Origin of the sequence: Streptomyces bugieae (assembly GCF_036352915.1) — a bacterium.
GTDB lineage: Bacteria > Actinomycetota > Actinomycetes > Streptomycetales > Streptomycetaceae > Streptomyces > Streptomyces endophytica.
Map to the genome: position 1 here is coordinate 282,598 of NZ_JAZBJP010000001.1, position 53,737 is coordinate 336,334.

62 protein-coding genes and 1 pseudogene (2 of these 63 running past the window's edge) are annotated in these 53,737 nt (G+C 70.7%); 26 read left to right on the forward strand and 37 right to left on the reverse strand.

What is annotated here, in order from left to right:
* The 8 genes from V2J85_RS01410 to V2J85_RS01445 form a co-directional block, all read right to left on the reverse strand.
* On the reverse strand, window positions 1-400 hold the 5' portion of the coding sequence (locus V2J85_RS01410) for a ferredoxin--NADP reductase (protein WP_330820369.1). The gene continues 770 nt to the left of window position 1, outside the view; the window shows 400 of its 1,170 coding nt (coding positions 1-400); its start codon is at window positions 398-400; its stop codon lies off the left edge, out of view.
* A gap of 28 nt (window positions 401-428) precedes the next feature.
* Window positions 429-656: a hypothetical protein gene (locus tag V2J85_RS01415; protein ID WP_330820370.1), complete on the reverse strand. Its 228-nt coding sequence runs from the start codon at window positions 654-656 to the stop codon at window positions 429-431.
* 1 nt (window position 657) lies between these two features.
* Window positions 658-1,860 carry a 3-ketosteroid-9-alpha-monooxygenase, oxygenase component gene (locus tag V2J85_RS01420; protein WP_330820371.1) on the reverse strand — a complete coding sequence of 401 codons (1,203 nt, stop codon included), beginning with the start codon at window positions 1,858-1,860 and terminating at the stop codon, window positions 658-660.
* 21 nt (window positions 1,861-1,881) lie between these two features.
* Complete coding sequence (gene dmpG, locus V2J85_RS01425) at window positions 1,882-2,907, reverse strand: 4-hydroxy-2-oxovalerate aldolase (protein WP_261953526.1); 1,026 nt, start codon at window positions 2,905-2,907, stop codon at window positions 1,882-1,884.
* Window positions 2,904-3,809, reverse strand: a complete 906-nt coding sequence (locus V2J85_RS01430) for an acetaldehyde dehydrogenase (acetylating) (protein WP_330820372.1) — start codon at window positions 3,807-3,809, stop codon at window positions 2,904-2,906. The genes dmpG and V2J85_RS01430 overlap by 4 nt, the downstream gene beginning before the upstream one ends.
* A 14-nt stretch (window positions 3,810-3,823) precedes the next feature.
* Window positions 3,824-4,606: a 2-keto-4-pentenoate hydratase gene (locus V2J85_RS01435; protein WP_261953524.1), complete on the reverse strand. Its 783-nt coding sequence runs from the start codon at window positions 4,604-4,606 to the stop codon at window positions 3,824-3,826.
* 141 nt (window positions 4,607-4,747) lie between these two features.
* The gene (locus tag V2J85_RS01440; protein WP_261953523.1) at window positions 4,748-5,659 is read right to left on the reverse strand and encodes an SDR family oxidoreductase; all 912 of its coding nucleotides are present in this window, start codon (window positions 5,657-5,659) and stop codon (window positions 4,748-4,750) included.
* Between the two features lie 21 nt (window positions 5,660-5,680).
* Entirely contained in the window at window positions 5,681-6,457 is a 777-nt protein-coding gene (locus V2J85_RS01445) for an SDR family oxidoreductase (RefSeq protein WP_261953522.1), read from the reverse strand.
* A 78-nt stretch (window positions 6,458-6,535) separates the two neighbouring features.
* On the opposite strand from V2J85_RS01445, the gene V2J85_RS01450 reads away from it, so the two are divergent.
* The 5 genes from V2J85_RS01450 to V2J85_RS01470 all read left to right on the forward strand — a co-directional run bounded on the left by V2J85_RS01450 (window position 6,536) and on the right by V2J85_RS01470 (window position 11,028).
* Window positions 6,536-7,327 (forward strand): enoyl-CoA hydratase family protein, encoded by a 792-nt coding sequence (locus V2J85_RS01450; protein ID WP_330820373.1) that lies wholly within the window; start codon window positions 6,536-6,538, stop codon window positions 7,325-7,327.
* Window positions 7,324-8,190, forward strand: a complete 867-nt coding sequence (locus V2J85_RS01455) for a CoA transferase subunit A (protein ID WP_330820374.1) — start codon at window positions 7,324-7,326, stop codon at window positions 8,188-8,190. The genes V2J85_RS01450 and V2J85_RS01455 overlap by 4 nt, the downstream gene beginning before the upstream one ends.
* A complete protein-coding gene (locus tag V2J85_RS01460; protein ID WP_261953519.1) occupies window positions 8,187-8,954 on the forward strand; it encodes a CoA-transferase subunit beta in 768 nt (255 codons plus the stop codon). The genes V2J85_RS01455 and V2J85_RS01460 overlap by 4 nt, the downstream gene beginning before the upstream one ends.
* Window positions 8,951-10,033 carry an NAD(P)H-dependent flavin oxidoreductase gene (locus tag V2J85_RS01465; protein ID WP_330820375.1) on the forward strand — a complete coding sequence of 361 codons (1,083 nt, stop codon included), beginning with the start codon at window positions 8,951-8,953 and terminating at the stop codon, window positions 10,031-10,033. The genes V2J85_RS01460 and V2J85_RS01465 overlap by 4 nt, the downstream gene beginning before the upstream one ends.
* A 62-nt stretch (window positions 10,034-10,095) precedes the next feature.
* On the forward strand, window positions 10,096-11,028 hold the full coding sequence (locus V2J85_RS01470; protein ID WP_261953517.1) for a tyrosine-protein phosphatase: 933 nt from the start codon (window positions 10,096-10,098) through the stop codon (window positions 11,026-11,028).
* A gap of 681 nt (window positions 11,029-11,709) precedes the next feature.
* Here V2J85_RS01470 and V2J85_RS01475 read toward each other — a convergent pair.
* Window positions 11,710-12,780 (reverse strand): helix-turn-helix domain-containing protein, encoded by a 1,071-nt coding sequence (locus tag V2J85_RS01475; RefSeq protein WP_330820376.1) that lies wholly within the window; start codon window positions 12,778-12,780, stop codon window positions 11,710-11,712.
* Window positions 12,781-12,911: 131 nt separating this feature from the next.
* On the opposite strand from V2J85_RS01475, the gene V2J85_RS01480 reads away from it, so the two are divergent.
* A complete protein-coding gene (locus V2J85_RS01480; RefSeq protein WP_261953515.1) occupies window positions 12,912-13,412 on the forward strand; it encodes a peptidoglycan-binding domain-containing protein in 501 nt (166 codons plus the stop codon).
* Here V2J85_RS01480 and V2J85_RS01485 read toward each other — a convergent pair.
* Both V2J85_RS01485 and V2J85_RS01490 read right to left on the reverse strand, forming a co-directional pair.
* Window positions 13,396-13,713 (reverse strand): DUF2690 domain-containing protein, encoded by a 318-nt coding sequence (locus V2J85_RS01485; protein ID WP_330820741.1) that lies wholly within the window; start codon window positions 13,711-13,713, stop codon window positions 13,396-13,398. The two genes, V2J85_RS01480 and V2J85_RS01485, sit on opposite strands and share 17 nt — an antisense overlap.
* Window positions 13,638-14,099: a helix-turn-helix domain-containing protein gene (locus tag V2J85_RS01490; protein WP_330820377.1), complete on the reverse strand. Its 462-nt coding sequence runs from the start codon at window positions 14,097-14,099 to the stop codon at window positions 13,638-13,640. The genes V2J85_RS01485 and V2J85_RS01490 overlap by 76 nt, the downstream gene beginning before the upstream one ends.
* A 273-nt stretch (window positions 14,100-14,372) precedes the next feature.
* Here V2J85_RS01490 and V2J85_RS01495 point away from each other — a divergent pair, with 273 nt between their 5' ends.
* Window positions 14,373-15,479, forward strand: coding sequence for an AraC family transcriptional regulator (locus V2J85_RS01495; RefSeq protein WP_330820378.1), 1,107 nt, complete (start codon window positions 14,373-14,375; stop codon window positions 15,477-15,479).
* Between the two features lie 24 nt (window positions 15,480-15,503).
* Here V2J85_RS01495 and V2J85_RS01500 read toward each other — a convergent pair whose 3' ends face one another.
* From V2J85_RS01500 to V2J85_RS01520, 5 genes are all read right to left on the reverse strand, one after another.
* Window positions 15,504-15,677 carry a peptidoglycan-binding domain-containing protein gene (locus V2J85_RS01500; protein WP_315975410.1) on the reverse strand — a complete coding sequence of 58 codons (174 nt, stop codon included), beginning with the start codon at window positions 15,675-15,677 and terminating at the stop codon, window positions 15,504-15,506.
* 248 nt (window positions 15,678-15,925) lie between these two features.
* Window positions 15,926-17,083 (reverse strand): acetyl-CoA C-acetyltransferase, encoded by a 1,158-nt coding sequence (locus tag V2J85_RS01505; protein ID WP_261953512.1) that lies wholly within the window; start codon window positions 17,081-17,083, stop codon window positions 15,926-15,928.
* A gap of 72 nt (window positions 17,084-17,155) precedes the next feature.
* A complete protein-coding gene (locus tag V2J85_RS01510) occupies window positions 17,156-17,710 on the reverse strand; it encodes a TetR/AcrR family transcriptional regulator (RefSeq protein WP_261957272.1) in 555 nt (184 codons plus the stop codon).
* A 119-nt stretch (window positions 17,711-17,829) separates the two neighbouring features.
* Window positions 17,830-18,618, reverse strand: coding sequence for an SDR family oxidoreductase (locus V2J85_RS01515; RefSeq protein ID WP_261953511.1), 789 nt, complete (start codon window positions 18,616-18,618; stop codon window positions 17,830-17,832).
* On the reverse strand, window positions 18,615-19,790 hold the full coding sequence (locus V2J85_RS01520) for an acyl-CoA dehydrogenase family protein (protein WP_261953510.1): 1,176 nt from the start codon (window positions 19,788-19,790) through the stop codon (window positions 18,615-18,617). The genes V2J85_RS01515 and V2J85_RS01520 overlap by 4 nt, the downstream gene beginning before the upstream one ends.
* A gap of 110 nt (window positions 19,791-19,900) precedes the next feature.
* Between V2J85_RS01520 and V2J85_RS01525 the strand changes: the two genes are divergently transcribed.
* From V2J85_RS01525 to V2J85_RS01540, 4 genes are all read left to right on the forward strand, one after another.
* The gene (locus V2J85_RS01525) at window positions 19,901-20,758 is read left to right on the forward strand and encodes an enoyl-CoA hydratase (RefSeq protein WP_330820379.1); all 858 of its coding nucleotides are present in this window, start codon (window positions 19,901-19,903) and stop codon (window positions 20,756-20,758) included.
* Complete coding sequence (locus tag V2J85_RS01530; protein WP_330820380.1) at window positions 20,758-21,936, forward strand: acyl-CoA dehydrogenase family protein; 1,179 nt, start codon at window positions 20,758-20,760, stop codon at window positions 21,934-21,936. The genes V2J85_RS01525 and V2J85_RS01530 overlap by 1 nt, the downstream gene beginning before the upstream one ends.
* Complete coding sequence (locus V2J85_RS01535) at window positions 21,936-22,976, forward strand: acyl-CoA dehydrogenase family protein (RefSeq protein WP_330820381.1); 1,041 nt, start codon at window positions 21,936-21,938, stop codon at window positions 22,974-22,976. Before V2J85_RS01530 ends, V2J85_RS01535 begins: the two co-directional genes overlap by 1 nt.
* Window positions 22,977-23,075: 99 nt before the next feature.
* A complete protein-coding gene (locus V2J85_RS01540; protein WP_330820382.1) occupies window positions 23,076-24,149 on the forward strand; it encodes an acyl-CoA dehydrogenase family protein in 1,074 nt (357 codons plus the stop codon).
* Window positions 24,150-24,222: 73 nt separating this feature from the next.
* Here the strand turns inward: V2J85_RS01540 and V2J85_RS01545 are convergent, their stop codons facing one another.
* Window positions 24,223-24,558: a helix-turn-helix transcriptional regulator gene (locus tag V2J85_RS01545; RefSeq protein WP_261953505.1), complete on the reverse strand. Its 336-nt coding sequence runs from the start codon at window positions 24,556-24,558 to the stop codon at window positions 24,223-24,225.
* Window positions 24,559-24,778: 220 nt separating this feature from the next.
* Between V2J85_RS01545 and V2J85_RS01550 the strand changes: the two genes are divergently transcribed.
* Complete coding sequence (locus V2J85_RS01550) at window positions 24,779-25,129, forward strand: STAS domain-containing protein (RefSeq protein WP_261953504.1); 351 nt, start codon at window positions 24,779-24,781, stop codon at window positions 25,127-25,129.
* Window positions 25,130-25,159: 30 nt separating this feature from the next.
* Here the strand turns inward: V2J85_RS01550 and V2J85_RS01555 are convergent, their stop codons facing one another.
* Window positions 25,160-26,011, reverse strand: coding sequence for a patatin-like phospholipase family protein (locus V2J85_RS01555; protein ID WP_261953503.1), 852 nt, complete (start codon window positions 26,009-26,011; stop codon window positions 25,160-25,162).
* A 38-nt stretch (window positions 26,012-26,049) separates the two neighbouring features.
* Complete coding sequence (locus V2J85_RS01560) at window positions 26,050-27,099, reverse strand: saccharopine dehydrogenase family protein (RefSeq protein ID WP_330820383.1); 1,050 nt, start codon at window positions 27,097-27,099, stop codon at window positions 26,050-26,052.
* A 101-nt stretch (window positions 27,100-27,200) separates the two neighbouring features.
* On the opposite strand from V2J85_RS01560, the gene V2J85_RS01565 reads away from it, so the two are divergent.
* Window positions 27,201-28,241 (forward strand): helix-turn-helix domain-containing protein, encoded by a 1,041-nt coding sequence (locus V2J85_RS01565; RefSeq protein ID WP_330820384.1) that lies wholly within the window; start codon window positions 27,201-27,203, stop codon window positions 28,239-28,241.
* 13 nt (window positions 28,242-28,254) lie between these two features.
* Here the strand turns inward: V2J85_RS01565 and V2J85_RS01570 are convergent, their stop codons facing one another.
* Window positions 28,255-28,872 carry a TOPRIM nucleotidyl transferase/hydrolase domain-containing protein gene (locus V2J85_RS01570; RefSeq protein WP_330820385.1) on the reverse strand — a complete coding sequence of 206 codons (618 nt, stop codon included), beginning with the start codon at window positions 28,870-28,872 and terminating at the stop codon, window positions 28,255-28,257.
* Between the two features lie 127 nt (window positions 28,873-28,999).
* Here V2J85_RS01570 and V2J85_RS01575 point away from each other — a divergent pair, with 127 nt between their 5' ends.
* Complete coding sequence (locus V2J85_RS01575; RefSeq protein ID WP_261953499.1) at window positions 29,000-29,497, forward strand: GNAT family N-acetyltransferase; 498 nt, start codon at window positions 29,000-29,002, stop codon at window positions 29,495-29,497.
* On the opposite strand, the gene V2J85_RS01580 is transcribed toward V2J85_RS01575, so the two are convergent.
* Together V2J85_RS01580 and V2J85_RS01585 are read right to left on the reverse strand one after the other, a co-directional pair.
* The gene (locus V2J85_RS01580; RefSeq protein WP_261953498.1) at window positions 29,481-30,143 is read right to left on the reverse strand and encodes a response regulator; all 663 of its coding nucleotides are present in this window, start codon (window positions 30,141-30,143) and stop codon (window positions 29,481-29,483) included. The genes V2J85_RS01575 and V2J85_RS01580 overlap by 17 nt on opposite strands.
* On the reverse strand, window positions 30,140-31,315 hold the full coding sequence (locus tag V2J85_RS01585) for a sensor histidine kinase (RefSeq protein ID WP_330820386.1): 1,176 nt from the start codon (window positions 31,313-31,315) through the stop codon (window positions 30,140-30,142). Before V2J85_RS01585 ends, V2J85_RS01580 begins: the two co-directional genes overlap by 4 nt.
* Before the next feature lie 207 nt (window positions 31,316-31,522).
* Between V2J85_RS01585 and V2J85_RS01590 the strand changes: the two genes are divergently transcribed.
* Window positions 31,523-32,443: an ATP-binding cassette domain-containing protein gene (locus tag V2J85_RS01590; protein WP_330820387.1), complete on the forward strand. Its 921-nt coding sequence runs from the start codon at window positions 31,523-31,525 to the stop codon at window positions 32,441-32,443.
* Window positions 32,440-33,264, forward strand: a complete 825-nt coding sequence (locus V2J85_RS01595; protein ID WP_261953495.1) for an ABC transporter permease — start codon at window positions 32,440-32,442, stop codon at window positions 33,262-33,264. Before V2J85_RS01590 ends, V2J85_RS01595 begins: the two co-directional genes overlap by 4 nt.
* A gap of 55 nt (window positions 33,265-33,319) precedes the next feature.
* On the opposite strand, the gene V2J85_RS01600 is transcribed toward V2J85_RS01595, so the two are convergent.
* From V2J85_RS01600 to V2J85_RS01630, 7 genes are all read right to left on the reverse strand, one after another.
* Entirely contained in the window at window positions 33,320-34,381 is a 1,062-nt protein-coding gene (locus V2J85_RS01600) for a DMT family transporter (protein ID WP_261953494.1), read from the reverse strand.
* Window positions 34,378-34,986, reverse strand: coding sequence for a TetR/AcrR family transcriptional regulator (locus tag V2J85_RS01605; protein WP_261953493.1), 609 nt, complete (start codon window positions 34,984-34,986; stop codon window positions 34,378-34,380). Before V2J85_RS01605 ends, V2J85_RS01600 begins: the two co-directional genes overlap by 4 nt.
* A gap of 242 nt (window positions 34,987-35,228) precedes the next feature.
* Complete coding sequence (locus V2J85_RS01610) at window positions 35,229-36,365, reverse strand: DUF4185 domain-containing protein (protein ID WP_261953492.1); 1,137 nt, start codon at window positions 36,363-36,365, stop codon at window positions 35,229-35,231.
* Between the two features lie 241 nt (window positions 36,366-36,606).
* On the reverse strand, window positions 36,607-37,251 hold the full coding sequence (locus V2J85_RS01615) for a response regulator transcription factor (protein WP_261953491.1): 645 nt from the start codon (window positions 37,249-37,251) through the stop codon (window positions 36,607-36,609).
* Complete coding sequence (locus tag V2J85_RS01620; RefSeq protein ID WP_419836723.1) at window positions 37,242-38,468, reverse strand: sensor histidine kinase; 1,227 nt, start codon at window positions 38,466-38,468, stop codon at window positions 37,242-37,244. Before V2J85_RS01620 ends, V2J85_RS01615 begins: the two co-directional genes overlap by 10 nt.
* A 140-nt stretch (window positions 38,469-38,608) precedes the next feature.
* Window positions 38,609-39,271: a DedA family protein gene (locus V2J85_RS01625; RefSeq protein WP_330820388.1), complete on the reverse strand. Its 663-nt coding sequence runs from the start codon at window positions 39,269-39,271 to the stop codon at window positions 38,609-38,611.
* 281 nt (window positions 39,272-39,552) lie between these two features.
* Complete coding sequence (locus V2J85_RS01630; protein WP_330820389.1) at window positions 39,553-40,368, reverse strand: Gfo/Idh/MocA family oxidoreductase; 816 nt, start codon at window positions 40,366-40,368, stop codon at window positions 39,553-39,555.
* A gap of 65 nt (window positions 40,369-40,433) precedes the next feature.
* Between V2J85_RS01630 and V2J85_RS01635 the strand changes: the two genes are divergently transcribed.
* The gene (locus V2J85_RS01635; RefSeq protein WP_330820390.1) at window positions 40,434-41,207 is read left to right on the forward strand and encodes a TetR/AcrR family transcriptional regulator; all 774 of its coding nucleotides are present in this window, start codon (window positions 40,434-40,436) and stop codon (window positions 41,205-41,207) included.
* Here the strand turns inward: V2J85_RS01635 and V2J85_RS01640 are convergent.
* Window positions 41,126-42,055, reverse strand: a complete 930-nt coding sequence (locus V2J85_RS01640) for an alpha/beta fold hydrolase (protein ID WP_330820391.1) — start codon at window positions 42,053-42,055, stop codon at window positions 41,126-41,128. The two genes, V2J85_RS01635 and V2J85_RS01640, sit on opposite strands and share 82 nt — an antisense overlap.
* Window positions 42,056-42,204: 149 nt before the next feature.
* Here V2J85_RS01640 and V2J85_RS01645 point away from each other — a divergent pair, with 149 nt between their 5' ends.
* Window positions 42,205-42,516: an ArsR/SmtB family transcription factor gene (locus tag V2J85_RS01645; RefSeq protein ID WP_261953486.1), complete on the forward strand. Its 312-nt coding sequence runs from the start codon at window positions 42,205-42,207 to the stop codon at window positions 42,514-42,516.
* A gap of 174 nt (window positions 42,517-42,690) precedes the next feature.
* Window positions 42,691-43,383, forward strand: coding sequence for a maleylpyruvate isomerase family mycothiol-dependent enzyme (locus V2J85_RS01650; protein WP_330820392.1), 693 nt, complete (start codon window positions 42,691-42,693; stop codon window positions 43,381-43,383).
* A 64-nt stretch (window positions 43,384-43,447) separates the two neighbouring features.
* On the opposite strand, the gene V2J85_RS01655 is transcribed toward V2J85_RS01650, so the two are convergent.
* Entirely contained in the window at window positions 43,448-43,855 is a 408-nt protein-coding gene (locus tag V2J85_RS01655; protein ID WP_330820393.1) for a winged helix-turn-helix transcriptional regulator, read from the reverse strand.
* A 202-nt stretch (window positions 43,856-44,057) separates the two neighbouring features.
* On the opposite strand from V2J85_RS01655, the gene V2J85_RS01660 reads away from it, so the two are divergent.
* On the forward strand, window positions 44,058-44,675 hold the full coding sequence (locus V2J85_RS01660; protein WP_330820394.1) for an SRPBCC domain-containing protein: 618 nt from the start codon (window positions 44,058-44,060) through the stop codon (window positions 44,673-44,675).
* Window positions 44,676-44,761: 86 nt separating this feature from the next.
* Here the strand turns inward: V2J85_RS01660 and V2J85_RS01665 are convergent, their stop codons facing one another.
* Window positions 44,762-45,334, reverse strand: coding sequence for a CGNR zinc finger domain-containing protein (locus V2J85_RS01665; protein ID WP_261953482.1), 573 nt, complete (start codon window positions 45,332-45,334; stop codon window positions 44,762-44,764).
* An 89-nt stretch (window positions 45,335-45,423) separates the two neighbouring features.
* Between V2J85_RS01665 and V2J85_RS01670 the strand changes: the two genes are divergently transcribed.
* On the forward strand, window positions 45,424-46,146 hold the full coding sequence (locus V2J85_RS01670) for a haloacid dehalogenase type II (RefSeq protein WP_261953481.1): 723 nt from the start codon (window positions 45,424-45,426) through the stop codon (window positions 46,144-46,146).
* A 134-nt stretch (window positions 46,147-46,280) separates the two neighbouring features.
* Here the strand turns inward: V2J85_RS01670 and V2J85_RS01675 are convergent, their stop codons facing one another.
* The 3 genes from V2J85_RS01675 to V2J85_RS01685 form a co-directional block, all read right to left on the reverse strand.
* Window positions 46,281-47,207, reverse strand: coding sequence for a GNAT family N-acetyltransferase (locus tag V2J85_RS01675; RefSeq protein WP_330820395.1), 927 nt, complete (start codon window positions 47,205-47,207; stop codon window positions 46,281-46,283).
* A gap of 105 nt (window positions 47,208-47,312) precedes the next feature.
* A complete protein-coding gene (locus tag V2J85_RS01680) occupies window positions 47,313-47,888 on the reverse strand; it encodes a hypothetical protein (protein ID WP_330820396.1) in 576 nt (191 codons plus the stop codon).
* A gap of 179 nt (window positions 47,889-48,067) precedes the next feature.
* On the reverse strand, window positions 48,068-48,277 hold the full coding sequence (locus tag V2J85_RS01685; RefSeq protein ID WP_030410028.1) for a hypothetical protein: 210 nt from the start codon (window positions 48,275-48,277) through the stop codon (window positions 48,068-48,070).
* 168 nt (window positions 48,278-48,445) lie between these two features.
* Between V2J85_RS01685 and V2J85_RS41190 the strand changes: the two are divergent.
* Window positions 48,446-48,556: pseudogene (locus V2J85_RS41190) on the forward strand (hypothetical protein); the annotation flags it as partial.
* 684 nt (window positions 48,557-49,240) lie between these two features.
* Window positions 49,241-49,696, forward strand: a complete 456-nt coding sequence (locus V2J85_RS01690; RefSeq protein WP_330820397.1) for a nuclear transport factor 2 family protein — start codon at window positions 49,241-49,243, stop codon at window positions 49,694-49,696.
* 306 nt (window positions 49,697-50,002) lie between these two features.
* Here V2J85_RS01690 and V2J85_RS01695 read toward each other — a convergent pair whose 3' ends face one another.
* Together V2J85_RS01695 and V2J85_RS01700 are read right to left on the reverse strand one after the other, a co-directional pair.
* Window positions 50,003-50,215, reverse strand: coding sequence for a hypothetical protein (locus V2J85_RS01695; protein WP_330820398.1), 213 nt, complete (start codon window positions 50,213-50,215; stop codon window positions 50,003-50,005).
* A gap of 244 nt (window positions 50,216-50,459) precedes the next feature.
* Window positions 50,460-51,146: a TetR/AcrR family transcriptional regulator C-terminal domain-containing protein gene (locus tag V2J85_RS01700; RefSeq protein ID WP_330820399.1), complete on the reverse strand. Its 687-nt coding sequence runs from the start codon at window positions 51,144-51,146 to the stop codon at window positions 50,460-50,462.
* A 114-nt stretch (window positions 51,147-51,260) separates the two neighbouring features.
* Here V2J85_RS01700 and V2J85_RS01705 point away from each other — a divergent pair, with 114 nt between their 5' ends.
* The 3 genes from V2J85_RS01705 to V2J85_RS01715 all read left to right on the forward strand — a co-directional run.
* Window positions 51,261-51,680 (forward strand): ester cyclase, encoded by a 420-nt coding sequence (locus tag V2J85_RS01705; protein ID WP_330820400.1) that lies wholly within the window; start codon window positions 51,261-51,263, stop codon window positions 51,678-51,680.
* A 527-nt stretch (window positions 51,681-52,207) separates the two neighbouring features.
* Window positions 52,208-52,930, forward strand: coding sequence for a hypothetical protein (locus V2J85_RS01710; RefSeq protein WP_330820401.1), 723 nt, complete (start codon window positions 52,208-52,210; stop codon window positions 52,928-52,930).
* Window positions 52,927-53,737: the 5' portion of a sensor histidine kinase gene (locus V2J85_RS01715; protein WP_330820402.1), read on the forward strand. The gene runs 482 nt beyond the window's last position; the window shows 811 of its 1,293 coding nt (coding positions 1-811); its start codon is at window positions 52,927-52,929; the stop codon falls past the right edge of the window. The genes V2J85_RS01710 and V2J85_RS01715 overlap by 4 nt, the downstream gene beginning before the upstream one ends.

The window sequence follows — 53,737 nt, forward strand, 5'->3', positions numbered from 1 at the left end:
GCGGGGTGAAGGTGCCGGCCGGGGGCAGCGCCTCCAGCTCCTCCCCCGTTGCCACGTGGTCGCACAGCCAGTGGGACCCGTACCCGCCGGGCACCCGTTTGACGGTGACCTTCATCGGCTCGCCGGTGTGCGGTGAGCTGGCGAGGGAGTAGCAGCGGGCGACCGGTTTCCCGTCCGGCCCGGGCAGCTTCAGGGTGAGGAACTGTCCGGGGCGGTAGGCGAAGCGGTCGGCGCTCTCCGGTGGTGGCTGGAGGATCAGGGAGTGTGCCTCGGACGTCTCGGCGATCACGTCGAGGACGCGCAGCCGGTGGGTACGCGGCCCGGCCGCAGGACCAGTCGTCGGCCCGGCCACCAATCGGGCCACCGGTCCGGCCGTCGGCCCATCCGTCGGCCCAGACATCGGCCCGGCCGTCGGCCCAGACATCGGCTCAGACATCGGTGATCTCCAGAGTGCCGTTCTCGACCGCGTCGTCGATGCTCCGCCGCAGCGCCCGGCAGGTGCGTATCCGGGCGCTGGTCGCACCCGCGGTCACCTGGGCACGGAACTCGGTGCAGACGACGGCCGCTTCGGCGGTCCACTGCACGGAGGTGTGGGCCCTGCTGAACTTCTCGCAGAGGACCTGGTTGCCGCAGGTCGCGCACTCCACCGGCTGCATGTCAGGCTCCGGTCCAGGTCTGCGGCGCACGGCTGGCCAGGTTCTCCTCGACCTCCGAGCGCCAGGCCTTGTTCGCCCGCTCGGTGTCGATCTCGAACTCGAACCGTCTCGTCATCTCGTCCTTGACGTCGGCGGCGTCGACGTAGAACTGCTCGTACCAGCGGCGCAGTTGGTAGACCGGGCCGTCCTCCTCGGTGAGGAGTGGGTTGTCGATCCGGGTCTTGTTCTTCCAGATCTCCACGTCCTGCTCGAAGCCGGCGGTCGTGCCCTCCGCGGTGAGCCGCGCGGCCTCCGCGGCCTGCTCGTCCGTCATGCCGGGCAGCTTCTTGACGATCGCCCCGTACTGCAGTTGGAAGCTGTTCTCGTCGATCGGGTAGTGGCAGTTGATCAGGACGATCTCCATTTCGGAGCCGCCCTCGGAGCCGCTTCCGGAGCCGCCCTCGATGTCGCCGTCGATACCGCCGCCGACCTCGCTGTAGAGGTAGTCGATCATGTACGAGGGGCCGTAATAGGAGGCGTCCGACCGCAGGCGGCCGGAGCTCAGCGTGCCCAGGTCCATGTCGCCGCGCGGGCTGCTCTCCATGTACTGGGTGGCGATGTGGCCCTCGAAGACGTTCTTGAAGTACTCCGGGAAGGCGTAGTGGACGTAGAAGAAGTGCGCCATGTCCACGACGTTGTCCACGATCTCGCGGCAGTTGGAGCCCTCGACCCGGAGTGTCTTCCAGGTCCACTCGCTCCACTCGCCCGCGTCCGGGCCGTGGATGCCATCGATCTCGGGAATGGTGACCTCGGCCGGCGGGGGATTGCCCTCCGGGTCGTTCCAGACGAACAGCTGCTTGTTGCGTTCCAGCGTGAGCCACGCGCGGGTGCGGGCGCGCGGCGGCATCCGGCGCGCGTACGGGATCCCGGCGCAGCGGCCGTTGCCCGACCAGCGCCAGTCGTGGAAGGGGCAGGCGACGGCATCCCCCTTGACCGTGCCGTGGGCGAGGTTGCCGCCCATGTGCGGGCAGTAGGCGTTCAGCACGTGCAGCTGCCCGTCGTCCGTGCCCTGGAAGACCACCAGCTTGGTGCCGAACGCCTCGATCTCGTGCGGCTTTCCGTCCTTGAAGTCCTCGGCCAGGCCCAGGCAGTGCCAGCCCCGGGCGAAGCGGGCGGGCGGCTTGCCCGCGTCGATGATCCGGACCCCGTCGTCGAGAGCAGTCATCTCGTTCCTCCTTCCGGCCGCTCAGTTCTGTGCGGCGAGTTCCACGGCGATGTCGATGAGCTGGTCCTCCTGGCCACCGACGAGGCGGCGCTCGCCCGCGCGCAGCAGGATCTCGGCGCCGGAGACGCCGTAGCGCTCGGCCTGCCGGTAGGCGTGCTTGAGGAAGCTGGAGTAGACGCCGGCGTGGCCCATCAGCAGGGCGAGCCGGTCGAGTTGGCACTCGTCGTCCATCACCGGGCGGACCACGTCCTCGGCCGCGTCGATGATCTTCAGTACGTCGATGCCGGTGCGGATGCCCATCTTGGCGCAGACGGCGACCAGCGCCTCGACGGCGGTGTTGCCCGCGCCGGCTCCGAGGCGACGGGTGGATCCGTCGATCTGGAGGGCGCCGGCCTTGATGGCGGCGATCGAGTTGCCGGTGCCGAGGGCGAGGTTCTCGTGCCCGTGGAAGCCGACCTGGGCGTCGTCGCCGAGCGCGTCCACCAGGGCCTCGACCCGGGCGGTGACGTCGTCCATGACCATGGCCCCGGCCGAGTCGACCACGTAGACGCACTGGCAGCCGGCGTCGGCCATGATGCGGCCCTGCTCGGCCAGCTTCTCGGGTGTCGTCGAGTGGGCCATCATCAGGAAGCCGACGGTCTCCAATCCCATGTCGCGGGCGAGTCCGAAGTGCTGGACGGAGATGTCGGCCTCGGTGCAGTGGGTGGCGATGCGGCAGATGCTCGCGCCGTGTGCGTGGGCGGCGCGGATGTCGTCCTTCACGCCCAGACCGGGGAGCATCAGGAAGGCGATCTTCGCCTGTTGGGCGGTGGCCGCCGCGATCTTGATCAGCTCTTGCTCGGGGGTCTTGGAGAAGCCGTAGTTGAACGAGGATCCGCCGAGGCCGTCGCCGTGCGTCACCTCGATGACCGGGACCCCGGCGGCGTCGAGGGCCGCGACCACCGACCGTACGTCCTCGCCCGTGAACTGGTGCCGCTTGGCGTGCGAACCGTCGCGCAGCGAGGAATCGGTGATCCGGATGTCGAGGGTGTCGGAGTAGGTCCTCATGCCTGTATGCCCTTCGCGAACTCCTCGCCGACCTTGGTGGCGGCGGCGGTCATGATGTCGAGGTTTCCGGCGTACGGCGGCAGGTAGTCGCCCGCGCCCTCGACCTCCAGGAAGATCGCGACGCGCGCCATGCCGCCGCCGGTCGGGGTGGGGTCGTCGAACTGCGGCTCGGCGCGCAGCCGGTAGCCGGGCACGTATGCGGCGACCTGCTCGGCGATCTCCTTGACCGATTGGGTGATCGCGGCCCGGTCGGCGTCCTCGGGGATCGCGCAGAAGACGGTGTCGCGCATGATGACCGGTGGCTCGGCGGGGTTGAGGATGATGATCGCCTTGCCGCGTTCGGCGCCGCCGATGGTCTCGATGCCGCGCGAGGTGGTGCGGGTGAACTCGTCGATGTTGGCGCGGGTTCCGGGGCCGGCGGAGACGGAGGCCACCGAGGCGACGATCTCGGCGTACCGGACCGGGACGATCCGGGAGACCGCGTACACCATGGGGATGGTCGCCTGGCCGCCGCAGGTGATCATGTTGACGTTGGGCCGGTCGAGGTGTCCGCGCAGGTTGGCGGGCGGTACGACGGCGGGGCCGACGGCGGCCGGGGTGAGGTCGACCGCCTTGATGCCGAGTTCGGCGTAGCGGGGGGCGTTGGCCCGGTGGACGGAGGCGCTGGTGGCCTCGAAGACGATGTCGGGCTTCTCGTCCTGTGCGAGGAGCCAGTCGACGCCCTCGTGGCTGGCCTCCAGGCCGGCGCGGCGGGCGCGGGCCAGCCCCTCGCTGTCGGGGTCGACCCCGATCATCCAGCGGGGCTCGACGAGTTCGGAGCGCAGCAGCTTGTACAGCAGATCGGTGCCGATGTTGCCGGATCCGACGATCGCGGCACTCGCCTTGGTCTTGGGGGGCGTCATTTCCTTGAATCACCTCAGCTGAACGAGAGGGAGACCGAGCCCAGCCCGGTGAACTCGGCGGTGAAGGTCGATCCGGGCATCACGTCGACGGCCCGGGTGCACGAGCCCGGCAGCACCACGTGCCCCTTCTTCAGGGGCACTCCGAAGCGGGCCACGGTGCGGGCCAGCCACGCGACGGAGACGGCCGGGTCCCCGAGCACGGCGTCGCTGCGGCCCTCGGCGAGGAGTTCACCGCCGCGGAAGAGCCGCGCGTCGATCGCCTTCAGGTCCAGGTCGTGCGGATCGCGGCCCTCGCCGATGACGTATCCGGCGGAGGAGGCGTTGTCCGCGATGGTGTCGGCGATGGAGATCCGCCAGTCGCGGATCCTGCTGTCGATCAACTCCAGTGCGGGGACGACGCGTTCGGTGGCGGCGAGCACGTCCGCCGGGGTGCACTCCTCGCCCGGCAGGTCCTCGCCGAGGACGAAGCCGACCTCGACCTCGATGCGCGGGTAGCAGTAGCGGGCGGCGCGCACCGGCACGTCGGCGCTCAACGCCATGTCGTCGAGCAGATGGCCGTAGTCGGGCTCGTCCACCCCCATCATCCGCTGCATGACGGGGGACGACAGGCCGACCTTGTGACCGTGCACCCGGGCCCCGGTGTCGAGGCGGTGCCGGATGTTGAGGAGCTGGATCTCGTAGGCGTCCTCGGTGTCGATCTCCGGGAAGGTCTCGATGAGCGGGGCGACCGGCGTGCGGCGGTGCTCGGCGGAGCGCAGGATCTCCGCCGCGCGCTGCCTCTGGGGGTCCGTGAGCATGGGGGTCCTCTGCGGGGCGTCGGGCTGTCCCGGGAGGCTAAGCGGGGCACTTCCCGGGCGGGGAGCGCGAAATCCCGCTGACCGGGAAAGGTGTGCCGCAGGGACGCCGTACGTGCCCTCTCCTCAGGGAGGGAGCGGAAGTCAGTGCGCCCCGTAGACCGGCTGCGGGGGTTCGGCGTCGGCGAGGAGCTTGCGGGCGGTCTCGCCGGCCTCGGCCGGGGTCCGGCGGGCGCCCTTGTCCGCGGTGGGGCCGGGCCGCCAGCCCTCCATCACGGTGATCCGCCCGCCCTCGGCCTCGAAGACCCGGCCGGTGACCCCGGCACTGGCGCCGGAGCCCAGCCAGACGACCAGCGGCGAGACGTTCTCCGGCGCCATCGCGTCGAAGCCGCCGCCCTCCGGCGTGGCCATGGTGTCGGCGAAGGTCTGCTCGGTCATCCGGGTGCGGGCGGCCGGTGCGATGGCATTGACCTGGATGCCGTAGCGGCCCATCTCGGCGGCGGCGACGAGGGTCAGGCCGACGATCCCGGCCTTGGCGGCGGAGTAGTTGCCCTGGCCGACGCTGCCGAGCAGACCGGCCCCGGAGCTGGTGTTGACCACCCGGGCCTCGGGCGTGCGGCCGGCCTTCGCCTCGGCCCGCCAGTGCGCGGCGGCGTGCTTGAGCGGCAGGAAGTGGCCCTTGAGGTGGACGCGCATGACGGCGTCCCAGTCGTCCTCGTCGAGGTTGACCAGCATGCGGTCGCGCAGGAATCCGGCGTTGTTGACGAGGGTGTCGAGGCGGCCGAAGGTCTCCAGGGCGGTGGCGACGAGGGAGGCGGCGCCGTCGGTGGCGGCGATGTCGCCGCCATGGGCGACGGCCTCGCCGCCCAGCGCGCGGATCTCGTCGACGACCTGCTGGGCCGGGCCGGCGGCCCCTCCGCTGCCGTCGAGGCCGACGCCGAGGTCGTTGACGACGACCTTCGCCCCCTCCGCGGCGAAGGCGAGGGCGTGCGCGCGGCCCAGTCCTCGTCCCGCGCCGGTGACGACGGCGACGCGTCCGGTGCAGATTCCGGTCATGGTGCATCCTCTCGGTGGAGATCAGTGGTTGACGGTCGCGGCGTCGAGGAACGCCGGCCGCTCCCCGCCCCCGTGGACGTGCAGACTCGCGCCGCTGATGTACGCGGCCCGGTCCGAGGCGAGGAAGACGCAGGCGTCGCCGATCTCCGTCGGCTCGGCGAGCCGGCCGAGCGGGACGGTGCGGCCGACGGCGGCGATGCCGTCCTCGTCGCCGTAGTGGAGGTGGGACAGTTCGGTGCGGACCATGCCGAGGACGAGGGTGTTGACGCGCACGTGGGGCGCCCATTCCACGGCCATGGAGCGGGCCAGGTTGTCCAGGCCCGCCTTGGCGGCGCCGTAGATCGCCGTGCCCGGTGAGGGCCGGGTTCCGCTGACGCTGCCGATCATGATGATCGACCCGCCGCGTTCCTGACGGTGCATCAGCGCGTACGCGGCGAGCGAGGCGGTCAGCGGGGCGACGAGGTTGAGTTCGACGAGCCGGGCGGCGTGCCGGGGGTCGCTGTCGGCGAGCAGCCGGAACGGGGTGCCGCCGGCGTTGTTGACCAGGGTGTCCAGCCGCCCGTGGTCGTCGCGGACCCGGTCGAAGAACGCGCCGACCGCGTCCGGATCACGCAGGTCGAGCGGGCGGAAGCGGGCGGTGCGCCCGGCCGCTTCGACGGGCTTGTCCGGGGGGCGTCGTGCGCAGGCCACCACCTCGGCGCCGGCGGCGAGCAGGGCGCGGGTGATTCCCGCGCCGACGCCCCGGGTTCCCCCGGTGACGACGGCGACGTGTCCGGACAGATCGGTGATCGCTGCCAATGCACACCTCCCGCAGCGCGCTGACCGCTGCTATCTTCCGCCTAACAAATGTTTGGTGGAAAGGTAGCTGATCTGCTCATGGGTGTCTCCACCTCCGCCCCCGAAGAGGGCATCGCCGTTGTCACCGTGGACTTCCCTCCGGTCAACGCCCTTCCCGTGCGGGGCTGGTACGACCTCGCCGCCGCGGTACGCGCCGCCGGGGCCGACCCGAAGGTGCGCTGCGTGGTGCTGACCGCAGCGGGCCGCGGCTTCAACGCCGGCGTCGACATCAAGGAAATGCAGCGCACGGACGGCCACCAGGCACTGATCGGCGCCAATCGCGGCTGCTACGACGCGTTCGCCGCCGTCTACGACTGCGAGGTGCCGGTGGTCGCCGCCGTGCACGGCTTCTGTCTGGGCGGCGGGATCGGGCTGGTCGGCAACGCGGACGCGATCGTGGCGAGCGAGGACGCGACCTTCGGGCTGCCCGAGCTGGACCGGGGCGCGCTCGGCGCCGCCACCCACCTGGCCCGGCTGGTCCCCCAGCACCTGATGCGGGCGCTGTACTACACCTCCCGTACCGCCACCGCACAGGAACTCCACCGGCACGGCTCGGTGTGGCGGGTGGTGCCACGCGAGCAACTCCGCGAGTCCGCACTGGAGTTGGCCCGCGAGATCGCCGCCAAGGACGGCTATCTGATCCGCCTCGCCAAGGCCGCGATCAACGGCATCGACCCGGTGGACGTCCGCCGCAGCTACCGCTTCGAACAGGGCTTCACCTTCGAGGCCAACCTCAGCGGCGTCGCCGACCGGGTCCGCGACACGTTCGGCACCGGCGCCGGCACCGAAGCTCACGCCGCCACCGCCACCGGAAAGGAGCGGCAGCCATGAGCAGGGACAAGACGATGACCGCCGAGGAGGCGGTCGGCCGGCTGGAGAGCGGCATGACCCTCGGCATCGGCGGCTGGGGCTCCCGCCGCAAGCCGATGGCGCTGGTCCGCGCACTGCTGCGGTCCGACCTCACCGATCTGACGGTGGTGAGTTACGGCGGTCCCGACGTCGGACTGCTCGCCGCCGCCGGGAAGATCCGCAAACTGGTCGCCGCCTTCGCCACCCTGGACTCCATTCCGTTGGAACCGCACTTCGGGGCGGCCCGGCAGCGCGCCGCGTTCGAGATGGTGGAGCTGGACGAGGCCATGTTCATGTGGGGCCTGACCGCGGCCGCGCACCGGCTGCCGTTCATGCCGATCCGCGCCGGCCTCGCCTCGGACGTCATGACCGTCAACCCGCGGCTGCGGACGGTCAGGTCCCCCTACGAGGACGGCGAGGAGCTCGTCGCCGTACCGGCCCTGCGGCTGGACGCCGCGCTGGTGCACCTCAACCGGGCGGACGTCCACGGCAACGGCCAGTACCTGGGCCCGGACCCGTACTTCGACGACCTGTTCTGCCTGGCCGCCGACCAGGCCTACCTCTCCTGCGAGCGGATCGTGGACACCGCGGAGCTGCTCAAGGCGCAAGGCCCGCAATCACTGCTGGTCAAGCGGGCGTTCGTGAACGGTGTGGTGGAGACCCCGAACGGTGCGCACTTCACCTCCTGCGCCCCCGACTACGACCGCGACGAGACGTTCCAGCGCGCCTACACCCAGGCCGCCCGTGACCCCGAGGCCTGGCGGGCCTTCACCGAGCAGTTCCTGTCGGGCGACGAGGCCGCGTACCAGGCCGCCGTTGCGGCGTTCCACGAGGAGGAAGCATGAGCGGAGGCGCGACGACGGCGACCCGGGCCGAGTACTGCGTGGTGGCCTGCGCCGAGGCCTGGCGGGACGCGGGCGAGGTGCTGGCCAGCCCCATGGGCACGATCCCGATGATCGGCGCCCGGCTGGCGAGGCTCACCTTCTCCCCCGACCTGCTGCTGACGGACGGCGAGGCGCTGCTCATCGGCGACGTACCGGCGGTCGGCGCCACGGCCCAGGTGGTCGAGGGCTGGCTGCCGTACCGCCAGCACCTGGCGCTGGTGGCCACCGGGCGGCGGCACGTGATGATGGGCGCCAGCCAGCTGGACCGGCACGGCAACCAGAACATCAGCTGCATCGGCGACTGGTCCCGGCCCAAGCGCCAGCTCCTCGGTGTGCGCGGCGCGCCGATCAACACCCTCAACAACCCGACCAGTTACTGGGTACCACGGCACTCCCCGCGCGTCTTCGTCGAGCGGGTCGACATGGTGTCGGGCGTCGGCTACGACCGCGCCGCGGCGGCCGGCCCGTCCGCGAGCCGCTACCACCGCATCCCGGAGGTCATCAGCGACCTGGGCGTCTTCGACTTCGAGACCCCGGACCGCACGATGCGGCTGCGCTCGCGCCACCCCGGTGTCACGGTCGACCAGATCGCCGACGCCACCGGCTTCGCGCTCACCATCCCGGACGAGGTGCCGTACACCCGCGAGCCGACGGCCGAGGAGCTACGGCTGATCCGCGAGGTGGTGGACCCCAAGGGACTGCGGGAACGCGAGGTGCCGGCATGAGCGACACCCGCCGCCCGACGGACGTGAGGATCGAGACCCCGCTGACCGAGCTCGTCGGGGTGCGGCACCCGATCGTGCAGACCGGCATGGGCTGGGTGGCCGGCCCCCGGCTCGTCTCGGCCACCGCCAACGCGGGCGCGCTGGGCATCCTCGCCTCCGCCACCATGACCGTCGAGCAGCTGCGTTCGGCCGTGCGCGAGGTCAGGTCCCGTACGGACGCGCCGTTCGGGGTCAATCTGCGGGCGGACGCGGGCGACGCCGCCGAGCGCGTCCGCCTCATCATCGACGAGGGCGTCAAGGTCGCCTCGTTCGCCCTCGCTCCCTCCCGCGAGCTGATCGCCCGGCTCAAGGACGCCGGGGTGGTCGTCATCCCGTCCATCGGCGCCAAGCGGCACGCCGAGAAGGTCGCCGCGTGGGGCGCCGACGCGGTCGTGGTGCAGGGCGGCGAGGGCGGCGGCCACACCGGGAACGTGGCCACGACCGTCCTCCTCCCCCAGGTCGTCGATGCCGTGGACATCCCCGTGATCGCGGCCGGCGGCTTCCACGACGGCCGGGGCCTGGTCGCCGCGCTGGCGTACGGAGCCGCCGGGATCGCCATGGGCACGCGCTTCCTGCTCAGCTCCGACAGCACCGTCCCGGACGCGGTCAAGGCCACGTACCTGGCCGCGACGGTCCAGGACATCACCGTCACCACCAAGGTCGACGGCCTGCCGCACCGGATGCTGCGCAGTGAGCTGGTCGACGCGCTGGAGCGCTCGGGACGGCTCGCGGCGCTGCTGCGCGCGGTGCGCCACGCCGCCGCGTTCCGACGCGACTCCGGCATGAGCTGGGCACAGATGGTGCGCGACGGCCTGGCCATGAAGCACGGCAAGAACCTGACGTGGAGTCAGGTACTGCTGGCCGCCAATACCCCGATGCTGCTCAAGGCCTCGATGGTCGAGGGCCGCACCGACCTCGGGGTGATGGCGTCGGGCCAGGTCGCGGGCCTGATCGACGACCTGCCGTCCTGCGCCGAGCTCGTCCACCGCGTCATGACCGAAGCGCAGCACACGCTGCGCGCCCTTCCCCTCGTCAGCTGATTTCCCCTCGTCAGCTGAACTTCCCCTCGAACACAGGGACTCGAACACAGGGAGTTGATGTGATGCGCACTACCCCTGTACGACTGACCGCGGCCGCCGTAGCCTCCGTGCTCACCCTCGGCGTCCTTCCTGCCTGGGCCGTCGCCGACACCCCGGCCCAGCCCCCAGGCGTCACCGCCCCGCAGCACGAGCGGAGCGCCGATACCGTCCACCGCATCGCGCTGCAGGGCGCGGTGAACGTCCGCGACCTCGGCGGGTACCGCACCGGCCTCGGGCAGCACGTCCGCTACGGCCAGGTCTTCCGGGCCGACGGGCTCGGCAAGCTCACCGACGCCGATGTGGCGAAACTGTCCGCGCTGCACCTGCGGACCGTGGTGGACTTCCGCGTCCCACTGGAGGTCCAGCGTGAGGGCGCGGACCGCCTGCCCGCCGGGCTGTCCGCCACCTCACGGTCCGTGAACGACCTCGGCCTCTACGAGAAGACGATGGCGGCCATCGGCACCAAGGACCCGGCCAAACAGCAGGAGTTGCTCGGCGACGGCAAGGCGGAGGAGCTGATGCGGTCGATCTACCGCAACTTCGTCACCACCAAGGAGAACCGCGAACGCTTCGCGCAGACCCTCCGCGACATAGCGGACCACGACCAGTCCCCGCTCCTCTACCACTGCACCTCCGGCAAGGACCGCACCGGCTGGCTGAGCTATCTGCTGCTCCGCGCCGTCGGCGTCCCGGACCGCACCGCCACCGGCGACTACCTGCTCTCCAACGAGCTGCGCGCCGAGGCGGACCGCAACACCCGGGAGGCACTCAAGAACGCCGGCCTGATGCAGAACCCCGACCTCCTGATCCCGCTCCAGGAGGTCCGCGAGGACTACCTACGAGCGGCCCTCCACCAGGCCGAACAGGACTACGGCAGCCTCGACGGCTACCTCCGCAAGGGACTCGGCCTGGACACCGCGACCCTGGTCAAGCTCAGCGCCCGACTGGTGAGGTGAGGAGGCCCGAGGGCCGTGGCGGGGCCTGAGGGAGGATGTGCCCACTGCGCGGTCAATGACCTGTTGGCCCGCACCCCGCCGGCATTCCGGATGCAGCGCGCCGGGACCGCAACGCCGGAGCGCCACGTCCGGTGGAAGCCCAGGAACGGTGCTCCGCCCGGCAGTACTCGACAGCAACGAGGAACGGGCCCCATCCGGCAGCGGGACAACCCGCCGAAGCGGGATGACGGCAACCGCGGCCAGGGGCCCGATCTCCCCGCACCGCACGTTCCAGAAGATCGGCCGACCGACCCGGCACCCTTCGTCCAGCTCTCCCGGGTCCCTGATCGGGGACGGTGGGCGAGGAAGATGCGGGCGCTCATCGAGCACGGCGGCCACCCGCACGCCACGGGCCCGGTAAGACCGACAGCGGCCCGCCAGCGCCGGGACCGCACGGCCAGCGCGCCGACGGCACCCGAAAGGCAGGGCCCGATGCCCTGATCCGTGCCGGTTGATCCGGCCCACCGACAGACCGGTTGGCCTGGCCCGCCGCCAGACAACGACGTGCCCAGGAGGCCGGACGCCCCCTCCGGCCTCCTCGTCGTACACGGGGACGCGGGCGGCGGGGCGCGGAAGGCAATCGGCGTGCCAACGAGGGTGGTGCGAGAAGTACGGCTGGTCGGGCCCGACTGCCTGACGACGTCAGGTGTTCCGGTGCTGACCTTGCTTCGGGGTGGCCGCCGAGGGGGTGTTCGCGGACGGGGACGCGGTGGGCGGGTTCGGGGGCTCCGTGAGGTGCTGGGTGCCGCCGGGGGACGTGCAGGCGTGCACCCCGGAAGTGAGCTGAACACAGGCCCTTGCGGTTGAGGGGCTGGGGGCGGCGACCATCGCACTGAACGTGTCGGTGTCGTAGTGGACCTTGTTCTGGTACGTCCGGCCGCCCGCGCCGACGACCCGGGCGATGTCACCGCGGCGGCCCCAACTGATACGGGACCAGGCGGCCTTGCAGGCGTCGCTGTAGCGCAGCTCCACGTAGACCCCGGCGACCTTGTCCAGGGCGGCGGTCCACGCATCGCCGCCGCAGCCGGTCTGCTTGGGGTCCTTGCCGGCGCAGCTGTCCGCGAAGCAATTGACGTCGAGTTGTCTGGTCGATGCGTTCGCTCCGGGCGTGCCGTCCCGGTCGGTGTGCGCGGTGGAGTGCCGGCCGAACGCCATGAAGAGGGCGGCACTTGACGCGACGACGACGGCCAGGGCGATCAGGGCCCAGACCGGCGGCCGTCTGCTGAGGCGGCGGCGTGCGGGCGGCTCCGCCGCTGGTGGGGCCGGGGTGGGTTCCGTCCCGGGGGTGGGTGCCCCGGGCTGCCGGTCCCGGACTTCGCCGATGTCGCGGGCTTCGGTGTCGTCGTGGGTTTCGTGGACGCCGTGGGCTTCGCGGTCGTCGTGGGCTTCGCGGTCGTCGTGGGCTTCGCGGTCGTCGTGGGCTTCGCGGACGTCGTGGACTTCGCGGTCGTGCCAAGCGGTGTTCGCCAGTTCCCACAGCGCCAGGAGCCGGGCGGGGTCGGCGTCGGCCAGCTTGCCGAGCGACGTCACCGCGTGCTGCGACGGCAGTGCCTTGCCGTTGAGATAGCGCTCCCAGGACGACTTGCTGTGCGGGGTGCGCCTGGCGAGTGCGGTAAGGCTCAGCCCGGTACGTTCCTTCAACGCCCGCAGTTCGACGACGAGATGGCGGACGTCCGAGGCGAGACCGTCGGGTAACGACTTCCAGTCAGTCAAGCTCGGCCTCCGGAGCCCGGTACGTTCTGTTCGTCATGTGCCACCTCACCGTATCCGTCGCGCGTGAACCGAGAACCGTGGTTTTGCCCAAGTGGGCGCCATTACACCCCAGTTGACGTTATGAGGGTGTCATGGGCGGAGGGAATGCGGCACGCGCCGCACTGTGCGTACTGGTGCTGGCAGTGGTGTGCGCGGGGGCCGGGGGGCCACGGGACCACCGGTCCGGCGACCGACGTGGCGGCGTACTCGTCGCGGGCGGGCTACCCGCGGCGGAACAGCTGGTGGTCGGCCGCACCCGGCGCAGCGATCTGGTCGGACTGTGGCAGAGCATGCTGTGGGCCGACGGATACTCCGCCCCCTCGGGGATCACCTGCACCTACGACAAGGCGACCGCCGACGCCACCCGCGTCTGGCAGAGCAACCACCGGCTGTCCGCGGACGGGATCGTCGGGTCCGCCACCTGGGGCGCGGCGGCGCAGCGTCTCGCCTCCACCGGCCAGTGGATCGTCTACCAGGGCGAACGCTACGGTCTCCCGCTGCGTCTGGACCGGGACCACATGTACGAGGTCTACGACACCGGACGGTTCCGCCGGCTGCGGACAGACGCCGTAACCCTCACGCGCTGCCGGTGACGGCGTCGATCCAGCTGTCGTACCGTCCGACGCCGAGCTGGTGGCCGGCCACGACGACCGTGGCACGCGCGGCGTCCGGCCCGCTTCCGACCATCTCCGTGTACGCACCGCCCTTGCCGGCCACTTCCTGGTCGCCGCCGGTCGTGGCGATCCGCAACCGTGCCGTCGCCGCAGGAGTATCCACCTCCGCCCAGCTCGCCAGGCAGGCCGGGCTGTACTCAAGCGTCAGGACGCGGCCGTACGCGCGCAGGCGGTGGACGACGACGCTGTCGCGATCGCACCTCTCGCGGTAAGGATCCAGGCCCCGGCAGCCTGCTCCCCGGCACCCGGCGGCCGCCCGGTCGGGGTGTCCGAGCCCTGCGGGCGTTCCGCCGGGTCACGCGGGACGGGCGGTGGGCCGCTCTCACCGGCCGGGCCCTCCTCCTTCCCGGCGTGGGCCGCCGACTCCCACAACACGCGCAGGTACTCGGCATCGGCCTGCGCCAGCCGTCCCAGTCCCGAGACCGGCGACCAGGGCGGCATTCTCCGGCCGTTCAGATAGCGCAGCCACGAACTGCGGCTGTAGCCGGTCTTCGCGGCGACGGTCGCGGTGGTCATCTCGCACCGGTCCACGTACTGGCGCAGTTCTCGCACCAACCGGGCCACCTCGGCGGGCAGGTCATCCCGCAGCGGCTGCCAACGTCCCACGGCGGCCCCCCTTCCCCGCGCGTCCCACTATGGCAGGCCGTCCCGCTCCGCCGCCCGGCAGCCAGGTGTCCCCGCAGGTCACAGCCATGGTCGTCCCGCCTTTGACGCTTCTGGCGGGCAGCCCTGGCCGCTGCTGTCCCGCCCGCTCCAGACTCGGGCCAAGCACCCGGGGGGACGGCCCCGGACCGGCCGCCGGACGCGGCGCCGAGGGTGCGCACGCAACTTCAGGCACGTACACCACACGTACACCAAGTGCACGGGGGGAACCAGAACATGACGGCGGACGGCAGCTCATCCGGCCCGGACGAACGCGAGATCGCGAACGCCACGACGGCCGCCCCCGGCAGGCGCCGCCGACAGCCCGCCGTCACGAGGCCCGGTACGCCTGCGGGCCGGCGGCACCGTGCTGCCGCCGACCACGCGGCGGCCCCGGACACCGCCCCGACCGGCGCTGCTCCGGTCCGGGCCCGCACGGGGGCGGTCGGACGGGCGGACCATCACCATCTTGACCTGGGACCGGTGCGGCTGTCGCTGCTGAGCCCACCCGCACCGCCCGCCGTCGTAGAGCTGGCGGGCCGGTACGCCGACGGCCTGCCGCGCACCTGGCACCTGGTCTTCGCGACCCGCGGGCCCGTGGTCCTCGGCCGCGATCAGCGGCTCGTCCGGGTGGAGTCCGGCAGCGTGGTGCTGTGGGAGCCCTCCGAGTGCTTCCGGCTGTCCGCCGGCGCGCCCGAGCGCCCGGGCCGGGCGCTGGTCCTGCACATGCCCGAGGCCGTCTTACCGCTCCCCGGCGAGTCGCTCCGCGCAGTGTCCGGGCGGCCCACCCCGACCCGTTCGGGACCGGCGGCCCTCCTCGCGTCCTTCGTGTACGGGCTCGCCGCGCAGGCACCGTCGCGAGAGGCCCGGCACACCGCGTGGCTGGGCACCGCCGCGGTCAACCTCGCGACGGCCTTCCTCGACAGCCAGACCGCGCTGCGCCACGGCGAGACGCGCCCCCACCCGGCCGGACCGATGCCCACCGCACCGGAACCCGCCCGGTCACGCACCGACCTGCTCTTGCACGACATCAAGACGTACGTCGAACACCACTTGCACGACGCCGACTTGTCCCCCTCCTCCCTCGCCGCCGCCCACCACATCTCGCTGCGCTATCTGCACCACCTCTTCCAGCGGGACGGGCTCACCGTCGGCGGATTCCTGCGCGAACGCCGCCTGGAACACTGCCGGGCGGACCTGTCCGATCCGGCCCAGTCACAGCGCGGCGCGGGCCAGATCGCCAGGCGATGGGGCTTCCGTGACCCCGCGGTGTTCAACCGGACGTTCAAGTCGGCCTACGGGGTCACGCCCGGCGCGTACCGCGGGCAGTGGCTGCGGCGCTGAGCCCTGGGGCCACCGGCAGGTCGGTCACGACCGCAACGCCGCCCAGGTCCGGGTACCGACCTGCCCGTCGACCTGGAGGTGGTGCCTGCTCTGGAACCTCTTGACCTCGAACAGCGTGTCGGAGCCGAAGACGCCGTCCACGCCGCTGGGGCCGATGTTGTAGCCGCGGGCCCGGAGGATGCACTGCACCTCCTTCACGGCCGCCCCACGATCGCCGTACTCCGTGAGCCGGGTACCGGAGTAGTACGTGCAGGACTTCCAGGGCTTGGCGGGGGCGTGGGGCGGTGCGGGTTTCGTCGCCCCACCGGAAGTGGCCGGCGGCGCGGGTGGCGGCGGATCGTGCGGCTGCCGCGGCTGGGCGGGGTCGGCGGCACCGCCGGTCGGCGCGTTGCCCGGTGGGGGTGGAGAGGCGGGCGGGGCGAGGTGGGCTTCGCGGTCTCCGTGTCCTACAGCCGCTCGATGATCGTGACGTTCGCCTGGCCGCCGCCCTCGCACATGGTCTGCAGGCCGAATCGGCCGCCGGTGCGCTCCAGTTCGTGCAGCAGGGTCGTCATCAGCTTGGTGCCGGTGGCGCCCAGCGGGTGGCCGAGGGCGATGGCGCCGCCGTTGACGTTGACCTTCTCGGGGTCGGCGGCGGTCTCCTTGAGCCAGGCGAGGACGACCGGGGCGAAGGCCTCGTTGATCTCGACGAGGTCGATGTCGTCGAGCGTCATCCCGGCCTTCTTCAGCGCGTACGCGGTGGCGGGGATGGGTGCGGACAGCATCCGGATCGGGTCCTCGCCGCGGACGGAGAGGTGGTGGATGCGGGCGCGCGGGGTCAGGCCGTGCTCGCGTACGGCGCGGTCGCTCGCGATCAGGAGGGCGGAGGCACCGTCGGAGACCTGGGAGGAGACGGCGGCGGTGAGCCGGCCGCCCTCGGTGAGCGGCTGGAGGCCGGCCATCTTCTCCAGGGTGGTGTCGCGGCGCGGGCCCTCGTCGGTGGTCACGTCGCCGTACGGGACGGTCTCGCGGTCGAAGCGGCCCTCGTCGATGGCGCGGATGGCCCGCTGGTGTGAGCGCAGGGCGAACTCCTCCATGGCGCGGCGGGAGATGTCCCACTTCGTCGCGATCAGCTCGGCGCCGTGGAACTGGTTGACGGGCCGGTCGCCGTAGCGGGCCCGCCATCCCTCGGAGCCGGCGTACGGGCCCTGGGTGAGGCCGAGCGGCTCGGCGGCCTGGCGGCTGGCGAAGGCGATCGGCACCTGGGACATGTTCTGCACGCCGCCCGCGACCACCAGGTCCTGGGTGCCGGAGAGCACTCCCTGCGCGGCGAAGTGCAGGGCCTGCTGGGAGGAGCCGCACTGCCGGTCCACGGTCACTCCGGGGACCTCTTCGGGCAGCCCGGCGGCCAGCCAGCAGGTGCGGGCTATGTCGCCCGCCTGCGGGCCGACGGTGTCCAGACAGCCGAAGACGACGTCCTCGACGGCCGCCGGGTCGGCGCCGGAGCGCTCCATCAGCGCTTTCAGGACGTGCGCGCCGAGGTCGGCCGGGTGCACGGCGGCCAGTCCGCCGTTCCGCCTGCCGACCGGGGTGCGGACCGCTTCGACGATGTATGCCTCGGCCATGGCCACTCCTCTTCCTGTTCCTTGTCTACGTTCTCGGGTCGTGCGTCATTCCCGGAGTTTTCGGGTCGTGCGTCAGTCCCGGACGGCGATGCCTTCCAGCACCGTCGACAGGTACTGGCGGGCGATCTCCTCCGGGCCGTGCTGTCCGCCCGGGCGGTACCAGCTCGCGGCGACCCAGACGGTGTCGCGCACGAAGCGGTAGGTGAGCCGGATGTCGAGGTCGGCGCGGAAGACCTTGGCGGCCACGCCGCGCTCCAGCGTGCCCAGCCACGCCTTCTCGAACTTCCGCTGCGAGGCGGTGAGGTAGCCGAAGCGGGGCTGGGTGCGCAGGTGCGGGGACTCCTTCTGGTAGATGGCGACGGCGGCGCGGTGCCGGTCGATCTCCCGGAAGGACTCGGTGACCAGGGCCTCGATGGTCTCCCTGGGCCCGAGGCCGGCGGCCAGCACGGCGTCGTACCGGGACCGGAGCTCGTCCAGGAAGGTGGCGAGGATCTCGTCGAGCATCGACTCCTTGGAGTCGAAGTGGTAGTAGAGGCTGCCCGCGAGCATGCCCGCCGCGTCCGCGATCTTTCGGACGGTGGTGGCGCGGTAACCCTGCGCCGCGAACACCTCGGCGGCGGTGGCCAGGAGCTCCTCGCGCCGCTCGGGCGCCGGGCTCGTGACAGTCTTCCTCCTGCTCCTGCTACTGCTACTGACCGCGGTCTTCCTATCGCTTGTGTGGGAGGCCGGGGTCCGGCGCTCTCCTCTCACGGGTGCTGGCTGCTGACCGACAGGACCTCCCCGGTGAGGTACGAGGAGTAGCCGCTGGCGAGGAAGACGATGACGTTGGCCACCTCCCACGGCTCGGCGTAGCGGCCGAACGCCTCGCGGGAGGTCAACTCCGCCAGCAGCTCGGGCGTGGTGACCTTCACCAGGTGGGGGTGCATGGCGAGGCTCGGCGAGACGGCGTTGACGCGCACTCCGAAGTCGGCGGCCTCCAGGGCGGCGCAGCGGGTCAGGGCCATCACGCCGGCCTTGGCGGCGGCGTAGTGGGACTGGCCCTGCTGGGCCCGCCAGCCGACGACCGAGGCGTTGTTGACGATGACGCCGCCGCTGCCCGCGGCCTTCATCCGGCGGAGCGCGGCGCGGGTGCAGCGGAAGGTCCCGTTCAGGGTGACGTCGAGGACCCTGTCCCACTGCTCGTCGGTCATGTCGACGAGGTCGGCGGTGCCGCCGAGCCCGGCGTTGTTGACGACGATGTCGAGCCGGCCGTGGCGTTCCTCGGCCAGGTCGAAGAGGGCCGCGACCTGGGATTCCTCGGTGACGTCGCAGGGCAGGGCGGCGACGCGGTCGGCGCCGAACTCGCCTGCCAGCTCCGCCTCCGACTCCTTGAGGCGGCGGGCGTGGGCGTCGGAGAGGACGACGTCCGCGCCTTCCTCCAGCAGCCGCTTGGCGGTCGCGCCGCCGATTCCGGCGCCCGCGGCCGCGGTGATGACGGCGGTGCGGCCGGCGAGCAGTTGGTGGCCGGGTACGTAGCGGGGCGGGACCGAGGTCACGGGCGAACCTCCTTCGGCAGGCCGAGCACGCGCTCGGCGATGATGTTGCGCTGGATCTCGTTCGAGCCGGCGTAGATCGTGTCGGCGCGGGAGAAGAGGAAGAGCCGCTGCCAGTCGTCGAGGTCGTACGGCGCTCCGGCGGCCGTCATACCGTCGGCGCCGCACACGTCCATGGCGAGTTCGCCCAGCTCACGGTGCCAGGTGGCCCAGAAGATCTTGCCGATGGACGCCTCCGGGCCGGGGGCGCCGGCCGCGACGCCGTCGAGCATGCGCAGTGCGTTGCCGCGGATGATCTCCAGGCCGGTCCAGGCCCGGGCGATGCGGTCGCGGATCAGCGGGTCCCGGGCGGCGCCGTTGCGCTTGGCCAGCTCGATGAGGGATTCGAGTTCGCGGCGGAAGCCGACCTGCTGGCCGAGGGTGGACACACCGCGTTCGAAGCCGAGGGTCGCCATGGCGACCTGCCAGCCCTCGCCCGGCGCTCCGACGATGTTCCCGGCGGCGGTGCGGGCGCCGTCGAAGAACACCTCGTTGAATTCGGAGGTGCCGGTGAGCTGGGTGATCGGCCGTATCTCCACGCCCGGCTGGTCGAGCGGGACCAGTAGGTAGGACAGGCCGTGGTGGCGGGTGGAGCCGGGTTCGGTGCGGGCGACGACGAAGCACCAGTCGGAGGCGTGGGCGAGCGAGGTCCAGATCTTCTGGCCGGTGACCACCCATTCGTCCGCTGCGTCGTCGAGCTCGGCCCGGGTCCGGACGTTCGCCAGGTCCGATCCGGCGTCCGGCTCGCTGTAGCCCTGGCACCACAGCTCCTCGACGGCGACGATCCGGGGGAGGTACCGCTCCCGCTGCTCGGGGGTGCCGAAGGCCATCAGGGTGGGGCCGAGGAGCTGTTCGCCCAGGTGGCCCACCCGGGCGGGGGCGTCGGCGAGGGCGTACTCCTCGTGGCAGGCCACCTGCTGTTCGAGGGTGGCGCCGCGCCCGCCGTACTCCTTGGGCCAGCCGACGCAGGTCCAGCCCGCGGCGGCCATGTGCCGCTCCCAGGCGAGGCGTTCGGCGAAGGCCTCGTGTTCCCGGCCGGGGCCACCGCGTCCGCGCAGGCCCGCGAATTCCCCGGTGAGGTGGGCCCGCAGCCAGCTGCGGAACTCGGTGCGGAACTCCTCGACGCTGCTGCTCATGGGCGGCTCCGGGCGGCTCTCGTGGGACGGGCGTCCCGGCGGATCGACTTCTCGACGGCCGAGGGCCCGTACGTTAACCTACCAAACAATTGTTAGGGAAGGAGGGGCGGATGTCCGCTGCCCGCACTGCGTCTTCAGGGCCCGTCCGCTACGAACGCCAAGGGCCTCTCGCCCTGGTCACGATGGACCGGCCCGACTACCGCAACGCCCAGAACTCCGCGATGACCTACGCCCTGGACCGGGCCTTCTACCGCGCGGCCGACGACGACGAGGTGAAGGTCGTCGTGCTCGCCGGCGCGGGGAAGCACTTCTCGGCCGGCCATGACATCGGCACCCCGGAGCGGGACGCGCATCTGCCGTTCGACCGCGAGGCCGGGCTCTGGTGGGACCACTCGGACAAGGAGGGCGCCGAGAGCCGCTACGCCCGCGAGTCCGAGGTCTATCTGGGCATGTGCCGCCGCTGGCGCGAGCTGCCCAAGCCGGTCATCGCCGCCGTCCAAGGGGCCTGCGTGGCGGGCGGGTTGATGCTCGCCTGGGTCTGCGACCTGATCGTCGCCTCCGAGGACGCCTTCTTCGCGGACCCGGTGGTGCGGATGGGCATTCCGGGCGTGGAGTACTTCGCCCACCCGTGGGTGATGCCGCCACGCATCGCCAAGGAGTTCCTCTTCACCGGCGACCGGATGAGCGCCCGCCGGGCGTACGAGGTGGGCATGGTCAACCGGGTCGTCCCACGCGAGCAACTGGACGACGCCGTACGGGAGTTGGCACTGCGCATCGCGGAGATGCCACGGCTGGGACTGGCGCTGACCAAGCGCGCGGTCAACCAGGCCGAGGATCTGCAGGGCCTGCACACCGGGCTGGACTCCGTCTTCGGACTGCACCACCTGGCGCACGCGCACAACGCCGAGGTCGCACGGGACTCGCTGGGCGGCATGGACATCCGCGCCATGAAGGAGGCCTCCGGCTGATGGACCTGGACTTCACGGCGGCGGAGGACGCCTTCCGCGCGGAGGCCCGCGCCTGGCTCGCCGGCCACGTACCGTCGGTGCCCCTGCCCTCACTGGAGACCGCCGAGGGTTTCGCCGCGCACCGGGAGTGGGAACGCACGCTGTTCGCGGACCGCTGGTCGGTGGTCTCCTGGCCCGAGGCGTACGGCGGCCGGGCCGCCTCGATCCTTGAGTGGCTGGTCTTCGAGGAGGAGTACTACACGGCCGGCGCGCCCGGCCGGGTCAGCCAGAACGGCATCAACCTCCTCGCGCCGACCCTCTTCGAGCACGGTACGGAGGAGCAGCGGGCCCGGATCCTGCCGCCCATGGCGAGCGGCGAGGTCATCTGGGCCCAGGCCTGGTCCGAGCCGGAGTCCGGCTCGGACCTCGCCTCGCTCCGCTCCACGGCCGTACGGACGGACGGCGGCTGGCTGCTGAACGGCCAGAAGACCTGGTCGTCCCGGGCCGCCTTCGCCGACCGGGCCTTCGGCCTCTTCCGCAGTGACCAGGACGGCATTTCGGCGGGCAAGCCATACCGAGGCCTGACGTATCTGATGTTCCCGCTGGACGCGGACGGCGTGACCGTGCGGCCCATCGGCCGCCTCGACGGCAAGCCCGCCTTCGCCGAACTGTTCCTCTCGGACGTCTTCGTGCCGGACGCGGACGTGATCGGCGAGCCCGGCCAGGGCTGGCGGGTCGCGATGAGCACGGCGGGCAACGAACGCGGGCTGACGCTGCGCAGCCCGGGCCGGTTCACGGCCGCCGCCGAGCGACTGACCGCGCTGTGGCGCGAGCAGGCCGACCCGGGCGACACCGCGCTGCGCGACCGGGTCGCCGACGCGGTGATCGGCGCCCGCGCGTACCAGCTGTTCACCTACGCCAACGCCTCGCGGATCGCCGCGGGGGGCACCCTCGGCGCCGAGTCGAGCCTCAACAAGGTCTTCTGGTCGGAACTGGACATCGCCCTCCACGAGACCGCGCTCGACCTGCTCGGCCCGTACGGCGAGCTGTCCGACGACGCCGAGGAGGCTCCGGCGCACGGCAGCTGGTCCGAGGGCTACACCTTCTCCCTCGCCGGGCCGATCTACGCCGGCACCAACGAGATCCAGCGCGACATCATCGCCGAGCGGCTGCTCGGTCTGCCGAAAGGACGCCGGTGATGCGGTTCCTCCTCGACGACCAGCAGCGGGATTTCGCCCGCTCGCTCGACGCCATGCTGACGGCCGCCGACACCCCTGCGGTCGCACGGGCCTGGGCGGCCGGGGACACCGCTCCCGGCCGCGCCGTCTGGGCCCGGCTGGCCGAGGCCGGAGTCTTCGCCCTGGCCGTACCGGAACGGCACGACGGACTCGGCCCGCTGCCGGTCGAACTGGCCGTGGCATTGCGGGAGTTGGGTCGGCACGTGGTGCCGGGCCCGGTGGTGGAGACGGTGGCCGCGGCGGCCCTGCTGGACCGGCTCGGCACGCTCGGCGACGAGGCGACGGCCGCCAACTGGCTGCCGGGCATCGCGTCCGGGAAGACCGTTGCCTCGCTGTGCCTGATCTCGGGTAATGCATCGGGGTCGGGATGTGGATCCGGCTCTGGATCCGGCGAAAGCCCGTACGCACTGGACGCCGAATCGGCCGACGTGGTCTTCGTCGTCGACGGCGACACCGTACGTCTGACGGAGGTGACGGGGCCGGTACAGTCGTCCGCCGACCCCGCGCGCCGACTGTCCCGGCCGCTCGGCGGAACCGTGCTGGCACGCGGTCCACGGGTGTCCGCCGCGGCCGCGCACGCCGCCGAGGTCGCGGCCCTGGCGACGGCCGCGCAGGCCCTCGGGCTGGGCCGGGCCCTGCTGGCACGGACGGTCGAATACGCTCGCCAGCGCACCCAGTTCGGGGCCGCGATCGGCTCGTTCCAGGCCGTGAAGCACCGTCTGGCCGACGCGCTGATCGCCCTGGAGTTCGCCGAGCCGTTGGTGCACGCCGCGGCCCTGGCGCTGGCCGCCGACGCGGAGTCGTCGGGCGCCGAGATCGCGGCGGCCAAGGTGTCCGCCTGCGAGGCCGCCTGTTCCGCGGCCCGCACCGCCCTTCATCTGCACGGCGCCCTCGGCTACACCGAGGAGCTGGACCTCTCCCTCTGGATCCGCAAGGCCCGCGCACTGCGCGGTGCCTGGGGCACCCCGGCCGCCTGCCGCGCCCGCGTCCTCGCCCCCTGATCCCCACACTCCGTTCCCACGTGTGTGGGAACGGAGCCCCGGCCCTCAACAAAGGCGCACCGGGTGACGGGGGCGCGCCGCACGGAAAGGAGCAGACGAGTGAGGCTGACGGAGGAACAGGAAGCACTGCGGTCCGCCGTGCGGTCGCTGCTCGCACGCCACGAGGGTCCGGCTGCCTGGCGGCCCCTGACCGAGCAGATCGGCGTCTCGGGGCTCGCCGTCCCCGAGGAGTACGGCGGCGCGGGCTGCGGGGCCCGGGAGGTCCACGCCGTGATGGAGGAGTTGGGACGGACACTGAGCCCCGTCCCCTACCTCGGCTCCGCGGTGCTCGCGGTACAGGCGCTGCTCGCCTCCGGTGACCCGGCGGCCTGCGCGCAGCTGCTGCCGCGACTCGCCGAGGGCCGCGCGGTGGGGTGCCTGGCGTGGGCCGAGCAGGGTTCCTGGGACCCGGCGTCGATCCGGGCCGAAGCCGCCCCGGGCTCCGGCGGAACCTGGCTGATCACCGGGGTGAAGGAGCACGTGCTGGACGGTGCCGAGGCCGACGTGCTGCTCGTGGTGGCCCGTACGACCGCCGGGGTCTCGCTCTTCGAAGTGGCCGTGGACAGCACCGGACTACGCCGCGAGGCAGCGGTCACGATGGATCAGACCCGGGCCCAGGCGCGCGTGGTGCTCGACGCTTCCGAGGGCCGGCTCATCGGCACGGACGGCGAGGGCGACCGGATCCTGGGGCACGTCCTGAACCTGGCCTGCGCGGCGCTCGCCGCCGAGCAGGTCGGCGCGGCCGAGCGTGCCTTGGAACTCACCGTCGCCTACGCCAAGGAACGCGTCCAGTTCGGCCGGCCCATCGGCTCCTTCCAGGCGGTGAAGCACCGACTGGCGGACGCGTACGTGCTGGTGGAGTCGGCACGCTCGGCGGCACTCGGTGCGGCCTTCGCTGCCGCCGAGGGCTCCCCGGAGCTGATCCGCTGTGCAGCCGTCGCCAAGTCCGCCTGCTCGGAGGCGCTTTCGACGGTGGCGGGCGAAATGGTCCAGCTGCACGGCGGCATCGGCATCACCTGGGAGCACGACGCCCACCGCTTCCTCAAGCGCGCACACGGCGCCGCCCAGCTCTTCGGCCCCCCGGCGTGGCACCGGCACCGACTGGCCGCCGACCTGGGACTGGCCACAGCCTGACGCTACTCCTTCGCGGGGAGGAGGGGACCGGCGCCCGCCGCACCGGTTCGGACGGCACGCGGGCGCGACGGTCCTACAGGTCGCCTGGCGGGGCCGGCTGACCGCTGCGGCGGACTTCGTCCTGGATGAGCAGGGAGAGCAGGGAGGCGACGGTGAGGCCGGCCTCCGCCGGGTGCCGCAGGACCTTCCCCGCTTCGATCCGGTAGGTGTTCGTACGCCCCTCGCGCTTGTGGGACAAGTAACCGTCTTGCTCAAGATCGGCAATGATCCGTTGGACGGCGCGCTCGGTGAGCCGGCAGTGGGCGGCGATGTCGCGGATGCGCGCGTTCGAATCGTCGGCGATGGCAGCCAGCACGCGCGCGTGATTGGTGATGAACGTCCATCCGTTGTGAGGGTCAGGCACTCCCATGCGGCAATCTTAAGGCGCTCTTGGCCGACACTGAATACATGACATATATTTCGTGTACCGCGTTGCGTGTGTTGGTGTTCCGGCGTCGGCAGGGCTCCGAAGGAGGACGGACGAGGTGGATGCTCGGGAAAAGGCGGTTGCGACAGGGCACGCCTGGATGACACAGCCATCCACGCAACCCGAGAAGTCGGTCAGCGACCTGGTGAGTTCGCCATGCCTGATGAGGATTTACAGCGATCCCCAGACGGAGGAGACCGTGGTGGCACTGCGCGGCGAGATCGACTACGGCTGCGAGGAGACCCTCGAAACCTCCCTCAACAGCGCATTGAGCTGCTCTGACCGCGGCATCGCGATCGACCTCAGCAAGGTCTCCTTCTGGGCCTGCTCCAGCGTGAAGATCCTCCTCGCCGTACGTCAGCTTGCGCTGCGGCACGGCAAGACCGTGTCCCTACGAGCACCCAGCCCCATCGTGCACCGTGTGCTGGAACTGAGCGGCACACTGCGGCTCTTCGCCACCAGCACCGACCCCGGCCCCGCCGCCCGCCTCCTCCCCCACCCGTCAGCGAGATAGGTCCGCCGAGCGCAGGACCCGACAGGGCGATCATCCCCCGTCAGCCCCTGACCTCCACCCGGCTCGGAGACGTCCACCCACCTCATCGGCCTGACGAAGCCCCGCCTGATAAGCCGGTTCCCAGGCTGCCCGGTCATTCAGGTCCGAGCCGAAGGCACGCACCGACGCCGGATCGGGGCCAACGGTCATCACGGTGTGCGCTCCCACCACCGCCAACTCCTGGTCGAGCGATGCGCGGGGAAACAGGTGCGCCATCGGCTCGATCACGACCAGTGTGCGGGCTCCGACCGCGAGATCGGCGTTGGTGCCCGACCGCAGTGCACCGTCCATGTACTGCCGGCCGTTGACGGCAACCGGCGGCTCCGCCCCGGGGAAGGCGCTGCTCGCCGCCACAGCGTGTACCAACGGCACTCCGCTGTCGCGATCCCACACCACAGGCTCACCGGTAGTGGCATCCACCGCGGTGATCAGCAACCGCCGGTCCGGCCAGGCCTGCGCACCGATCAAAGCGCCCCGCCCCGCGAGCAACGCTTCCTCGGCCTCCTGGTCGGCACTGTCGAGCGCGAGTCGACCGACTCGGCGCCGGGCCTCCCCCGGCTCCAGGCTACGGTCACCGAGCACAGCGAAGACCGCGCCCATCCGCCCCGGATCGACCACGGGCCGACGGCCGACCGGGCGGGCCGGCAGAGCCGCGAGGCGCCCGAGGTCCTGCCCCGTGGTGAGCAGCGCCGCGACGATCGCGCCGGCCGACGTGCCGACGAACAGGTCGGCCTCCCCCAGATCCACCCCCTCGCGGCGCAACCCGCAGGCCAGCCCAGCCATCCAGGCCGTGCCCACGGGACCTCCGCTGCCCAGGACCAGTCCCCGGTCGAATGTGTGCATTGCCATCTCCCCCTCGTGATGGAAACAGTCGTACCTGATCACAACACGTGGTCCAGGTGCGGGGCGAATTCGACCGTCAGGTGGGAAGACAAAGCGCGGAGGAAGTCAGGGGCGTCGAAGATCTCGCCGGGTGCTGCGGCCCCGACCGTTTTGGTGCGCCCGTCGAGGACGCGGCAGATCGCCTCGACGACCAGGGGTGCGCTGACGGCGTAGATGTCCTGGCCGCGGGCGGTGGCCCGCCGTTCGGTTTCGCCGTTGCGTACGACCGCCTCGACCAGGAAGGTCTGGTCGGAGCGCCCATTGGCGTCGATGGGCACAGGGGGTTCGGCGCCCGGGGCCAACACGTCCTTGACCGCCGCGGCCGTCATGTACGTGTGGAGGTGCGGGACGCGGATGTGGCGGGAGAGGGTGATGCTGTCGGCCGTGGTGAATTCGGCGACCACGGTCTGCTTACCGAGGGGCGGGGGGAAGACCCATTGGGTGGTCGGGGCCTGGTCGGTGCGCAGTGCGAGGCTGCCGTTGGTGAGGACGAGGCGGCGGCCGTTGCGGCGCTCTCGGGACACCTGGCTGGATGCGCGGGTCCCGGCGGTGGGGTGCCAACTGCTCAGTGCGTAGGCGAGGGACACCTCGTCGGCCGATGGCCAGTCGCCCAGTGCGGCGGTGGTCAGCAGGTCGCCGAGGGCGCCGAAGAACGCCATCGCGGGGATGACGGGGAGGCCGGCGGCGCGCGCCGGCTCCGTGTAGTGCGCGAAGGTGTCGGCGACGGCCTCCACTTCGCCTGCGATGTCCGCGTAGGGAATCCGGGCGGCCAGGGCCGCCTCGATCACGGGGGCGGCCGTGGCGGCGAACGGGCCGGCGCAGTTGATCACCGCTGCCGTGCCGGCCAGCGCGCGGGTGAGGGAGTCCGGGTCTGCGGTGGACGCCGGCCGCACGTCGAGGCCGGGGTGGGCACGGGCGAGTTCCTGAAGTCGTTCGGTGTCGCGTCCGGCCAGGACCGGGCGCAACCCGCGTTCGAGGAGCTCCGCCACCACGAAGCGTCCGGTGTGTCCGTAGGCGCCGAACACCGCCACCTGGAGAGGGGATTCCATGTGTCCTCCTGTCATCACCGCGTGATCTCTCGGGGACAGCGTGCCTGCGGCAGAGCGGGACGACGAGCGGCAGGAATGCCATGCCTCGTACAGTTCCGGACATGACTCCCGTCGCTCCGGCCGTGGCCGGCGTCCCTCCGGCCAGGAACACGGTCGCGCTCGCCGTCACGGACGGGGTACGCCACTTCGAACTCGGCGCGCCCTGCGAAGTGTTCGGCGTCGACTGGTCCGAAATAGCCGACCCTTGGTACGAGTTGACCGTCTGCGGTCCGGTCGGCGCCCGGGTCGGTGGTCGCTTCCGGCTCGAACCCGACCACGGACTGGACCGGCTGCCGGACGCCCGGACCGTGATCGTCCCCGCCTACGCGACCATCGACGAGGAACCGCCCGGCGATCTGATCGACGCGGTCCGCGCGGCACACCAGGCCGGCGCCCGGGTGGTCTCGCTGTGCACCGGAGCGTTCGTCCTGGCCGCCGCGGGTCTGCTGGACGGACGGCGCGCCACCACACACTGGGCCCATGCCAAGGCACTGGCCACCCGGTACCCCGCGGTGCGCGTCGATCCGGACGTGCTCTACGTCGACGACGGCGACGTGCTCACCTCCGCGGGCAAGGCCGCCGCCATGGATCTGTGCCTGCACCTGGTCCGGCTCGACCACGGCTCGGCGATCGCCAACGCAGTGGCCCGCAACCTGGTCGTGCCACCCCACCGCCCCGGCGGCCAGGCACAGTTCGTCACCACACCACTCCCCGACCCCCGCCCCCACCCGCTCGCCGCCCTGTTCCCCTGGGTGATGGCCCGCCTCGACCAGGCGCTGACGGTCCAAGACCTGGCCCGTCAGGCGAACATGAGCCCCCGCAACCTGGCCCGTCACTTCCACGCCGTCACCGGCACCACCCCACTGCGGTGGTTGCACACCCAACGCATCCACCGCGCCCAGGAACTCCTGGAAAGCACCGACGACAGCATCGACACCATCGCCACGGTCACCGGCATGGGCACCGCCGCCTCACTGCGCCGGCACTTCAACCGCACGCTCGGCGTGCCCCCGGACACCTACCGACGCACCTTCCGCCGCCGCCCTGACCCGCCCGAGTACGTCAACCGAGGCGCTTCTTCCCAGGCACCCCTCCGAGATTGACGTCGCCCAGCAGTCAGAGGCTGGTGAGCAGGCCGTCGAGTGGGGCGGGTACCCGGTCAGGGTCGAGGGCCTCGACGAGGACGCGGCCGTAGCGGATCTTGCGCCCCTTCTTCGTGCCGAGGAAGCGCCGCACCTGCTGCTGTGCGGTGCGGCCCCGCTGCGCGGGCTGGCACTGAAAGGTCTGCAGGGCGCGCAGGTCGCCCTCCGCCCGGACGAGTTCCTGTACCCGGGTCACGCCCAGCGCGCGGATCAGCTCGTCCTCCAGATCGGCCGCGCAGACGAAGAACCCTCGCGGTGCCGCATCGGCCTCCGCCAAGGCGCGGGTGTAGTAGCGGCGTTCCGCCTCGTCGCACAGTCCCGTGAGGCGGAGGCCCAGGCCGGGTGGCCCGAGGAGGCGGGCGAAACGCCCGACGCTCATCGCACCGCCCATCGGCAGGACGCAGACCCCTTCGGCCGCCAGGTCCCGGCCGCGGCCCGCGGCGAGCGCGCCGACCGCCGCGGCGTCGCTCGGCCCTTCGAGCAGGACGACCGCCCGGACGGGGAGCCGCGCGGCCAGCTCGCGCGCGGGGTCGCCGGGGCCCCCGGCCGCCCACGCGGTGACCGCCTCCCGGAACGACTCCATATCAGCCATATGACGAGTCTCCGCCCTTGCCGGCCACCGCGGTAGGGAATTTCCGTCAGCGCGTCTTCGCCTTCCTCCCGCCTCCCGGGCCGGAATGGAGTTGCCGTCGACCGCATCCGGGCGACATTCTCCCTTCGTGATCGAATTGCAGGTGCTGACAGCGGACGACTGGACGGTGTGGCGAGAGTTGCGGCTCGCCGCGCTCACGGACGCGCCCTCTGCTTTCGGGTCCCGGCTCGCGGACTGGCAGGGCGAGGGCGACCGGGAGGAGCGGTGGCGTGGTCGCCTGAGCATCCCCGGTTCCCACCATCTCGTCGCCGTGCTCGACGGCAAGCCGGTCGGGATGATCAGCGGTGTCCCGGGCCCGCACAGCGGTGTCGTCGAGCTGATCTCGATGTGGGTCAGCAAGGACGCACGGGGCCAGGGCGTGGGAGATCACCTGCTACGGGCGGTGGAGCGGTGGGCACGGCAGACGCGTGCCGCAGCCTTGCACCTCGCGGTCATGCCCGGCAACGCGCCCGCCTTCGCGCTGTACCGGCGCAACGGATTCCACGACACCGGGCCGGTGGGTGAGGTGCTGCCGGACGGACGCGTGGAACACGTCATGGTCAAGGCGCTCAGCGAGGCGGCGTGACCAGCCCCATCTCATAGGCCGTGATCACGAGTTGCACCCGGTCCCGCGCTGCCAGTTTGGTGAGCAGTCGGGACACGTGTGACTTGGCGGTGGCCACCGTGATGAAGAGGTCCTGGGCGATCTCGGTGTTCGACCGGCCGCGTCCGACCAGGGTCAGCACTTCCCGTTCCCGCTCGGTGATGCCCTCGACCGGCCGTGGGGCGCGCTCCGGTACGGCCTTGGGGCGTCCGATGAAGTCCGCGATCAGACGGCGCGTCACCCCGGGCGCGATCAGTGCGTCGCCGGCGGCGACCACACGGATCGCGGCGAGGATGTCGTCCAGCGCCATGTCCTTGACCACGAAGCCGCTCGCGCCGGCCCGGAGTGCGCCGTAGACGTGGTCGTCCTCGTCGAAGGTGGTCAGGACGAGGACGCGGGTCGTTGCCGGACCGGCGGTGATCAGGCGGGTGGCCTCGATCCCGTCCATGCCGGGCATCCGGATGTCCATCACCGCGACGTCCGGGCGGAGTTCGCCGACGAGCCGGACCGCTTCGGAGCCGGTGGCGGCCTCACCGACGACTTCCAGATCGGGGTGGTCGGCCATGATCACGCGCAGACCGGACCGCACCAGCGGCTGGTCGTCGGCGAGCAGGATCCGGACGGTCATCGGGCCTCCACCGGAACGGCGACGGGTGCGGGCAGCGGCAGCCGGGCTGCCACCCGGAAGCCACCCTCGGGACGCGGGCCGGTGCTGAGGTGGCCGCCCAGCAGGCCGACCCGCTCACGCATGCCGACGAGGCCGAAGCCGTGGGTCGAGCCGTCCCCGGTGGCGCCGCGCCCCTCGTCGACGACCTCCACGGACAGCTCCTCGTCCCCGTAGCCGATGGCCACCCGGCAGCTTCCGGTGCCGGCGTGGCGGACCACGTTGGTCAGCGCCTCCTGGACGATGCGGTAGGCGGACAGATCGATGTCGGCGGGCAGCGGGCGCTGCTTCCCGCTGCGGTGCACCTCGACGCGTACCCCCGCGTCCGTGGTCGTCGCCGCGAGCCGTTCGAGGTCCGCCAGCCCCGGCGCAGGTGCGAGCGGGGACTGCTTCGAGGCGGTCACGTCCCGTTCGGCCTGCCGGAGCGACACCAGTGTGCGCCGAAGTCCCGACAGGGCCTCCCGGCTGGTGGCCTCGATGGCGCGCAGGGCCTCGCGGGCCTCCGCCGGCTGGGTCTGGATGACCCTGCTCCCCACACCGGCCTGGATGGCGATGATGCCGATGCTGTGCGCGACCATGTCGTGCAACTCCCGTGCGATCCGCAGCCGTTCGGCGGTCACGGCCTCGGCCACCTCCTGCGCACGCAGCGCCACCGCGTGCTCACGGCGCTCGCGGCCGAGCAGACCGGCGATGCAGGAGCCGGACATCGCCAGGAGAGCGATCACCCCGTTGACGGTCAGGTTGTCGCCGCGCGCGAAGACGCCGATCACCAGGAGCTGCACGGTGAAGGACACGGACACGGCGACGATCGAAGCTCCCCGTGCGCGGGTGGCCACGATGAAGCCCAGGACGACGTCCACCGCCAGATACGACAGGAACTGGCCCTGATACCCGGCCGCCAGGCTCGCGTGCAGGGAGCTCGGAGTGCCCACCACCACGGCAGTGGATCCGAAGAGTGCCAGGGCCAGGGCCAGCAGCGGCATCCGTCGCAGCACGCCGACGAGCAGGCTCACGGCCAGCAGCGCCCCGACGCCGTGGACCGTGTCCGACGCCCGCGGCGCGCCCCCCACCAGCAGACCCACCATGAGGAGGTAGGAGGCACCCCCCGCCCAGGCCACGGCCTTCGTTCTCGTCATGGGCGGCAGGTCCGGTCGGGGACAGGGCCGCGGTGCGCAGCGCGCGCGGGCGGCAAGGTGATCGTTATGCGGTTCACGGCGCGAGACTAACCGCTCACCATCCGCGCGGCATCAACCCGGGGACGTACGCCCACGGGCCAACGCGGCCGCACGATTGCCGCCCACGGCCCCATGCCCGGACGGGTTCCGCTCGGCAGGGTGGGTGCCGTGATCGAAGTCAGCGAACTCACCAAGCGCTACGGCGGCAAGACCGCCGTCGACCATCTGTCCTTCACCGTCCGGCCGGGCCAGGTCACCGGATTCCTCGGCCCCAACGGAGCCGGCAAGACCACGACCCTGCGGATGATCCTCGGGCTGGACGCGCCCACCACCGGCGCGGCCACCGTCAGCGGCGTCCCCTTCCGCCACCACCCGCGCGGACTGCGGCACGTCGGCGCCCTCCTCGACGCCGGCCAGGTCCACGGCGGACGCAGCGCCGCGGCCCATCTGGCCGCCCTGGCCCGGAGCAACGGCATCCCGCGGCGCCGGGTGGACGAGGCGCTTCAGGAGGTGGGGCTGGCCGAGGCGGCGACCCGCCGCATCGGTGGCTTCTCCCTCGGCATGAAGCAGCGACTGGGCATCGCCACCGCCCTGCTCGGCGACCCGCCCGTGCTCATGTTCGACGAGCCGATCAACGGCATGGACCCGGAGGGTGTGCTGTGGGTGCGCCGGCTCTTCCGGCGCCTGGCCGCCGAGGGACGTACGGTCTTCCTCTCCAGCCACCTGATGTCGGAGATGGAGAACACCGCCGACCAGCTGGTCGTCATCGGCCGGGGCCGCCTCATCGCGGCCGAGTCGGTACGGGACTTCGCGGCCCGCGGCACCCGTGGCTGCGTCGTGGTCGCGACACCGCGGGCCGCCGAGCTGGCGGCCGTGCTGACCGCGGCGGGCGGCTCGGTCGAGCCGGAGGGACCGGCGGGCACGGAGAGGCTCGTCGTGACCGGGCTCCCTGCGGACCGCATCGGAGCGCTCGCCTTCGAGAACCGCATCCAGCTGCACGAGCTGACCACCCGCACCGCCTCACTGGAGGCGGCCTTCATGGAACTCACCGCCGACAGCGCCGAATACCTGGCAGGACAACCCCAATGACCACACTCACCTCCGTCCCCCGACGCAGCCCCGTCACCACGCCGCCCGTCCGCTTCCGCGACCTGCTCGCCTCCGAGTGGCTCAAGACGCGGTCCCTGCGCTCCACCCCGTGGACGATCGCCCTCACCGCTCTGTTCGCCTTCGGGTCCACCGCCGTGGCCTCGCTGGCGGACCAGGCCGCGGGCTCCGGCCCCGCCGATTTCCGGCCCTTCGACGCCTACCCGCCGGCCGGCTACTGGACGTTGATGCTGGTCGCCAGCAGCATGGGCGCCCTCACCGTCGTGAGTGAGTACAGCAGCGGCCTGATCCGCACCACCACCGTGGCCGTCCCCGCCCGCGGCTCGGTCGTACTGGCCAAGGCGGCCGTCACCGCCGCGCTGTGGACCGCGATCGGCACGGCCGTCTCCATGGGATCGTTCCTGGTCTCCCAGGCCATTTTGAACGGGCGTCACGCCGGGGTCCCGATCACCCACCCCGGGGTGTTCCGGCCGCTGGTGGCCACCGCGTTGCTGGCCCCGGTCTGCGCACTGGTCGGTCTGGGCCTGGGCGTTCTGTTCCGGCACGCCGCCGCGACCATGGTCATCAGCGTCTTCACGCTGCTGATGCTGCCCCCCATGTTCTCGGACGGCAGTCGCTGGTCGGCGGACATCAAACACTCGATGGTGTCGGCCGCCTGGACTCGCCTGATCCAGAACTGGGAACCCGATCCCGGATCCCTGGGCTACTCCGCCACGGTCCCCGGCTCCTGGATCGTCTATGTGCTCTGGCCGCTGATCACGGTCGCACTCGCCGTGCTCGTCGTGCGGCGCCGCGACGTGTGACCGTCCCCCCAGGGCGCGCACCTCGCGCCCTGGAACGACGCGTACGGCGACCCACTCAGTACGTGGAGACCTCTCCGCGCCCGGTGGGTACGGAGGGTGCGGTGACGTGGACCGAAGCGCCGCCGGGCGGTGGAGCGTCATGGCCACCGGCGCCGGTGGTGGGCCTCGTGGTGGTGATCGCTCGCGGCTGCCGGGCAGTGCGTGACGGCGTGGTGAGCACGGCAAGGCAGCCGACGACCGCGGCGATGCCGATCCACCCCAGCAGGGGAAGACGCTCACCGACGATCAGCACGGCCAGGACCGCCGCGACGGCGGGCTCCAGCAGTGACAGCGTGGTCGCCGTGCTCGCGGGGACGTGGGCCAGGCCCCAGCCGAACAGGACGTAGCCGATCAACATGGGGACCAGGGCCATGTAGGCGCCGACGGCCGCGTTCGACCAGGAGCTGAGCAGCGGAGCACCGGTCACCAGCAGAACGGGCAGGAGCAGCACCCCGCCGATTCCGAAGACGGTACCCATGGCGGCGCCGGAGGAGACACCGCGGCCGATCAGCCGGTGCGCCGCCCAGGAATACAGGGCGTAGGTGAGCCCGGCCACCAATCCCAACCCCACGCCGAGCACGGTCATCCGCACGGACCCGGCCCCGGGGGCGGAGTGCGCCGTCGCCGCTTCGGCCACACACAGCAGCACTGTGCCCGACATCCCCATCGCGGCACCGAACATCCAGCGGCGCGTCAGCCGGCGCCCGTCCACGACGCGCTCGATCAGGGCCGAAGCCAGCGGCGCCGAGCCGATCGACACCACCGTCCCGGCAGCGACCCCGGCCAGGTGCATGGAGCTGTAGAACGCCAGGGGGTAGAGCGCCACCGCCATCGCCCCGAGCAGCACCACACCGCGCTGCGCACGCAGGCGGGGCCCTTCCCGGGCGATACGAGGCGCGGCTATCAGGGCCTGCAGCAGTCCCCCCAGCCCCATCGCGACGGCCCCGATCGCGAGGGGGCCCACGGCCGGGGCGAAGGTCGCAGCGGTGCCCGTGGTGCCCCACAGCGCGGACGCGACGAGCACGCACAGCGACCCCGCGCCCACCGAGCGGGCCCGCTGTCCGGTGGGCCGCCTCACAGCCGGTCCAGCAGGTCCACGGCCATCGTCCGCGCATGTTCCAGACGCGTCCCCGCGCCCTCCAGACCGGCCCGCGCCATCGCTCCTTCCAGCAGGAACGCCAGGTGCTCCGCCATCGCACGCGCCTCCTCGGTCCGCCCGGGCAGCATTTCCTCCAGATGCCCGGCGAGCAGGGACTCGACTTCCTCCTTGTGCCGGCGCACCACGGCCCGCCCCTCGTCGCCAACGGGCAGCTCGGCGGCGGCATTGAGCAGACCGCACCCCCGGAAGCCGTGCTCATAGGCGAAGGCCGCGTGATCGGCGTACGCGTCGAAGACGGCGAGCACGCCGCCGCGCGCGTCGCGGGCCCCTTCCAGCCGCCGCCGGTACAGGCCCAGCCACTCCTCATGCCGGGCATCGAGGTAGGCCCTCACCAGGTCGGCCTTGGAGGAGAAGTTGTTGTACAGGCTCATCTTCGCCACGCCCGCCTCGGCGGTGATCGTGTCGATGCCCGTCGCCGCGACGCCGTCCGCGTAGAAGCGGCGCGCTGCGGCACTGAGCAGGCGCTCGCGCGCGGCCCCCCGTCGTCTCCTGGGCCGGTCTGTCTCGGTCCCGGTTTCCCTCATCGCATTCCCTGCATCCGCTCTCGATTCCCCCTCGGCTTCTAGGTAGGTCAGTCTACCTAATAGCGTCAAGCGGTGCCCGCGGTCAACGACAGGCATGTCGACTCGATGACTGGCTCGATGACTGGCCTGGGGAACTCGGTGACTGGCCTGGGGAAGATGACTGGCCTGGAAAAGGCGAAAGGCCCACGGGGCGGCCGGGCGCCGCTGTCCAAGGACGGCGGCGCCCGACGCGATGCGTCGCCTCAAGACAGCATGTTGATCTTGTACTGCATGAACCGGTAGTTCCACGGGTCGTACCACTGGCTGACGACGATGTGGAAGTTGCCGAACGTCGAGCCGGGGAGCACGAATCCGCCGTAGGGGCTGGCGACGAAGTTGGCCGCCTCCTGGCCCGGGGTGCCGGGCAGGATCATCGTCTGCTCCAGCGTCCTGGTCAGGTCCGACGTCGGGAGCGGGAAGACCATCGCCCGGATCGACAGCGGGTTCATGTTCAGCCACGTGAGGACGTACTTGCCGTCCATGGCACGGAAGCAGATCTCGCCCCACTTGCGGATGCCGAAGACGGTCGTCGGGGGCGCGCCCCACCGCCAGTCACCGTCGGCGTAGCCCCACGGTTCGTAGGCGTCCGGATTGCCGAGGCTGTCCTTGCGTACCCGGTGCAGCAGCATCCCCGACTCGACCTCGCGGTTGAAGACCGTGGACAGCACATAGCAGTAGTCGCCCTCGGCCACGGCGTAGGTCTTCTGCTGGAACTGGCCGCCGTGCAGGTCACCCGGCCACTGGCACAGGTACTCCCAGGTCTCGCCGTTGTCGGTGGAGCGCCAGAAGTCCGTGTGGTGGGTGTCGTAGATGACACCGCGCATGAGGTGCATGTACATGACGCCGTCGACGACGAACACATCGGACGGGATCGCCGTCGTGGCCTTGTCGCCGACCGGGTTGTGCGGCTCGTCGACCAGGCTGATCGCGTGATCGCCGCCGACACTGCCGTCGATACGCAGGTTGTTCAGGTCCGCGCTGCTGGAGCGCAGGCCGACCGGGGCACGCCAGTCGTCGGCACCCTCGCCCGGCTGCGGTACGTGGTCACCGTTGAAGGTGTCGCCGCCGACGAACAGCATGGTGCCGTTCGGGCACAGCACGGGGATGCCGAGGTCGGTCCACGGCGAGGCGAACGGGCCGGTCTCGGCCGGGCCGCTCAGATTCTTCACCTTGGTCGCGAAGGTCGGACTGGACGGATCGTCCGGCCCGCCGGCCACCGCCACCCCGGTACCCGAACCGACGGCCCCTGCCCCCACGGCGACACCGATGCCGATCTTGAGAAGCGTACGGCGGGAGTACCCGCCGGTCGTCGTGTCCTTCTCGCCCGATAAACGCGTCATTCTGCCGATGCCCTTTCGGAGTTGCCTCACGTGTGCCAGATGCCCTCGCGGTCGCTGTCCTCGGCGAGGGTCATGGAACAGGATCCCGCCCTTGGCGAACGGGCGCGTGACCTCCGGGAGAATTTGCCTGGCGGTGCCGCATCAGGCATGGGTGAAGTCCATGAGGCAGCGGGGCCCAGGGATGTGCCGCGCAAATGGGGTCCGGTCAACCTCGCAGGTACGGGCCAGTCGCTCCGGCCACCTACGACTTCAGAAATCTCAGCACCGCCAGGATCCGCCGGCTGTAACCGGTGGTCTGCGGCAGTTCCAGCTTGCCGAAGATGGTGTTGAGGTTCTTCTCCACCGCGCTCAACGAGATGTGCAGCTTCTGCGCGATGGCCGTGTTGGTGTGCCCTTGTGCCAGAGCCTCCAGGACGCTGCGTTCGCGAGGGGTGAGACGCGCCAGCGGGTCCGTGTGCGTGGTGCGGACGACCAGGTGCCGCACCACCTCGGGGTCGATCGCAGCGCCGCGCGCATGGACGCGTTCCAAGGCATCCAGGAACTCCTCGACCTGCGCCACCCGGTCCTTGAGGAGGTATCCCACCCCTTCCGCGCTCGCGGCCAGAAGCTGGGCCGCATAGTTGCGCTCGATGTGCTGGGACAGCATCAGCACCCCGACCTCCGGCCACCGCTCGCGGATCTCCAGTGCCGCGCGCAGCCCCTCGTCGGTGTGCGTCGGCGGCATCCGGATGTCCAGGACGACGATGTCCGGTCGCCGCGACTCCATCTCCTTCAGCAGGGACACCGCCTCACCGAAGGCAGCCGGAACCTCGTGCCCCTCTTCGACGAGCAGCCGGACCATTCCTTCCCGTAGCAGGGTCGAATCCTCGGCGATCATCACGCGCATGGCAGCTCCGCGGTAATGGTGGTCGGTCCCCCTGGCGGGCTGTCGATGTGCAGAGCGCCGTCGAGCGCGGCCACCCGGCTGCGCAACCCGCTCAGGCCGCTGCCCGAGGGATCCGCACCACCCCTGCCGTTGTCCTGGATGCGCACCGTCAGCAACCGTCCGTGGAGGACGACTTGGATCGAGACGGACGTGGCACCGGCGTGCTTGGCCGCGTTGGTCACGGACTCCGACACCACGAAGTACGCGGCGGTCTCCACCGGCTGCGGAAGCGGTCCGGCGACGTCGAACCGCGTCCGGACGGGGATACCGCATCGCTCGGACACCCCACCCAGCGCCTCCTCGAGCCCCAGGCTGTCCAGCGCCGAGGGGTAGACGCGCCAGGCCACTTCGCGCAGTTCCGCGAGGACATCCTGGGACTCCTGGTGTGCCTGGCGCAGCAGGGCGTCCGCCTGCCCGGGATCGCGCCGCCTGCGCGCACGCCCGAGCAGCATGGCGAGCGCCACCAGCCGCTGCTGCACCCCGTCGTGGAGATCCCGCTCGATGCGCCGGCGTTCCGCGTCCACCGCCTGGACCACCGCGGCCCGGCTGGTGGCCAGCTCGTCGATGCGTCGCCGCAGCAATTCCCGCTCGGAGGGGCCGAAACACTCACGGGCGCTCCGCGCATCCAATGTGGCCAGCGAAACGAGCCCCTGGAGGTCGAGGAAGAGCAGCACCCCGCCCAGGACCACCTGCATCAGCAACTCGTCCCACCGGAGCCTGCCCTGAACCGTCCCCCACAGCAGCAGCCCCGCCAGGACGACGCCGAAACCCAGCAGTCCGATCACGACGGCGCACAGCAACCCCGAACAACTGCGGACGGCCAGATAACGCAGGGTCTTCCGGTCGGACGCCCGGTAGTGCTCGGGAAAGCGGTCGCCGAAGAACCCGGACCGGCGGGATCGCTCCAGGGCTGCCAGCCGGCGGGCTCCCGTGGTGAGGATGTCCAGGGCGGCGGTTCGGGTGGGTGGCCAGACCAGGAAAGGGCCGAGGGCGGTGCCGACAAGGAGGAGGTACAGGAAGCCGAACAGGGCGGTGACGCAGCCGAGAAGCGTGCCGAGGCTTCTGCGCGGCCACGGAGGCGTCCGGGCCACCGCCGGATCGTCTCCCCCGAAGCCGTCCCGACCCGGCGGGTCCGCATGAGGATGGGTGATGGTGATGTCCGCGGAGTCCCCCTGCACGGAGCCGGAGCCTAATGCGGCCGCACACGCGGAGCAAGATCGACCAGGCTGTGCGAGGAGCGGGCCCGTCGTGCGGGAGTGCCCGTGGGATTGCCTGTGGGGGTGCGTGTGGGATTGCCTGTGGGGGTGCGTGTGAGGGGTCACGAAGTGCGCCGGTGCTGGGCCCGGTTCCGTCCCCGCAGCCGCACAGCCACGTACCCGACGAGGGCACCGACGACGAGGACCACGACCACCTTGGACAGGATCCCGACATAGCCCTCCACCACCGCCCACTGGTCACCCAGCCAGTAACCGGCCAGCACCAGCACGGAGTTCCACATCAGGCTGCCGAGCGTGGTCAGCATGACGAACACCGGCAGAGGCATCCGCTCCACCCCCGCCGGTACGGAGATGAGGCTCCGGAAGATCGGCACCATGCGGCCGAGGAAGACCGCCTTGGTGCCGTGCCTGGCGAACCACTCCTCCGTCCGCACCAGATCCGAGGCCTTCACCAGCGGCAGCTTCGCCCAGATCGCGTGCATGCGTTCGCGGCCGAAAAGCATGCCGATCCAGTAGAGGATCACGGCTCCCACAACGGAGCCGAGCGTGGTCCAGAACAGCGCCGAGACCAGGGTGAGCACTCCCTGCCCGGCGGCGAACCCGGTCAGCGGCAGGATGACCTCGCTGGGGAGCGGCGGGAAGAGGTTCTCCAGCGCGATGGCCAGACCGGCTCCCGGTCCGCCCAAGACGTCGACGAGATGGGCGGCCCAGCCCGCGATACCGTTCGCGGGCTCCTGCGGCAGGGCCAAGTACATGACGTGCATGTGCGTCTCCAAGCTGGCGGTCGGTCATCCGAGGCAGCCGCCCCGATGCCCCTCCAAGCTAGAAACCGCAGATCAGCGACGGTATGAGGATTGCCGTCCGGCCCGGTGTGGTTTTCCGCAGTGCGCAACCTGCGGAAAACCACACGGTGCAAACGGTGACATCGGCCGGGGTCTGGTCGACGATTGCGCGCCGGCGCGAAGAGCACGAAGAGCACGTTGGCGACCGTGGCCCTCTCGCCTGCCGGTCCCCCCTTCGACCGCCTGCCCCACCGGCGAGCGCCTCACCGCCTCATGACGGCGCTCTCCTGCGCACCGTTCGCTGCGGAACGTTCGATCGTGGCAAGGAGGCGGTGATAGCGGGTGGCCTCGTCGAAGTCGGGACAGGCAGGCCGGTCCTCGGTGAGGGCCTGGGCGAAGTCGCGGTAGAGCTCAGCGATCCTGAGTGCCGGCCCCGCGGGCACCGCCTCGGGGACGGTGCGGTAGGCCGCCGGCACCGCGACGGGCTCGCCGTTCACGGTGATGTTCCAGTCGGTCCAGTGCATGTACATGCCGGGGCGGCGGGGCACCGCGATCAACGTCCCCCGTTCACAGGCGAGTTTGAGGAAGAAGCCGACCTCGTCCGGTCGGTTGCCGCCGTGGACAGCCACCGACACGGTCGCCTCGTCGGCCAGCCTCCCGTGGAGCAGTACGTGCCCCGGAGTGCCGTTGCGCCGACGTTCCCCGGATCCCGCGACGGTCACCTGCTCGTGGAGGAGCGGAAGCCGCGCCGACACCGACGCCAAGGGGCCGGTGATGCGTTCCAGCGTCGCCAGGAAGTGCCCGGCCATGATGCTGACGATGGAGGCCCCGGCCGCGGGGTCGAGCGTCCAAGCCTGGTCCGATGGGATGGCGCTCCCCCCGAACGGGTCGCCGTCCGCGACCAGGACGGCCGACTCGAGGCGCCCGAGCCCGCCCTCCGCCAGCAGATCGGCAACGAACCGGACGTCGGGCGAGTGAAGGCCCTGCAGCACCACCGCATGCCGCACGCCCGCGGCGCGCGCGGCGTCGGCGAGGGACCGGGCTTCCTCGGCGTTCACCCCCAACGGCCATTCGGACACGACATGCTTGCCCGCCTCCAGGGCGGCCCTGTACCGATAGGTAAGAAACAGGAGAGGAGAGTCGCATGCCTGGTGGCCGACCGCGCGCGTTCGACGTCGACGCAGCACTCGACCGCGCACTGGACGTGTTCTGGCGCCACGGCTACGAGGGCGCGTCGCTGGCGGACCTCACCGGCGCGATGGGCATCAACAAGCCCAGCATGTATGCCGCCTTCGGCAACAAGGAGGACCTGTTCGCCACGGTTCTCGGTCGCTACCTGCGCGGGCCGGCCGCGTTCGCCGAGGCGGCGCTCACCGCGCCGACATTCGCCGAACTTGCCCAGCGCCTGGTCCTCGGCAGCGTCGAACTCACCGCGGGCGACGGCGCCTCCCGGGGCTGCCTCACCGTCAAAGGCGTGCACGCCTGCGGTCCGGGTGCCGAGCGCGCCCGGCAGGACGCAACCGCCGTGCGCAAAGCCGCCGAGGCCGCACTGCGCAGCCGCCTGGAGCAGTTGGACGACCTGCCCGCCGGAGCCGACCCGGCAACCCTGGCCTCCCTGTTGCACACCCTCACCGACGGCATCGCCGTCCAAGCCGCCTCCGGCGTCCCGCGTGCTCGACTCCAACGCGTTGCCGAAGCGGCTCTGCGACGGCGCGTGGGGCCACGACACCGGCCCGCGTTCGCCTGCAGGAGCCTGACAGACGGGCGCCGGCCAGCGCGCGGCACGCGCGCCGATCGTCCACCCGCCGGGCGGCGGTCAGCGGGTGGCGGCGCCGATCACGCGGCGTCGTGCGGTCGGTCGCGGAAGAAGCGGAGGAAGTGGCCGACGACCGCTTCGGGTTGTTCCTCGGCGATGTAGTGACCGCTGTCGGGGACTTCGACGATCTCGAGGTCGGTGACCCGGGGCGCGAGGACCGGCTCCAGGAGGGCGCGGGTGCCTTCGCCGCCGCCGAGGGCCAGCACCGGCGCACTCAGCGGAGCGTATGTCTTGCCGTCGGCGATGTCCTGGGGCAGGGCCCGGTACCAGGCGTTGCCCGCGCGGATCGCCTCGTCGCTGGAGTAGGCGCGGGCGTACACGTCCCGGTCGTGGTCGGTGAGGGCGGCGGGGTCTGCGGCGAGGTAGTCGATCATCCAGTCGATCAGCAACCGGGCCCGGCCGGCGAGGAGCCGTTCCGGCAGGTCGGGGACCTGATTGAAGGCGAACCACCACAGGAACCGGCCGGGGCCGGCATGGATGTCGCCGTCGACTTGGTGGCGCCCGGGCACCGGCAGCAGGGAGTAGCGGAAGAACCGGTCGTCGGGCGGCGCGATGTCCAACAGCGCGACCCGACGCGTCAGTTCGGGGTGGTTGGCGGCGAATGCGTACGCGACCATGCCCCCGATGTCGTGCCCCGCGATGTGCACGGCGTCATGTCCGAGGTGGCCCACCAGGCCGCGGATGTCCGCGGCCATGGCCTTCTTGCCGTACCCGCCGGCGGGTTTGTCCGAGCCTCCCATGCCGCGCAGGTCCACGGCGATGACCCGGAAGTGCTCGGCGAGTGCGGGCATGATCTTGTGGAACTGCCACCACGTCTGCGGCCATCCCCCCAACAGCAGCAGCGGATCGCCGTGGCCACCTTCCACGTAATGCAGGCGAACCCCGCCGATGTCGGCGTGACGACTGACGAACCCACCCTCCAGCGAACGTGCCAGCTCCGCTTCGGACACTGCGCCAGGCATGCGACCCCCGGGATCAAGTACGTTTGTACGGTGGAACCGTACAATAGTCGAAGCTCAACTCCCGCTGCACAGCGCACACTTGCCGTGCATGCCAACGGCCGATGTACGGATATACGGATATGCCGTAGGGTCGGACCATGCCCGCTCTCCTGCACCCGACCCGCGAACAGATCACGCTCGAGGACGTGCTGGCCGCGCTCGGGCACCCGGTGCGCATGAAGATCGTCCGGGCACTCGCATCGGGAGTGGAGACCTACTGCGGAGCGATCGAGACGGGTGCACCGAAATCCACCCTCACCCACCACTGGCGGGTCCTGCGCGAGAGCGGTGTCATCCACCTGCGCCACGAAGGCCGCAGAAACTACCTCACGTTGCGCGCGGACGATCTCGAAGCGCGCTTTCCCGGGCTCCTCACCGTCGTCTTCCCGGACACGAACGAACCGTCCTGACCGCACCGTTCGACAGACCCTTCGTGCAGCTGGGCGCGGGCCGGCGGACATCGCACGGGACGCACTGACCGCGCCGACGCGACGCCGACCGCGCCGGCCCACCTGGTGGCCCACCCGGCGGCCTCCGCGGTGAGGGCCGGTGCCGGCTCCCACCGCGTCGGATAGTTTCGCCGCATGGACCCCTCTTCGCTGCTCCGCCACCTGCGCCGTGAACTGGACGCTTTCCGGAACTGCCTTGACGGCGATCTGGCCGCGCCGGTCGAGCATTGCGGTGACTGGACGCTGCGTGAACTGGCGGAGCATCTGGGCGGTTCGAACCTCCGGGCGGCCGCCGCAGTCACCCAGAGGCGCGGTGGCTACGAGCCCCCTGCGGCGCCACGCGAACGAGCCGCCCTGGTGCGGTGGTTCGACGACACGTCGCAGACCCTGTACGAGGCATTGGACACCGATCCGTCCGCTCCCGCCTGGACGTTCCACCCACCACACACCGTCGGCTTCTGGCAGCGGCGCCGCTGCATGGAGGCGCTCATCCACCGCTGGGACGCCGAACGCGCGTCGGGCACCCCACGACCGCTCGACGCCCAACTCGCGGGCGAGGGGGTGGCCGAGGTCTTCGACACGATGGCGCCCCGGCAGATCGCCCGCGGGCGCACACCCTCACCCGCGGCCGCCCTGCGCCTGGAAGCCACCGACACCGGCGCATCGTGGGAGTACGGTCCCGGCGTACCGGTAGCCGCGCTGGCCGCGCCCGCGGAATCGTTGCTGCTTCTCCTGTGGGGCCGCATGCCACTCGACGGCGTCGCGTTCGTCTGGGACGGCGATGAGAAGGCGGGCCGGCGGATCCTGCACGGGCCCTTGACCCCCTGATCCGGGCTCGGCCGTACCGCCGCGCACCCAACGAGTGGCGAACGCAGCGGTACTGCCCGCTGCGTCACGGTGCCGCGGAATCGGCTCCGTCGAACACCTCACGATTGCGGACGATCTCGACCTGGTTTTCCTGCACCCAGCGCACCACGTGCGTGACGGTGTCGCTGAGCGAACGCCCCAGCGGGGTGAGCGCGTATTCGACGCGAGGCGGCACTTCGGCGTAAGCCGTCCGCGTGATCAGTCCGTCGCGGGTCAGTGAGCGGAGTGTCTGACTCAGCATCCGCTGGGACACACCGGCGATGCGCTCGTGCAGGACCGTAAAGCGCAACGGTCCGTCGGCGAGGGTGGTGATGACCAGGACGGTCCACTTGTCCCCGACACGGGCGAGCACGTCACGCACGAGCCCGATGGTCGCCGCGCACTCCGGCGTGACCCCGGCAGCCGCCAGCCGGTCACGCAGTACGGAATCCATGCGTCTGTCCCCTTCCCTTCGAGTGCGTAGCTTCCCTATGAGTCCGTCGCTTCCCCACGAGCCCATAGCTTCCCTACGAGTACGTAGCTGACGTGAAAGTGCGTGAGCGCGACGCCTTGATCGCTACGGCCGGACCCCGTTACATACGGATAGTAACTAATGGGCACTCGCCCGATCCGCCACGATGCCCTGCGAGGAAAAGTTGGCCACCAACACCGCCGGAACCCGTGCCGCAGACACGGACGTTGATGCCGGCACTGACGCCGACACTGACATGGACGTTGACGGACAGGTCAGCGGCGCGGTCCCAGGGGTGCGGCACGACACCTTCACGGTCGAATGCCACCTGCCCGCGCCTCCGAGCACGGTGTTCGAGGCGTTCGCCGACACTCCGGTCCGGCGCCGGTGGTTCAAGCTGCCGGGTCGCCAGGTGTCATACGACCACGACTTCACCGTGAACGGCGGCGAGACGGCGTCCAGCGTCTTCACGATTCCAGACGCACCGCCGGAACGGCTCGCATACGCATCCCGTTACCTCGACATCACGCCGGGGTCGAGGATCGTCTACGCGTACACGTCCCATGTGGACGACGTGCCGCGTTGGACCTCGCTGGTGACCGTCGAACTGCACCCGGAGGCGGACGGCACCCACGTGCGGTGGACCGAGCAAGCGGCCTTCCTCACCCCTTCCGCGGAGCCCGACCATGACTTCCCCCACCTGCGCGGCGCCACCCGCCTGCGGTTGAACGGGCTGGCGGCGGCTGTGAAATCGGATGCCAACCCCGTGCATCAGCCCGGCAAGCAGAAGTCTGATGGATGACTGGTGGCCGGTGGCTGGTGGCGGATGACTGGTGGCTGGTGGCGGATGACTGGTGGCTGGTGGCTGGTGGCTGGTGGCTGGTGACGTCAGGGAGCCTCGTTCCCACGGCCTTCGGCTCTGGTCATCGAAGCGCGTCTGCGAGCGCGATAGGCCGACGCCTTGACGCGGTTGCCGCACTCGTCCATCCCGCACCAGGTGCGCCGGGCGCCGCGTGAACGGTCGAGATAGATGCGAGTGCAGCCAGTACGGCCGCACTCCTTCAGACAGGCGTGAGGATCGCCGAGCACGGCGATCCCACTTCTGGCTATGTGAGCCAGCACTGCCGCGAGGTCTCCCGACACCTGCAGCCCGGTGTCACTGAGCTGGAGTGTGGGCACTGGCCCGGCAGCCGTGTCGTTGACGATCCCGAGGCTGCGCGGATCGAAGGGCCGGTCGAGCACCCGGTCGAGCGCGAGTTGGTAGATCGCTTCGCGCAGTGACAGCGCGGACTCGAAGGTGGCGAAGTCGGCGGTGACACCGTCGGGGAGCTCGTCACACTCGGCCACCCACCGTTCGAGGTCCACGGGCGCGGCCAGGAGGTCGGTGGGCTCGTCTCGACGAGATCCCACGGTGCCGGCCAGATCGAGGGCTGGGTTGCCGCTCACGAACGCGAAATTCACGTCACCATCTTGACCGGTGACGCACCCGTTCGGCAAGATCCGTCACCTGTTGAGATGGTGACGCGTAAGACGAACGAACGGGATAACGCATGGCCGAGATCCGCCGAACGGGAAAATGCCTGGCCGAGATCCACGGCATAGAGGCCGTGGTCTTCGATGTCCTCGGCACCCTGGTCGACGAACCCGCCGGCCTTCGGGCCGAAATCCGTGACGCGGTGCCCGCTTCCGACGACGAGACCATCGACGAGCTGCTCACCGTGTGGCAGGAGCACGTTGAGCGCGAGCAGCAACGCATCGGGCAAGGGCACCGCGCCTACGCCAACAGCGAGATCATCGATGGCGAGGCAGCGCAACGGGTGGTCGACCGTGCCGGACTCACCGATCCGGCAACCCTCGCCCGGCTGGCAACCGCCGGTCAGCGCCTGCCTGCCTGGAGCGACTCCGTCGCCGGTCTCGACCGGCTCACCCCGCACTTCCCCGTGCTGGGACTCTCCAACGCCAGCCGCGCCGCCCTGCTTCGACTCAACGCACATGCCGGGCTGCGCTGGCACCAAGCCCTGTCCGCCGAATCCGTCACGGCGTACAAGCCGGCGCCGGAGGTCTACCAACTCGCCCTCGACACCGCCGGATGTCCACCGTCACGCGTGCTCATGGTGGCCGCCCACGCCTGGGACCTCCGCGGAGCTCAGGCCAGGGGCATGCGCACCGCCTACGTCCAGCGACCGGTCGGGGATCCACCGACGCATTCCGACGCCTTCGACTGGCACTTCAACGGACTGGACGAACTGGTCACCACACTGACGGCACGGTAGCCGGACCGATCCGCAATGGCGCAGCACCGCATCACGCGTCTCGACGGAGGCACGCTCAGGCGAAGTCGCCCTGCTTGGCGGCGGGTTGGCTATGCCCTTGGCGCGCGCACGCTGCGGACTCCCACGGCCACAACCTAGGAACGAAGGTCATCGCACAAGGCTTTACGGAAGACCGTGGAGCTGCGCCGGACCGTCATGCCCACTCGTAGATAGAGGTCGAGCGCCCCGGTGTCCGAGTGCGTCCACAGCGTGCAGGAACGGCGACCCGCCCGGTGGAAGGCACGGAAGGTGTGGCGCAGCAGCAGCCGGGCGATCCCCCGCCCGCGGTGATCACGGCGTACGGCGACCTGCTCCACATAGCCCTCGTCCGTCCCCGGCACATCCAACGCCAGTGCGGCGCCCACCAGTTGATCACCCGCGAAGGCCAGAGCCGACAACGTCGGGGCGAATGCCGGCCGCTCAACGGTATGCATGGCCCACTCCTCGTAGGCCTGCCGCCGTTCCTGCCACTCGTCGAACGCATCCTGAACGAGCACATGCGCAGCGGGCCCGTCACCGTCGCGAAAGAACCTCACCGTGACACCCATCGGCGGCTCCGGCACGGCAGGCTCTTCAGACATGGCGAATTCCAACAGCCACGAGGTCACCAGCGGCTCGTACCCGCGCGAGCGCAGCAGCGCGACCGCACCCGAGTCAGCATCCGGCACCGTCTGCACGATGCCGTCGCTGCCGGCCTGCCGCGCCCGCCTCTGCGCCCAATCCAGCAGCGCAGCGCCCAAGCCCTGTCCTCGGTGCTGCGGATGCACATCGATCTCCGAGCGCCGGTCCACCCAGGCCCGGGCCGCCAGCCGCCCGGCCCGGTCAAGAACGAGCACGGTGTCGGTCTCCGGCACCAGGCCCGGCCGCACGAGATCGGCGGCGATGACCCCGGCATCGGTCTGCGTCCGTCCGTACATCTCCTGTTCACAGGCCCTGACCAGGGCGTGGATCGCCGGGATGTCGTGGGCGCTGGCGGCCCGCGAACGGTAGCCGGGCGGCAGCGACGGAACGATCAAAGACATCAGCGGATCCTAGTCGCACAGCGATTTCCCGGTCCAGGCTTCATCCCAACCCACCTCTTCCCCTCCCGCGCGTCCTCAAGACGATGGGCAGTGCCGTGGTCAGCATCAGCGCCAAGGACGCTGGAAGGTGATACCCAAGTGTTGGCGGAGCCCCTCCCGCTGCTCGGCCGTGGCCAGAACCATGATGTCGTCGTCGAGTTGCCGACCTTCCTGTACGACACAGCGAAACTCCCTGGGGCCACCCTCGGGACGGAGCGCTTCGATGGACGCCTGCGCTGCTCCCATGTCGAGGTAATCGTTCGACTCCTGCTCGATGGAGAAGGAGAAGGGTTTGCCGTTGCATGCGAAGTGCATGGTGCCCAGACCACAGTCTTCGTCGTCCGGATTGACCTTCTCAAAGCGGTAGTTGGAGACAGTGACTTGACCACCGGTGAGCGCCGCGGCCTCGTTGAGCAGCCATTCGTAGTGCTCATCGGCGAAATCGACGTCATCGGAGTGGATGGACACCGCCACGCCGAAGGATTCGAGGGCGCTTGCGATGTCGTAGCGGCGCGTGATCGGCTCGTTCGCGTAGCCGACGGCGTCGGCCAGGACGCTCTGGCCGTGCTCCCTGGTGATCATTCCAAGACCGGTGAGGACTTCGGCTATCCGCGCATAGGTGATCGGTTCCGTGTTCGACATGCAGGCATCCTGTCAGCCGCGGATGGGCGGGGCACTGCCGGCCACCCCACACGACAACGTCGGCCTTCAAGACCACAGGCACGTCTTGAAGGCCGACTTCGGTCAGTACCCCGAGTACTTCACCACGCCTCGGGGCGGTTCCGGCATCCGGTGGGTCAGCACCGTGCCGAAGGTGTGGCTCAGCTGCTGATCGGGCCCAGGGGGATGTCCGAGACAGTGAGGCTGAGGGACTTCACGGAGCCGCCGGTCAGGATGGGCACGCCATTCGGGCCCGGGGCGAACGTGGCAGTCAGGCCTTCCACGGAACCGCTGACGGACAGGCCACCCGCGACGCCGTCGAGCTCGTCGTCGGCAATCTCACGGGTCTCAATGCCGGAGGTGTTGCTCATGATGATGAGCGTCCTTCTTCTCTAGTGGTAGATCGCAATGCATGGCGCACTGCAGCGGGAACCCCTTGAATGACCCCCGCACGTGCCAGATTGCCCGCCCGCGTCGCACGTGGCGGATCAAACTCCCCACCCTTCACTCGCTGTACACACCAACTCTTGAAGCGGAAGGCCAACGTCAGGTATCCCTCGCCCCGCACGGCTCAGGAGAACGGCTGGACCTGCAGCCACTCCGTCATCGAGGTCGTCACCGACGACATGCCGTTCCTGGTCGATGCCGTTCCTGGTCGATGCCGTTCCTGGTCGATGCCGTTCCTCTGGTCGACTCGGTCACCGTCGACTCGGGTTCACCAACACGAAGCCGGTGCCGTGCTCACGTGCCGACCGGCACCACAGTCGTTCATCGTCCTGGTCGACGAGTCTTGTGCACTTGTGTGGGCTCTTCAGAGCTCTTCATCATCGGATCGCTGACGACCCTGTTCACCATCGTGCACATCCATGTGGGCGTAACGACCAGCACAGGCTTGGCATTGGTGTGCAGGTCAGCGACGGCTTGGAAGTAAAAACAGCCGGCCCGCACCGCAGATCACGCAACACACGCACCACACGCGGTCACGAGCAGCGGAGACGACCGTTCAACTAGCCCTCGTTTAAAAGGTGTTCCTTCTTACGCTCGCTACCATCGTGACAACGCATGAGAGAGCCCTACCTCGACCGGATTCCTAGGCCCGGGCGTCGAGGGGGCTCTCCCAGCGATGCACCACACAGCCCGGGCCGCGAAGACCCGAGACTCAGGCAGCCCCAGCCCCGTCACCAACCCCGGCCCGCATGCACGTGCAAGGAGCAGTGAATCTTGATCTCCCCGCGTTTACCTGCGAGGTAATGGCGTCGATCTCTCATGGCTGACGAGAATGCTGATCTCACCGCGTCGGTCATCAGACGCGGAAATCGGATCGGAGAGATGCCGTGTCGTCAGCCGCACCCACTACCACTCGCACTGCGGTGGAGGAGCTCTTGCGCCGGATCGGCGAGGGCGATCCCGCGCGCATCGCGGAAATGTATGCCGAGCAGGGCGACTGGAAGCTCGACTGGCCGGAGTCCGAGCACGGTCGTAGCGCCACCCCGTGGATCCGCCACCGTTCTACCCGCGCGGATGCCGCAGACCACTACCGCGAGCTCGCCGAGCACCACGTGCCTGGGCAGGCGGCGACCGAGATCGAGCGCATCCTCATCGACGGCAACGACGCGGTCGTGCTCGGCGAGATCCGGCAGACCGCCCGCTCCACCGGACGTGCCTATCGTGCTCGGTTCGCCCTGCACCTCACGATCGAAAACGGCCTTGTCACCCGGCACCATGTCTACGAAGACAGCCTCGCCGTGGCCCAGGCGTTCGATACGAAGGGGGCGAGCGAGGAAGGCTGAGGGCCCGAGGAGCTGGGGAACTCGCGCAGTTCCTTCCCCCCAGACACTCGTTGAGGACATGAGCAATACGGACCCAGGGCGCATGGGGACCCAGGGCGCATGGGGACCCAGGGCGCATGGGGACCCAGGGCACATGGGGACCCTGGGCGCATGGGGACGACCCTGGCCACATGGGGACCCGGCGCCGGGCGATGAGCCGGCGGCCCGGCCGGTCTGGTGGCCGCCGACAGCTTCGCGCGGGCCGTTTCGCGGATGCGGCGGCCGGCTGAGTGACCAGAGCCTGTCCGGGCAATCATGTGCTTCTCATCAGAGGTCCGCATCCGCACCCGGGGTGGCGCTCAGCCGTAGCTGGTTGACGTCTCCTGAGTGTTCCGCCGTGACCTCGGTGACCGAACCGTCCTGGAAGCGCAGCGTGAAGACCGGGCTGGCGTCGATGAGCAGTTGCAGGTCTTCGCGGGCGTCATGATCGAGTGCGGGCGAGGCGGTGGCGTCCCACCCGCCGCCGGGCGTGGCCGTCACACTGACAGGGATACGGGCCAGGGAGGTTGATGGGTTGGCCCACCACTCCAAATGCGCCGTGGTTTCCTGACCGTTCACCCTACGAGGGTAGGCACCGTGGTTGTGTCCCTCGTACCGGGTGTCTCGTTGGGTGGGCTGCAACGGTCCGCCAGCGCGGGCGGTGGCCACCCGCTATGACAAGCGCGGCTGTGTCTTCCCCGGCACGGTCACCGCTGCAGCCACCGCCCTCTGGCTCCCTTCGTGTTCAGCCGGACACCCCCTGGTCGAGCGCGGCGCCAAAGCCATTGACCAGTGCGTTGATGGCGAAGTCGAACCGCTCGGCGTCGTCCGTTCCCGCGCCGCTGCGGGCAGCCTGGGTGAGTAGTGGATAGCGGGTTGCGTCCAGCTCGGCCAGCCAGGCGGGGGAACCGGGGGCGTCAGCCTGGGTGGGCTGCGCGGCTTCGGCCGCGGTGTGGCCGACAACGAAGAGCGAGAGTGTGTTGAGGGCGTGCACCGACGACCCCAGCGGAAATCCCGACGCCGTCAGGGCCGTCAAACCGCGTTCCACCGCATCGAGCGTTGCCGGGGTCACCGCTGGGCGGCTCGCCGCGAAGGAGAGCACGCCCGGGTGGCGCAGCAGTGCTTGGCGCAGCGAGACCGCGTACGTGCGCAGCAGTGCACGCCAGTCGGCGCTTTCCGCGTCTGCGTCGGGCTCCGTCTTCTCGTCGGCGAATGGCAGTGCCTGGGCGAACAGCCGCTCCACCAGGCCGTCCAGCAGGGCGTCCTTGTTGGGCACGTAGTGATAGAGCGTCATCGCCTCCACGTCCAGCTCGACTCCCAGGCGACGCATCGTCAACGCTCCGGCCCCTTCCCGGTCCACCAGGGCCAGCGCAGCATCCAGTACCCGCGTCCGGGACAGGCCCGCCCGCTCGCCGCGTGTCCGTTTTCCCACCGTGGCTCCTCCGACTTCGCCGAGCGCTCTTGTTTTTCTTACGCCGTAAGTCTACCGTGGTGCACGGAAGCTTTCTTACATCGTAAGTCTTTGGGGGATTCCATGCTGTCACCGATGGCGAACAAGCAGGTCGTCGCGGATTTCTTCCGAGCGATCAACGAGCGGCGACTCGACGATCTGCCGCAATACATGGCGCTCGACGTGATCGACCACAACAAGATCATTTTCGGCGAGGCGGACGAGCCCGGCGCGGCCTTCGACGGCTTCCGCCAGCAGCTCGACGCCTTCGGCGAAGGTGTGATGCAGCCGGACGCCCTGGTCGCCGAGGACGACACCGTCGTCGCCCGACTGACCGTCACCGGTACACACACCGGCTACCACCCGCGCATGCCCGAGCCCACCAACCGCGCCTTCGAGGTCGAGCAGATCTGGTGGTTCACCGTCACCGACGGCAAGATCTCGGAAATACGCGCCGTCAGCGACCGCCTCGGCATGTTCCTCCAACTCGGCTGGCCCTGGCCGACCGCCGACTGAGCACGGATGCCGCCGCCTGTGTACGACCGCACCCGCTGCGCCTTGTCCGTTTCGGACTCGCCGCACCCGCCGCCCTACTCGTCATCGAGCCGGCCGCCCCGGCCGGACGGCATCGGCGCCATCGACGGACGCGCACCCAAAGACACCCCACCCAAAAGGGGAGGCCGAACCTATCGGACCGACGTATCACTTCGCACTGACGGGTCACTTCGCGCTGACGGGTCACCCCGCACTGACTGATGGCTTCGGACCGACGGGGCACTTATGACCGACTGGCCGCTTCGGACCGACGTATCACTTCGCCTTGACGGGTCACTTCGGACTGACTGGTCGCTTCGGACCCACTAGTCACTGTGGGCCCATCTATGGGCCGCCGTTACACAACCGTGGGATTGCCGTCATGCGGGTCAGCGAACATCATGGCCCCCATACGCTGCCGTCCCGCGCTGTCTGGAAGTCCTGTGTCGCTCCACCGCTCCCTGCCGCTCCCTCGCCGGGCATGGACCGTCGCCTTCATCCTTGCGGCGATGGTCGCGGTGACACTGGTGGCGACGGGGTGCACAGGGACGAGCGGGGAACCCCGCAGCGCCGGAGCCACTTCCGTAGCGTCGGCGCCCGCCCGCCTCTGGCCCGACCGAGCGCCCGCTCCCCAGCCGCCCCCGGACAAGACCGGCCTGGACGGGCCCTCACCCCTCCCCGGGCTGCCCCGGGTGCCGTCCGGCAACATCCGCACGCTGAACGCGCTGGACGTGGTCAAGGCACAGATCGCCGAGGACGCACGACACGACTCACCGGCCTTCGACAAGGCCACCGAGCGGGAGATCAACCAGTGTGGCGACCATCCGCGGCGCTGTCCCGTCCGGGCTCCCGAATACCAGGATCTGACGCACGACGGGAAGGACGAACTGATCGTCGGCATCGAGGGGAAGGAGCACGCCCTGGCGATCTGGGCCTACATGCTCCGGGGCGGAGTGGTGAACCGGATCCTGGACACCGCCGGCACCCCACTGTCCGTGGACGTATCCGATGGCGACGTGATCATGCGGGAACCCACCGACTCCCCGGGCTACGAGATGCGCACCGTGCACGCATGGGACGAGCGTCGGCAGACCATGGAGATCCGGACGATGGAGTTCGATCAGAAGGTCTCCTCCCCCGCCCCGGAACGCACCCCCTCACCGGAACGCACCCGCTCACCGGAACGCACTCCCTCCCCGGTACGCACCCACGCACCGGGCCACACGTCATGAGCCGCGCCCGGCGGCGGGCCGCACTGCGGCTGCCTTCCTGGACGGCGTCCCTCTACTGGAAGTTCGCCGTCTTCATCACCGTCATGTGCTGCACGCTCGCCGCACTGCTCGGCATCCTGGTGCACGTCCTCGTTGGCCGGCAGACCGAGAACCAGGCCCGCGGCGCCGCCCTGGAAGTACTCGATGACGCGGTGGCCACCTACGTCGCCGGTGAACCGCTCGGCCGGAACGCCTCGGTGGACCCTCCGGACCTCCCCCACAACCTCCGTGAAATGGCCGTGCACCGCAAGGAGCGCGGCACCCAACTCGCGGACCACCAGGGCCGGCCGACGATGTGGGCCGTCGCCCCCGCCGACGGCGACCGGGTACTGGCCGTGCGCCTGGACTACACCGACCGGGCCGCCACCCTCCACGGACTGGATCAGGCCATCATCGGCTCCTCCGCCGCCGCGATCGGCGCGACCCTGCTCATCGGCCTCCTCGCGGTCTCCCGCCTCACCCGTCGGCTGCACCACACCGCCCGGGTCGCCCGCCGGATCAGCACCGGCGACCTCGACGCCCGGGTAGGCGACCCGCGCGCACTGCGCCCCGACCTGGCGCAGGACGAGGCAGCGGCAGTGGCTTCCGCCCTCGACACCATGGCCGCCACCCTCCAGAGCAAGCTCCACAGCGAACAACGCTTCACCGCCGACGTCTCCCACGAACTGCGCACCCCACTGACGGGACTGCACGCGGCGGCCGAACTACTGCCACCGGGCCGCCCGACCGAGATGGTCCAGGAACGCATCCAGACCATGCGACGGCTTA

What these genes read in the sequence shown, in the direction of transcription:
- V2J85_RS01415 (WP_330820370.1), bottom strand. Translation starts at nt 656, where the DNA reads ATGCAGCCGGTGGAGTGCGCGACCTGCGGCAACCAGGTCCTCTGCGAG.
- V2J85_RS01420 (WP_330820371.1), bottom strand. Translation starts at nt 1,860, where the DNA reads ATGACTGCTCTCGACGACGGGGTCCGGATCATCGACGCGGGCAAGCCG.
- dmpG (WP_261953526.1), bottom strand. Translation starts at nt 2,907, where the DNA reads ATGAGGACCTACTCCGACACCCTCGACATCCGGATCACCGATTCCTCG.
- V2J85_RS01430 (WP_330820372.1), bottom strand. Translation starts at nt 3,809, where the DNA reads ATGACGCCCCCCAAGACCAAGGCGAGTGCCGCGATCGTCGGATCCGGC.
- V2J85_RS01435 (WP_261953524.1), bottom strand. Translation starts at nt 4,606, where the DNA reads ATGCTCACGGACCCCCAGAGGCAGCGCGCGGCGGAGATCCTGCGCTCC.
- V2J85_RS01440 (WP_261953523.1), bottom strand. Translation starts at nt 5,659, where the DNA reads ATGACCGGAATCTGCACCGGACGCGTCGCCGTCGTCACCGGCGCGGGA.
- V2J85_RS01450 (WP_330820373.1), top strand. Translation starts at nt 6,536, where the DNA reads ATGGGTGTCTCCACCTCCGCCCCCGAAGAGGGCATCGCCGTTGTCACC.
- V2J85_RS01455 (WP_330820374.1), top strand. Translation starts at nt 7,324, where the DNA reads ATGAGCAGGGACAAGACGATGACCGCCGAGGAGGCGGTCGGCCGGCTG.
- V2J85_RS01460 (WP_261953519.1), top strand. Translation starts at nt 8,187, where the DNA reads ATGAGCGGAGGCGCGACGACGGCGACCCGGGCCGAGTACTGCGTGGTG.
- V2J85_RS01465 (WP_330820375.1), top strand. Translation starts at nt 8,951, where the DNA reads ATGAGCGACACCCGCCGCCCGACGGACGTGAGGATCGAGACCCCGCTG.
- V2J85_RS01470 (WP_261953517.1), top strand. Translation starts at nt 10,096, where the DNA reads ATGCGCACTACCCCTGTACGACTGACCGCGGCCGCCGTAGCCTCCGTG.
- V2J85_RS01480 (WP_261953515.1), top strand. Translation starts at nt 12,912, where the DNA reads ATGGGCGGAGGGAATGCGGCACGCGCCGCACTGTGCGTACTGGTGCTG.
- V2J85_RS01495 (WP_330820378.1), top strand. Translation starts at nt 14,373, where the DNA reads ATGACGGCGGACGGCAGCTCATCCGGCCCGGACGAACGCGAGATCGCG.
- V2J85_RS01505 (WP_261953512.1), bottom strand. Translation starts at nt 17,083, where the DNA reads ATGGCCGAGGCATACATCGTCGAAGCGGTCCGCACCCCGGTCGGCAGG.
- V2J85_RS01520 (WP_261953510.1), bottom strand. Translation starts at nt 19,790, where the DNA reads ATGAGCAGCAGCGTCGAGGAGTTCCGCACCGAGTTCCGCAGCTGGCTG.
- V2J85_RS01525 (WP_330820379.1), top strand. Translation starts at nt 19,901, where the DNA reads ATGTCCGCTGCCCGCACTGCGTCTTCAGGGCCCGTCCGCTACGAACGC.
- V2J85_RS01530 (WP_330820380.1), top strand. Translation starts at nt 20,758, where the DNA reads ATGGACCTGGACTTCACGGCGGCGGAGGACGCCTTCCGCGCGGAGGCC.
- V2J85_RS01535 (WP_330820381.1), top strand. Translation starts at nt 21,936, where the DNA reads ATGCGGTTCCTCCTCGACGACCAGCAGCGGGATTTCGCCCGCTCGCTC.
- V2J85_RS01545 (WP_261953505.1), bottom strand. Translation starts at nt 24,558, where the DNA reads ATGGGAGTGCCTGACCCTCACAACGGATGGACGTTCATCACCAATCAC.
- V2J85_RS01550 (WP_261953504.1), top strand. Translation starts at nt 24,779, where the DNA reads ATGAGGATTTACAGCGATCCCCAGACGGAGGAGACCGTGGTGGCACTG.
- V2J85_RS01555 (WP_261953503.1), bottom strand. Translation starts at nt 26,011, where the DNA reads ATGCACACATTCGACCGGGGACTGGTCCTGGGCAGCGGAGGTCCCGTG.
- V2J85_RS01560 (WP_330820383.1), bottom strand. Translation starts at nt 27,099, where the DNA reads ATGGAATCCCCTCTCCAGGTGGCGGTGTTCGGCGCCTACGGACACACC.
- V2J85_RS01565 (WP_330820384.1), top strand. Translation starts at nt 27,201, where the DNA reads ATGACTCCCGTCGCTCCGGCCGTGGCCGGCGTCCCTCCGGCCAGGAAC.
- V2J85_RS01570 (WP_330820385.1), bottom strand. Translation starts at nt 28,872, where the DNA reads ATGGCTGATATGGAGTCGTTCCGGGAGGCGGTCACCGCGTGGGCGGCC.
- V2J85_RS01580 (WP_261953498.1), bottom strand. Translation starts at nt 30,143, where the DNA reads ATGACCGTCCGGATCCTGCTCGCCGACGACCAGCCGCTGGTGCGGTCC.
- V2J85_RS01585 (WP_330820386.1), bottom strand. Translation starts at nt 31,315, where the DNA reads ATGACGAGAACGAAGGCCGTGGCCTGGGCGGGGGGTGCCTCCTACCTC.
- V2J85_RS01595 (WP_261953495.1), top strand. Translation starts at nt 32,440, where the DNA reads ATGACCACACTCACCTCCGTCCCCCGACGCAGCCCCGTCACCACGCCG.
- V2J85_RS01605 (WP_261953493.1), bottom strand. Translation starts at nt 34,986, where the DNA reads ATGAGGGAAACCGGGACCGAGACAGACCGGCCCAGGAGACGACGGGGG.
- V2J85_RS01610 (WP_261953492.1), bottom strand. Translation starts at nt 36,365, where the DNA reads ATGACGCGTTTATCGGGCGAGAAGGACACGACGACCGGCGGGTACTCC.
- V2J85_RS01615 (WP_261953491.1), bottom strand. Translation starts at nt 37,251, where the DNA reads ATGCGCGTGATGATCGCCGAGGATTCGACCCTGCTACGGGAAGGAATG.
- V2J85_RS01625 (WP_330820388.1), bottom strand. Translation starts at nt 39,271, where the DNA reads ATGCACGTCATGTACTTGGCCCTGCCGCAGGAGCCCGCGAACGGTATC.
- V2J85_RS01635 (WP_330820390.1), top strand. Translation starts at nt 40,434, where the DNA reads ATGCCTGGTGGCCGACCGCGCGCGTTCGACGTCGACGCAGCACTCGAC.
- V2J85_RS01645 (WP_261953486.1), top strand. Translation starts at nt 42,205, where the DNA reads ATGCCCGCTCTCCTGCACCCGACCCGCGAACAGATCACGCTCGAGGAC.
- V2J85_RS01650 (WP_330820392.1), top strand. Translation starts at nt 42,691, where the DNA reads ATGGACCCCTCTTCGCTGCTCCGCCACCTGCGCCGTGAACTGGACGCT.
- V2J85_RS01655 (WP_330820393.1), bottom strand. Translation starts at nt 43,855, where the DNA reads ATGGATTCCGTACTGCGTGACCGGCTGGCGGCTGCCGGGGTCACGCCG.
- V2J85_RS01670 (WP_261953481.1), top strand. Translation starts at nt 45,424, where the DNA reads ATGGCCGAGATCCGCCGAACGGGAAAATGCCTGGCCGAGATCCACGGC.
- V2J85_RS01675 (WP_330820395.1), bottom strand. Translation starts at nt 47,207, where the DNA reads ATGTCTTTGATCGTTCCGTCGCTGCCGCCCGGCTACCGTTCGCGGGCC.
- V2J85_RS01680 (WP_330820396.1), bottom strand. Translation starts at nt 47,888, where the DNA reads ATGTCGAACACGGAACCGATCACCTATGCGCGGATAGCCGAAGTCCTC.
- V2J85_RS01685 (WP_030410028.1), bottom strand. Translation starts at nt 48,277, where the DNA reads ATGAGCAACACCTCCGGCATTGAGACCCGTGAGATTGCCGACGACGAG.
- V2J85_RS01705 (WP_330820400.1), top strand. Translation starts at nt 51,261, where the DNA reads ATGGCGAACAAGCAGGTCGTCGCGGATTTCTTCCGAGCGATCAACGAG.
- V2J85_RS01710 (WP_330820401.1), top strand. Translation starts at nt 52,208, where the DNA reads ATGGTCGCGGTGACACTGGTGGCGACGGGGTGCACAGGGACGAGCGGG.